Raw genomic sequence first — 57671 nt, 5'->3', positions numbered from 1 at the left:
CGACGCGAGCGGGCATTACACGGGCGCGACGCAGGTGCTGACCGCCGAGAACTTCGCGAAGGTGCGCCCGGGGATGACCGAGGACGAGGTGCGGCGCCTGCTCGGCAAGCCGGGCGACATCGCGCAGTACCCGCTGAAGCCCGAGATCGTGTGGAGCTGGCGGTGGCTCGAGGACGGCGTGAACACCGACGCATTCTTCAACGTTCATTTCGGCCCGGACGGGCTTGTCTATACGACTTCGCGCTCCGACATCCTGAAGGGGCGGTGAGACCACCCGCGGCGCTATATCGAAAAAGCGACCGGAAAATTGCAAAAAGTCCGCTTCCCTGCGTGTCATCCGACTGTCAGGAAGCGGCTTTTTTCCTTTTGAAACAGTGGCGTAGGTCTTGCCTGCAAATGGTGCGACGAATTGCTGCGACGCAGCAATCACGCGCACGGTGATTTGAGGCAATCAATTTCGCTTGCGACTATCCGCGTCAGCCCGGCGCGGGAAGGTATGCGTGCCGGTGTTCATATCAACACTGGAGACGCGCGTGTTCCTTTACGGCTTTGGTCCTGTCCTCTGGGCCGGCACCGTGCAGACCATCGAGCTGTCGGTGCTGTCGCTCGCCGCCGCGGTGGCGCTGGGGCTGATCGGCGCGGTGGCGAAGCTGTCGCATAACCGGGTGCTGCGAGCGATCGCGACCGGTTATACGACGCTGATCCGCTCGGTGCCCGATCTCGTCCTGATGCTGCTGCTGTTCTACAGCATCCAGATCTGGCTGAACCAGTTCACCGACCTCGTCGGCTGGGACCAGATCGACATCGATCCGTTCGTCGCCGGCGTGCTGACGCTCGGCTTCATCTACGGCGCGTACTTCACCGAGACGTTCCGCGGGGCGTTCCTGTCGGTGCCGCGCGGCCAGCTCGAGGCCGGCGCGGCGTACGGGATGAGCGGGATGCGCGTGTTCGTGCGGATCATGTTTCCGCAGATGATGCGTTTCGCGCTGCCCGGCATCGGCAACAATTGGCAGGTGCTCGTGAAGGCGACCGCGCTGGTGTCGATCATCGGTCTCGCGGACGTCGTGAAGGCCGCGCAGGACGCCGGCAAGAGCACGTTCAACATGTTCTTCTTCATCCTCGTCGCGGCGCTGATCTACCTCGCGATCACGACCGTTTCCAACCTCGTGCTGATCCAGCTCGAGAAGCGTTATTCCATGGGCGTGCGGCACGCAGAACTATGATCGAGATCCTCCAGGAATTCGGCCAGGCGTTCCTTTACTGGGACGGCCAGCGCCTCTCCGGCCTTGCGGTGACGCTGTGGCTGCTCGTCGCGTCGATTTCGCTCGGCTTCGTGTGCGCGGTGCCGCTCGCGGTCGCGCGCGTGTCGAAGAAGAAGTGGCTGTCGATGCCGGTGCGGTTTTACACGTACGTGTTTCGCGGCACGCCGCTCTACGTGCAGCTGCTGCTGATGTACACGGGCATGTACAGCCTCGAGTTCGTGCGGTCGCACTCGCTGCTCGACGCGTTTTTCCGCAGCGGCTTCAATTGCGCGATCCTCGCGTTCGCGCTGAACACCTGCGCGTACACGACCGAGATCTTCGCCGGCGCGATTCGCGCGATTCCGCACGGGGAGGTCGAGGCGGCGCGTGCTTACGGGATGTCGCCGTTCACGATGTATCGCCGAGTGATCCTGCCCTCGGCGCTGCGCCGCGCGCTGCCGCTGTACAGCAACGAGGTGATCCTGATGCTGCATGCGACCACTGTCGCGTTCACGGCGACCGTGCCCGACATACTGAAGGTCGCGCGCGACGCCAATTCCGCGACCTACATGGCGTTCCAGTCGTTCGGTGTCGCCGCGCTGATCTATCTTGCGGTATCGTTCGCACTCGTCGCGGCATTTCGCCGGGCGGAGCGCCACTGGCTCGCGTATCTCGCGGCCGGCCGTCATTGATTTCACTTCGAGGAGAGCCAGTTGGCCGAGATCACTCAAACGAGCGCGTCCGCTTCCGTGAAGCTTGCCGCAGTCGACATTCACAAGCGCTACGGCGATAACGAGGTGCTCAAGGGCGTGTCGCTGAACGCGAAGGCGGGCGACGTCATCAGCATCATCGGCGCGAGCGGTTCGGGCAAGAGCACGTTCCTGCGCTGCATCAATTTTCTCGAGCGGCCGAATGCGGGGCAGATCGTCGTCGACGGCGAGGCCGTGCGCACGAAGACCGACCGCGCCGGCGCGCTCGAGGTTGCCGATCACAAGCAGTTGCAGCGCATCCGCACGAAGCTCGCGATGGTGTTCCAGCACTTCAATCTGTGGGCGCACATGAACGTGCTCGAGAACGTGATGGAAGCGCCGGTGCACGTGCTCGGCATTTCGAAGAAGGAAGCCGAGGAGCGTGCGCGCGAGTACCTGGAGAAGGTCGGTTTGCCGCCGCGCGTCGAAAAGCAGTATCCGTCGCATCTGTCGGGCGGGCAGCAGCAGCGCGTCGCGATCGCGCGCGCGCTGGCGATGCATCCCGACGTGATGCTGTTCGACGAGCCGACTTCGGCGCTCGACCCGGAACTGGTCGGTGAAGTGCTGAAGGTGATGCAGAAGCTGGCCGAGGAAGGCCGCACGATGATCGTCGTCACGCACGAGATGGGTTTCGCGCGCAACGTGTCGAACCACGTGATGTTCCTGCATCAGGGGCGGACCGAGGAAGAGGGCGATCCGAAGGAGGTGCTGGTGCGTCCGCAGAGCGAGCGTCTGAAGCAGTTCCTGTCGGGCAGTCTCAAGTAACGCGAAGGGCGGGTTTCATACGTGGTACCGGTGTCTCGTCCCGCAGGCGCCACCCGCACGACGCAGGTGGCGATCGTTGCATTGCCGCCCGTGTCGATGTCGGGTGTGGGTCCGATCGTCGATGCGCTGCATCTCGCGAACGAGATCGACGGGCGCTTGCTGTATCGCTGGCAGGTGTGTTCGTGGGACGGGCGGCCGGTGCCGCTCGCCGGCGGCGCGCAGTGGCATGCCGATGCGGCGTTCAACGATGCGATCGCGTGCGACTGGCTGATCGTCGTGTCGGAGCGGTTTCAGCAGTTTGCCGACTATCGGTTGTTTCTCGCGAGTCTCGCGCGGGTCGGGCAGCGCACGCCGGTTGTGACCGGGATTCACCACGGCGTGTGGTGGCTCGCGATGGCCGGGCAGCTTTCCGGATATCGCGTGAGCGTGAACTGGGAGACGTATCAGCAGTTCGCCGAACAATTCGAGCGGTCGATCGTCACGCAGCAGATCTTCGAGATCGATCGCGATCGGGCGACCTGTGCGGGCGGGCAGGCGACCGTCGATTTCATGCTGGCCATGATCGGCCGGGAACACGGGGCGGATCTGGGTGAGCGCATTGCCGATGCGCTCGGGGCCGGCACGCTGCGCAGCGGCGAGGAGCGGCAGCGGATTCCTTTCGTGACCGCGCCGGGCGAGCGGCATCCTCGGCTGAACGATGCGTTGCTTTTGATGGAAGCCAATGTCGAGGATCCCTTGACGACCGATGAGATCGCCGGGCTCGTGGGCGTTTCTCGGCGGCAGCTCGAAAGGCTTTTTCGCCAGTATCTCGGGGCGATGCCCTCGAAGTATTACCTCAATCTCCGGTTGCTCAAGGCCAGGACCCAGTTGCAGCGGACCAGCAAGTCGGTGGTTCAGGTCAGTCTCGCTTGTGGGTTCTCTTCTGCTGCGCATTTTTCCAACGCTTATCGCGAGCGGTTTGGTGTGACGCCTCGGGAAGATCGGCGAGCGTGGCTCGAGAAGCAGACCGGTGGGGGTAGTGAGCCTCGTGGGGGGGCGCTTGTCGAGCGTGGTGGCAAGGATTGAGGTCTTTTGCGGTGCGCGGTTTGTTGTCGTGAAGCACCTGGGGTCGTGTCGGTCTATCAGCGTCGCCCCTGCGCGGGGCGGCGGTTACTTTTCTTTGTCTTGCCAAAGAAAAGTAACCAAAAGAAAGGCGCTCGGATAACGCATGACTTCCCGGTGCCGTGGTCATCATAGTGGCCCTCGCCTAAGTGTCCGCGCCAGGCGGGAACCCGGAGTGGTTCGAGCAATGGGTCTGACACCACTCGCCGCCCCACGGAGCGGTATAGCGCCCGCTGGCTCCGTCCTCGCTTCGCTCGGCCGACAGGTCCACCCATCCCTTTTTCAACGCGGTTGGACGAATGTTTCCAGAATCGTGGTGGAGCAGCACATCGATCCAATAAATCGAATTTGTCGTTGCTATGCAACGGATGCCTCACTGATTCGGCGAACTGATCAGTGGGCGTTCCAGATGACGCGCGGGCTCATGAATTGCGGCTGAAGAACCTTACAGCCGAGCGAAGCGAGGATGGAGCTAGCGGGCGGTATACCGCTCCGTGGGGTGGCGAGTGATGTCAGACCCATTGCTCGAACCACTCCGGGATCCTGACTGGCGCGGACACTTAGGCGAGGGCCACTTTGATGGCTATGGCACCGGGAGGTCATGCGTTATCCGAGCGCCTTTCTTTTGGTTACTTTTCTTTGGCAAGACAAAGAAAAGTAACCGCCGCCCCGCGCAGGGGCGACGCTGATAGACCGACACGACCCCAGGTGCTTCACGACAACAGGTGCTTCACGCCAACAAACCGCGCACCACCAAACGACCCCAAATAAAGCCCACAAAAAAACCACCCCCCGCCGAAAGGGCAAAATACGGCGAACCATCCGCTTCCGATAGAACCCGTCGCAAATCCGCAAGACGCTTGCGTCACCCTTACCTAAACTTGATCCTGTTGAACCCTCTTACGAAACCGAAAGGAACGACCATGACGACCTCGACCGTGACCCGCCAGACATTCGACGAAGTGATGGTGCCGGTATTCTCCCCCGCGCCGTTCGTGCCGGACCGTGCAGAGGGCTCGCGCGTGTGGGACACGGCCGGCCGCGAATACGTGGATTTCGCCTGCGGCATCGCGGTGACGTCGCTGGGCCACGGCCACCCGGAACTGCTGAAGGTTCTGGACGAACAAGGCCGCAAGCTCTGGCACATCGGCAACGGCTACACGAACGAGCCGGTGCTGCGCCTCGCGAAGCGCCTCGAATCGCTGACCTTCGCCGACCGCGCGTTCTTCGCGAACTCGGGCGCCGAAGCAAACGAAGCTGCCCTCAAGCTCGCACGCCGCGTCGCATTCGACCGCCACGGCGCTGACAAATACGAAATCGTGTCGTTCGTCCAGTCGTTCCACGGCCGCACGTTCTTCACGGTCAGCGTCGGCGGCCAGCCGAAATACTCGGAAGGCTTCGGCCCGGTGCCTGAAGGCATCAAGCACCTGCCGTTCAACGACATCGAAGCCGCCAAGGCCGCGATCGGCCCGCAAACCTGCGCGGTGATCGTCGAGCCGGTGCAGGGCGAAGGCGGTGTGATCCCGGCCGATCCGGCCTTCCTGAAGGCACTGCGCGAAGCCTGCGACGCCAACGACGCACTGCTGATCTTCGACGAAGTGCAAACGGGCGTCGGCCGCACGGGCCAGTTCTACGCGTACATGGACACGGGCGTCACGCCGGACATCCTCACCACCGCGAAGGCGCTCGGCAACGGCTTCCCGATCGGCGCGATGCTGACGACGAACGAACTGGCCGCGCACTTCAAGGTCGGCGTGCACGGCACGACGTACGGCGGCAACCCGCTCGCGTCGGCGATCGCGGACAAGGTCGTGGAACTGATCAGCGACCCGGCGCTGCTCGAGGGTGTGCGCGAACGCAGCGTGCGACTGAAGGGCGCGCTGGAACGCATCAACGCACGCTTCGGCATCTTCAAGGACATCCGCGGCAAGGGCCTGCTGGTCGGCGCGGAACTCACCGCCGCATTCGACGGCCGTGCGAAGGACTTCGTCACCGCCGCCGCCGAGAACGGCCTGATCATGCTGATCGCGGGCCCGAACGTGCTGCGCTTCGTCCCGTCGCTCGTGATCCCGTTCGACCTGCTCGACGAAGGCGTGAAGCGCTTCGAGAAGGCGGTCGAGCAGGTGCTCGCGGCCCAGGAAGCCACCGCGCGCTGATCGGCGCCCCCCATCGCAGACAGGAACGACGATGCTATTTGTTCGCCCCGGCAAACTCACGGATCTCGATGCGCTCGCGCACATGGCGCGCACCGCGCAGCCGGTCCTGCACTCGCTGCCGCACGACCGCGCGGCGCTCGAAGCGCGCGTGGCGCTCTCCGAGGATTCGTTTCGCGCGGACGTCGACTTCGCCGGCGAGGAGTTCTACCTCTTCGTGCTCGAGGATTCGTCGACGGGCAAGCTGCTCGGCACGGCGAGCATCGTGGCCGCGGCCGGCTACTCGGAACCGTTCTACGCGTTCCGCAACGATGCGCTGATCCACGCGTCGCGCGAGCTGCACGTGAACCGCAAGATCCACGCGCTCACGATGTCGCACGAGCTGACCGGCAAGAGCCGGCTGGCCGGCTTCTACGTCGACCCGTCGCTGCGCGGAGACGCGGCCGCGCACCTGATCTCGCGTGCGCGAATGATGTACATCGCCGCGAACCGTCGCCGCTTCACGCCGGAAGTGTTCACGCTGCTGCTGGGCGTGAGCGACGACACGGGCGCATCGCCGTTCTGGGAAGCGGTGGGCCGCAAGTTCTTCGGCCGCAACTTCACCGATGTCGACATCGCGTCGGGCGGCCGCAGCCGCACGTTCATCGCGGAAGTGATGCCGGCGTATCCGCTCTACGTGCCACTGCTGCCGGAAGCCGCGCAGCGCGTGCTCGGCGAGCCGAACGAATCGGCGCTGCTCGCGTACGACATCCATCTCGAGGAAGGCTTCGAGCCGGACCGCTTCGTCGACATCTTCGACGCAGGCCCGGTGTTGACCGCGCAAGTCGACCGCACCGCGTGCGTGAAGCACGGCGCGGAGCGCGTCGTGCGCGAGGCCGCGCACCAGCGGGGCGACGTCGCATACATGGTGTCGACCGGCAGCGGCGAATCGTTCCGCTGCGTGCTGGCCGACCTGCCGGGCGACACGGCCGATGCGCGGGGCGCCCATGCGCCGCTGGCCGGCGACGTGCGCGCGGCGCTCGATGTGAAGGAGGGGGACGTCGTGCGCTGCGTGCCGCTGCACCGCCGCGACGATGAAGACATGAAGGGAGACGCAGCATGATCGTCGTTCGGGTCGTACAAACGGGCGACGTCGACGCGCTCGTATCGCTCGCGAAGGAAACCGGGCCGGGCCTGACCACGTTCAAGCCCGATCGCGACGCGCTGGCCGCGCGCATCGAACGCACGCGCCGCACGCTCGACGGCGAGGCAGCGCCGGGCGAAGCCGGCTACTTCTTCGTGATGGAAGAATCGAAGACGGGCGACATCGCGGGCGTGTGCGGGATCGAGTCGCAGGTCGGCCTCGAGCAGCCGTTCTACAACTATCGCGTGAGCACGGTCGTGCATGCGAGCCAGGAGCTCGGCGTGTGGACGCGGATGCACGCGCTGAACATCTCGCACGACCTGACGGGCTATGCGGAAGTGTGTTCGCTGTTCCTGAGCCCGCGCTATCGCACGGGCGGCGTCGGCGGCCTGCTGTCGCGCTCGCGCTTCATGTTCATCGCGCAGTTCCGCGACCGCTTTCCGGAACGCATCTGCGCGGAGCTGCGCGGCCACTTCGACGAGGACGGCACGTCGCCGTTCTGGCGCGCGGTCGGTTCGCACTTCTACCAGATCGATTTCAACGCGGCCGACTACCTCAGTTCGCACGGCCGCAAGTCGTTCCTCGCGGAACTGATGCCGCGCTATCCGGTGTACGTCGACCTGCTGCCGCAGGACGCGCAGGACGCGGTCGGCCTCACGCACCGCGACACGCTGCCGGCCCGCAAGATGCTCGAGGCGGAAGGGCTGCGCTACCAGAATCACGTCGACATCTTCGACGCGGGCCCGGTGCTCGAATGCCACGTCAACGACCTGCGCACGGTGCGCGAGAGCGTCGTCGTGCCGGTCGCGATCGGCGAGCCGGACGTGCGAGACGATGCGGGGGGCGGCCATCCGTCGAAGTCGCTCGTGTCGAATACGTCGCTCGGCGATTTCCGCGTCGGCGTCGCGCCGGGCGTGGTCGCGAATGGCGCGTTCGTGCTGTCGGCCGACGATGCCGCCGCGCTCGACGTGAAGGCCGGCGATCCGGTCCGCGTGCTGCCGCTCAAAGTCAAACAGGGATAAACGAATCATGACGGAACTCTTCATCGACGGCGCCTGGGTCGCAGGCTCGGGCCCCGTCTTCGCTTCGCGCAACCCGGGCACCGACGCGATCGCATGGCAGGGCGGCAGCGCATCGGCGGCCGACGTCGACCGTGCGGTCGCGAGCGCGCGTCGCGCATTCGCCGGCTGGTCGGCACTCGACTTCGAATCGCGCTGCGCGATCGTCAAGCGCTTCGCGGCGCTGCTCACCGAGCGCAAGGAAGCGATCGCCACCGCGATCGGCCGCGAGACGGGCAAGCCGCTGTGGGAAGCGCGCACCGAAGTCGCGGCGATGGCCGCCAAGGTCGGCATCTCGATCCAGGCCTATCAGGAACGCACCGGCGAGAAGCGCCAGGACATGGCCGACGGCGTCGCGGTGCTGCGCCATCGTCCGCACGGCGTCGTCGCGGTGTTCGGCCCGTACAACTTCCCCGGCCACTTGCCGAACGGCCACATCGTGCCGGCGCTGATCGCGGGCAACACGGTCGTGTTCAAGCCGTCGGAGCTCGCACCGGGCGTCGCGCGCGCGACGGTCGAGGTGTGGCAGGAGGCCGGGCTGCCGGCCGGCGTGCTGAACCTCGTGCAGGGCGAGAAGGACACGGGCATCGCGCTCGCGAATCATCGGCAGATCGACGGGCTGTTCTTCACCGGCAGCTCGGACACCGGCACGCTGCTGCACAAGCAGTTCGGCGGGCGGCCGGAAATCGTGCTCGCGCTCGAGATGGGCGGCAACAACCCGCTCGTGATCGGCGAAGTCGAGGACATCGACGCGGCCGTGCATCACACGATCCAGTCGGCGTTCCTGTCGGCCGGCCAGCGCTGCACGTGCGCACGGCGCATCTTCGTGCCGCAGGGCGCGTTCGGCGACCGCTTCCTCGCACGTTTCGCCGACGTCACGTCGAAGATCACGGCCGACGTGTTCGACGCCGATCCGCAGCCGTTCATGGGCGCGGTGATCTCGGCACGCGCGGCCGCGAAGCTCGTCGACGCGCAGTCGCGGCTGGTCGAGCAGGGCGCGAAGCCGATCATCGCGATGACGCAGCGCGATCCGCGCCTGGGTTTCGTGAACGCGTCGATCATCGACGTGACCGGCGTGGCGCAGCTGCCCGATGAAGAGCATTTCGGCCCGCTCGCGCAGATCGTCCGCTACGCGACGTTCGACGAGGCGCTCGAGCGCGCGAACGACACGGCGTTCGGCCTGTCAGCCGGCCTGCTGGCCGACGACGCGCACGCATGGGACCACTTCCGCCGCACGATCCGTGCGGGGATCGTCAACTGGAACCGCCCGACCAACGGTGCATCGTCGGCCGCACCGTTCGGCGGCACGGGCCGCTCGGGCAACCATCGGCCGAGCGCGTACTACGCGGCCGACTATTGCGCGTATCCGATGGCGTCGGTGGAAAGCACCGAATTGACCTTGCCCGCGAGCCTGTCGCCGGGCCTGCATTTTTGATCGAGGGAACGACGATGAACGCACAAGAAGCCAATTTCGACGGACTCGTCGGCCCGACCCACAACTACGCCGGGCTGTCGTTCGGTAACGTGGCGTCGCTCAACAACGAGAAGTCGGCCGCGAACCCGAAGGCCGCCGCGAAGCAGGGGCTGCGCAAGATGAAGCAGCTCGCGGATCTCGGTTTCGCGCAAGGCGTGCTGCCGCCGCAGGAGCGCCCGTCGCTGCGCCTGTTGCGCGAGCTCGGCTTCTCCGGCAAGGACGCGGACGTGATCGCGAAGGCCGCGAAGCAGGCGCCCGAATTGCTCGCCGCGGCGAGCTCGGCGTCGGCGATGTGGACCGCGAATGCGGCCACCGTCAGCCCGTCGGCCGACACGAGCGACGGCCGCGTGCACTTCACGCCGGCCAACCTGTGCAGCAAGCTGCATCGCGCGATCGAGCACGAGGCGACGCGCCGCACGCTGTCGACGCTGTTCGCCGATCCCGCGCACTTCGCGGTGCACGAGGCGCTGACGGGCACGCCGGCACTCGGCGACGAGGGGGCCGCGAACCATACGCGCTTTTGCGCGGAATACGGCCGGCCGGGCGTCGAGTTCTTCGTGTACGGCCGCGCGGAATACCGCCGCGGCCCGGAGCCGAAGCGCTTCCCGGCGCGCCAGACCTTCGAGGCGAGCCGCGCGGTCGCGCATCGCCACGGTCTCGCCGAAACGGCGACGGTCTATGCGCAGCAGGATCCGGACGTGATCGATGCAGGCGTGTTCCACAACGACGTGATCTCGGTCGGCAACCGCGACACGCTGTTCACGCACGAGCGTGCGTTCGTCAACAAGCAGGCGGTCTACGACACACTGACGGCCACGCTCGACGCGCGCGGCGCGCGGCTGAACGTGATCGAGGTGCCCGATGCGGCCGTGAGCGTGAACGACGCGGTGACGTCGTATCTGTTCAACAGTCAGCTGCTGTCGCGGGCGGACGGCTCGCAGGTGCTCGTCGTGCCGCAGGAATGCCGCGAGAACGCGAACGTCGCCGCCTATCTGGATCAGCTCGCGGCCGGCAACGGCCCGATTCGCGACGTGCTGGTGTTCGACCTGCGCGAAAGCATGAAGAACGGCGGCGGCCCGGCGTGCCTGCGCCTGCGCGTCGTGCTGAACGAGGCCGAGCGTGCGGCCGTCACGTCGAACGTGTGGATCAACGACACGCTGTTCGCGTCGCTCGACGCGTGGATCGAAAAGCATTACCGCGATCGTCTCGCACCGGAAGACCTCGCCGATCCGACGCTGCTCGACGAATCGCGCACGGCGCTCGACGAGCTCACGCAGATCCTGCGCGTCGGGTCGCTGTATGACTTCCAGCGCTGAGTCCCGGATGTCGTCCACCGCGCTGCTCGACGACTTTCTCGCGTTCACGCTCGCGGGCGACGCGCCGGCCGTGAAGGACGGTACGTGCGCCGGCGATGCGGTGCGCTGGCAATGGCTCGGCGACGGGATGCTGCAACTCGAGCCGGCCTTGGCCGATGGGGCAGGCAGCGCTGCGAGCGTGCTCGTGTCGGCCGGCGTGCATGGCGACGAGACGGCGCCGATCGAGCTGCTGTCGATGCTCGTGCGCGATCTCGCGGCGGCCACGCTGCCGCTCGCGTGCCGATTGCTCGTCGTGCTCGGCAACGTGCCGGCGATGCGCGCGGGCGAACGCTATCTCGACGACGACCTGAACCGGCTGTTCAGCGGCCGTCACGCGAAAGCGCCCGCGAGCCGCGAAGCGCCGCGCGCGATGCAGCTCGAAGCGGCCGCCGCCGCGTTCTTCACGGCCGCGCCGGCGGGCAGCGCGCGTTGGCACGTCGACATGCACACGGCGATCCGCGCATCGGTGTTCGAGCAGTTCGCGCTGCTGCCGCACACGGGCACGCCGCCGACCCGCGCGATGATCGAATGGCTCGGCGGTGCGCGCATCGCGGCCGTGCTGCTGCATACGGCGAAGGGCAACACGTATTCGCATTACACGGCCGAGCATTGCAGGGCGCTCGCATGCACGCTCGAACTCGGCAAGGTGAGGCCGTTCGGCCAGAACGATCTGTCGCGTTTCGCGCCGGCAGACCGCGCGGTGCGCGAGCTCGTCTCGGGCGCGTGGGGCGGCCATCCGCCGCGCGACGTCGACCATCCTCCGTTGCCGCGCGTGTTCACGGTGATCGACCAGATCACGAAGCGGAGCGACGCGCTTGAACTGTTCGTCGCGGCCGACGTCGCGAACTTCACCGCGTTCCCGCGCGGCACCGTGCTCGCGCAGGACGGCGACTATCGCTACACGGTGCAGCACGACGAGGAGCGCATCGTGTTTCCGAATCCGACCGTGAAGCCGGGTTTGCGCGCGGGCCTGCTCGTCGTCGACACGACGCGCGAGACGCTCGCCGCACTCGTCTGACAAAAACGGCTGCGCGCGGCCAAGGTGATCCGTCGCCCGCGCATCGTCCTGCGACAACCCCGAATTGCGCCGACGCCCGCATGCCGCGCAGACGGCCCGAGCGTCGCGCCTTGCGTATTTGCGACATCGTCTTGCAAGTTCGACGGCGCATCCGGCCGTCATCGCGCATGCAGCGCAGCATCGTGCGCCGGCGGCCGCTTTGCCGTATCGGGCCGCGCGGATTGGTACAATCGCGGCCTTGCGGCTGTTGCGCCGCATCAAGGCGCGGCATCGGCATTGTCGTCGTCATCCGACCCTGCAATGATGCATGCGCCCGTAGTTCCGGAACATTCGAGTATCGAGGAGAACACCTGATGAAGTTGGATTGGCGTAAAGTGGCCGCGCACGCGGTAGTGGCGGCATCGGCCGTGGCGGCAGGCAGCGCGATGGCTGCGGATCTGAAGGAGATCCGGTTCGGCGTCGAGGCCTCGTACGCGCCGTTCGAATACAAGACGCCCGACGGCAAGCTGACCGGCTTCGACATCGACATCGGCAACGCGGTGTGCGCGAAGCTGAAGACGAAGTGCGTGTGGGTCGAGAACGACTTCGACGGCCTGATCCCCGCGCTGCAGGCGCGCAAGTTCGACGCGATCAACTCGGACATGACGATCACCGACCAGCGCAAGCACGCGATCGCGTTCACCGATCCGATCTATACGATCCCGAACCAGCTGATCGCGAAGCAGGGCAGCGGCCTGCTGCCGACCCCGCAAGCGCTGAAGGGCAAGCGCGTCGGCGTGCTGCAGGGCACGATCCAGGAAGCGTATGCGAAGAAGAAGTGGGCGCCGGCCGGCGTCGACGTCGTGCCGTACCAGACGCAGGACCTGGCCTACGCCGACCTGAAGTCGGGCCGTCTCGACGCGACGTTCCAGGATTCGGAAGCGGGCTCGAAGGGCTTCCTGTCGAAGCCGCAAGGCCAGGGCTTCGGCTTCGCCGGCGGCACGGTCAGCGATGCGGAGATCCTCGGCTCGGGCGTCGGTTTCGGCCTGCGAAAGAACGACGCGGCGCTGAAGACGGCGCTCGATCAGGCGCTGAAGGAACTGAAGGCCGACGGCACGATCGACAACCTCGCCAAGAAGTACTTCAGCGTGCCGGTCACGCTCAAGTAAGCGTTTCGATCCGTCGCACGATGCAGCCGGCCGCTTTCGCGGCCGGTTTGCTTTTGGGGCGCCGCTTGCGTCACGCGGGGAAGAAGCGCCCCAGTTCGCGCGCGAGCTCGTTGAGCACGCTCATCTCCTGCTGCGTGATCTTGCGCGCCGGCTGCGCCCCGGCCCAGTCGCCGTACAGCAGGCCGACCGTCTTCGTGCCGACGCGCACCGGCAGCAGCACGAACGCGCGCGTGTCGGGAAGCGCATCGAGATACCACGGGGGCAGGCGCTTCACCATCTTCGGGTCCTGCGCCTGCTCGATGAAGATGCCGACCGAGTTCGTGATCGCGAGATGGAACACGTCCGGCTCGAAGCGCTCGTCGAAGCACAGGCGCTCGAGCGCCCCGTCGACGTCCGGGCCGAAGCCGAGCCGGGCGGCGAACGCGCCGTCTTCACGGCGCACGAACATCACGGTGCGCGTGAACGCGAGGCCCGCCAGCAGGCTTTCCGACGCGAGCGCGAGCACCGGCGTCAGCACATGCTCGGACGGCAGCGCGCGCAGGTCCGCGAGGCCGGCTTCGAGGCATGCCTCGGGCTCGGGCTGCGCCCGCGCGATCGCGTCGGCGTTCGCGCGCAGCTCGACGATCTCGCGCATCACGGTGTCGCTCGCTTCCTCGCGTGCGAGCCGGTCGGCGATTTCCACCAGCGCGCCGGCGTCGATGTCCAGCTCCTGCTCGTAGTGCTGCGCGAGCACCGCGATACGCGCATCGCGCTGCGGGCCCGCAGGCATCGCGAGCGCACCGGCGACGTCGGTCGAGCAGCGGCTTACCGCGCGCAGCCAGCGCACGCGCTCGGGGCTGTCGTCGGCGCAAGCGTCGCGGGGCCGCTGGCGCTCTTCGTCGATATCGTCCTCGTCGGCGCTGGCCGCGTGTGCGCTGCCGCCGTCGCCGTCGGCCATGCCGGCGCGGATCACGTCGGGCAGCCGCCAGCTCGCGGCGGCCTCGAGACCGATCTCGTCGAAGCCGACGCCCAGCACGTCGACGCACGCGGCCGCTTCGTCGCCGTTCAGCTCGGCGGCGCGGCGGCGGATCCGATCCCATTCGCTGTCGAGATAGCACACCACCAGCAGCTTGCCGACCTGACGCATCAGCGTGCAGACGACGGCTTCCTCGCCGCCGCGCAACTCGGCATGCTCGGTCAGCTTGCGGGCGACGCAGCCGGACAGCAGCGCGCGATTCAGCTCGAGCTTCGCGTCGATGCGGCGCGGCGTGCTGTGGTGGAAATGGTCGACGAGCTTGAGCCCGACGACGAGATGGCCGACGGTGTCCATGCCGAGCACCATCAGCGCCCGCGTGACGGTCGTGATGTTGCCGCCGAACGCCATGTACATCGCGGAATTGGCGAGCCGCAGGACTTTCTGCGTGAGCGCGAAATCCGACAGCACGACGCGCACGAGCGCGGTGAAGTCGAGATCGTCGTTCTTCATCGCGGCCATCGTCGCGCGCAGCGACTCCGACAGCAGCGGGAAGTCGCCCCGTTCGTTCATCCGGGCCCACAGCTTGTCGAGCAGCGCCGTGCGGGGCAGGTGTGCGGTGATTGACATACGGATCTATCCGGTTCGCCGCGCGTGTCAGGCGGCGTGCAGGCGCAACTGCTGCGCCTCGAAGCGCCGCGCGAGCTCCTCGGACGGCAGCGCCTGACAGACGAGCCAGCCCTGGATGTGGTTGCAGCCCATCTCGGTCAGCAGCTCGCGCTGTGCCTCGGTCTCGACGCCTTCCGCGACGAGCTCGAGATCGAGCGTTTGCGCGAGGCCGACCACCGCCGACACGATCGCGCGATCGTTGCGCGACGTCAGCAGGTTCTCGACGAAGCTGCGGTCGATTTTCAGCTTCGCGAGCGGGAAGCGCTGCAGGTACGCAAGGCTCGAATAGCCGGTACCGAAATCGTCGATCGCGAAGCGGATGCCGAGCGCGGTCAGCTCCTCGAGCAGCCCCTTCGCCTGCACGGGATCGTGCATCAGCAGGCTTTCGGTGATTTCCAGCACGATGCGGCGCGGGTCGATGCCCGTCAGCGCGATCGCCTCGCGCACGCTTTGCGTGAAGCGCGGGTCGCGGAACTGCTGCGGCGACACGTTGACCGCCACATACTGCAGCGCGAGCCCCTGGCGATCCCAGGCGACGAGCTGCATGCATGCGGCCTTGAGCACCCAGTTGCCGAGATAGTTGATGAGGCCGATCGATTCGGCGAGCGGAATGAAGGTTGCCGGCGGCACGAGGCCGTGCACCGGATGGCGCCAGCGAATCAGCGCCTCGACGCCGTCCACCGCACCCGACTGGCTGCGCGTGATCGGCTGGAAGTGCAGCGAGAACTCGCCGTTGCGCACGCCGTCGTACAGGTCGGCCTCGAGCTTCAGCCGTTCCGCGTCGGCCGGATCGTCGACCGGCTCATGGAACGCGAGCGCATTGCCGCCGGATGCCTTTGCCTGCGCGAGCGCATGGTCGGCGCGGCGCAGCAGCGGGCTGTGATGCTGCGCGCGATGGGGCGCGGCGCGCTCGTCCGGGTACAGCGCGATGCCGATGCTCGCGGACAGGTGGACGGTCTGCCCCTGATACGCGTAAGGTTCGCGTACCGCGGCCTGCAGCCGGCGCGCGAGCGCGTCGGCGGCATTGCTCGCGCGCGTGCGGTCCGGCGCGGTGAACACGATCGCGAACTTGTCGCTCGCGACGCGCGCGAGCTGTTCGCCGGGTGCGACGAGCGCCTGCAGCCGCTGCGCGGTGTCGCGCAGCAGCGTGTCGCCGGCGTCGTAGCCGAGCGCGCGGTTGATGCGCTGGTAGTCGTCGAGGTCGAGCAGCAGCAGCGCCGCGCAGGTGCCGCTTTCGTCGGCGGCCTGCTGCGCGCGCATCAGCGCGGGCACGAGCGCGGACAGATTGTCGAGCCCCGTCATCGGATCGTGGTGCATCTCGTACGTAAGCCGGGCCTCGAGTGCACGCCAGGCCGACACGTCGAACGCCGCGATCGCGAAGCCGTCGACGCCGTGGTGGCGGCTCTTGAACGCGCGGATCTCGACGTCGAGCGGGTAGGTGAGCGACTTGACGATGCACATCGTCGCCTTCTCGACCTGGCCGGAGCGCGCGGCGCGCGCAAGCAGACCGTCGAGCGCCGCGGTATCCTGTTCCGCGATCAGGTCGCGCAGCGTCAGCGTGTGCAGGTAGTCGCGGTGATAACCGATGAAGCGCAGGCTCGCGTCGGACACGTACAGAAAGCGCAGCTCGCGGTCGACATGGGCGAGGAAATCCACCGTGCCGACCGTCTGTTCCAGCCAGTTGCGCACGGTGTCGTCGCGGCGCGGCGCGCCGGCGCGCGCAGGCATCAGCGCGCCGCCCGACCAGGCGAAGCGGCGCAGCGTATGCAAGGCATTGCGCCAGGAGCCCTTGCGTGGCGTCTGTTTCCTGTTGGCTTCCATGTATCTCGCTGACGTGAAGGGCTGGAACCGGCTGTCCGGAAGGAATAACGGCAGACTGCGCGGAATCTTTAACCGGTCGGCTCGCGGTTGGCGCTGCCGCCGGACCGGGCCGTGCATATCGGTGTTCGACAGGCGAACGCCGGTATGGCCTACATCGAGGCTGACTTTATAAGAAATGAGGACGCAGATGAAGCGAAAACTGTTGGTGGGCGCCGTTGCGGCGCTGCTGGTGGCCGGCCATGCGCTGATCGCACAGGCGCAACTGAAGGCGGGCGACGCGGCACCCGACTTCACGACGCGAGCGTCGCTGGGCGGCAAGACTTACACGTACTCGCTGGCCGATGCGCTGAAGCACGGGCCGGTCGTGCTGTACTTCTACCCGGCCGCGTTCACGAAGGGTTGCACCATCGAGGCGCATGCGTTCGCGGATGCGGTCGATCGTTACAAGGCTTACGGCGCGACGGTGATCGGCGTATCCGCGGACAACATCGACACGCTGACGAAGTTTTCGGTGAGCGAGTGCCGCAGCAAGTTCCCCGTCGCGGCCGATCCGGACGCGAAGATCATCCGCGAATACGACGCGAAGCTGCCCGCGCTCGATCGTGCGAACCGCGTGTCCTACGTGATTTCACCGGAGGGGAAGGTGCTGTACGAATACACGAGCCTGTCGCCCGACAAGCACGTCGAGAACACGCTCGGCGCGGTGAAGGCGTGGGCCGACGCGCATCCGAAGCAATAAGCCGGAGGCAGCAAGCGCGCAGTAAAGCGGCCCGCGTCGCGGGCCGCCGGCATGACGAAATGAGCCGCCCCGTGGCGGCTCGGGCGCGTGTTATGCGCGCAACGCCTGTTCGATCGGCACGCTGCCGCCGACGAAGCCGACGACCTTGCGCGAAATGCCGAGCTTGATCGCCTCGATCGCGGCCCATGCGACATCCTGGCGTGACACCGGCGGCGCCGGGTCGAGCGGCTCCTCGGTCAGCGCGATCTTGCCGACGCCCGGGCCATCCGCGAGCGGGCCCGGGCGCAGGATCACGTAGTCGATGCCCGACGCGATCACACGCTCGTCGCCTTCGCGCTTCATCTGCGAATAGTGGCGCAGCGCGTCGCCGCTGCGCTCCGGCCAGTACGCGCTCAGCGAACTGATCACGACCAGCTTCTGCACGTTGTAGGCGAGCGCATGTTCGGCCGTGCGCGCGACCGCGTCGCGGTCGATCTGCTCCTCTTCGGCGGCGCCTTCCGATTCCGCCGAGCCGGCCGCGTAGATCACGTGCGTGATGCCCTGGAACGCGTGCGAGAAATCACCCGTCAGATCGGCCTCGACGACCTTCGCGCCCGGCAGCGCATAGCCGTGCCGGCGCACCAGCGCAGTCACCTCGAATTCCGGCTGCTCGAGCAGCAGATCCGCGCAGGCCCGACCCGTGCGGCCGGTCGCGCCAATCAGCAATACCTTCGTCGTCATGAAACCGCTCCTTGCGCGATGCGTCATCCTCCCAGATAGGGACGGACGACCGATACTCAAGTGTATGTCGATTTGGGGAGGCGGCGCGCGGGTAATTGGGGCTGTACCGCTCCGTAACGGCCGGCGCGGCACCCCGTTATCCGCGCGGTCGCGCGCATGGATGGCGGAATCGACCCGCCAACCGGCTATCATGTGCGCGATGCATTTTTCGCCGCTACGCAATACAACGCGGCGACCAACCGGTTGGAGTACACATGGCATTACCCCTGGACAACGTCAGCATGGCCGTGTTCTGCGACTTCGAGAACGTCGCGCTCGGCGTGCGCGACGCGAAGTACGAGAAATTCGACATCAAGCCCGTGCTGGAACGGCTGCTGCTGAAAGGCAGCATCGTCGTGAAGAAGGCGTATTGCGACTGGGAGCGCTACAAGGGCTTCAAGGCGTCGATGCACGAGGCGAGCTTCGAGCTGATCGAGATTCCGCACGTGCGCCAGTCGGGCAAGAATTCGGCCGACATCCGGCTCGTCGTGGACGCGCTCGACCTCTGCTACACGAAGTCGCACGTCGATACGTTCGTGATCATCAGCGGCGACTCGGATTTCTCGCCGCTCGTGTCGAAGCTTCGCGAGAACGCGAAGAAGGTGATCGGGGTCGGCGTGAAGAAGTCGACCTCGGACCTGCTGGTCGCGAACTGCGACGAATTCATTTTCTACGACGACCTGGTGCGCGAGCAGCAGCGCGCGCTGGCGAAGCGCGAACAGCAGCGCACGGGCAACGGCGGCGCGAAGCGCGCCGACGAGCCGTCGCGCAAGCCGGAGCTGGAAGTGCGCCGGAGCGAGGCGATCGCGCTCGCGGTCGAGACGTTCGACGCGCTGGCATCGGAGCGCGACGACGTCGGCAAGATCTGGGCGTCGGTGCTCAAGAGCGCGATCAAGCGCCGCAAGCCGGACTTCAACGAGTCGTATTACGGCTTCCGTGCGTTCGGCAACCTGCTCGACGAAGCGCAGGCGCGCGGCCTGCTCGAGGTGGGGCGCGACGACAAGTCGGGCGCGTTCGTGTCGCGGCCGCGCCAGTCCGCGGCGGCCGAGCCGGTGGTGCGCGATACGGGCGGTGCGCAGCATGGTCACGGCGGGCGCCACGGGGAGGCGACGACGGCCGAGCGCGAATCGCGGCATCGCGGGCAGCGTTCGGAAGCGGCCGTTCACGAAAGCGTGCAGGTCGATGCCGAAGAGGCGGACCTCGTCGACGTCGTGAACGACGCGGCGCTCGTGCCGGCCGCGACGGCCGAGGCGAATGAGGCAGCCGAGACGCACGGCGACGTGAAGGACGGCCGCAAGCGCGCGCGCAAGAGCGCGGCGAAGAAGACCGGCGCGAAGAAGGGCGGCGAAGCGAAGGGCGCCGGCCGTCACGCGGCGGCGAAGCCGGACGAGGCTGCGCACGGCGGCGCCAAGCACGGCGGCGAGAAGCATGCCGAAGTGTCCCATCGCGACGCGGAGCACGGCGAGGACCGCCATGTCGCGGCGCAACACGCGGCGCAGACGGCCGGCGAGCACGGTGTCTCGACGGCGGCCGCGCAGCCGCCGCACGAAGCAGCACCGAGTGCCGAATCGACCGGCGAAGCGGCTGTCGAAGCGGCAACCGGCGCCAAGCCGAAGAAGCCGGCCCGCAAGACGGCGACCCGCGCGCGTCGCCCGCGCAAGACGGCGGCCGCCGCCGAGTAAGGGCGTCACGGCGTCACGTCGGCCGGTGCAATGCCGGCCGATGCGTTCCGCTATCCGTTCAGCACGTATGGCTGCGTCATCACTTCGAGGAAGTGGCCGTCCGGATCGTCGAGATACACACCGCGCCCGCCGTTGTGGCGGTAGATGTCGCCGGGCTGTCGTTTTGCAGGATCGGCCCAGTGCGGTAACCCGCGCTCGCGAATGCGCGCGAACACGCGATCGAAGCCAGCCTCGTCGGTCAGGAAGGCGTAGTGCTGGGCCGTGATCTCTCCCTCTTTTTCATAAAAATCGAGCGACACGCCGTTGTCGAGCTGGACGACCAGCATCGCGCCGAACGGCGTCGGCGCCGGCAGTTCCAGAAGCTCGGTGAGGAAGCGGCTCGACGCGTGCTTGTCGCGGCACCAGACGATCGTATGGTTCAGCTGGACGTTCATGGCGGGTCCCCGGGGAGGGGCGCGAGGGTGGGCTTGGACACACGATAGCCGATCGCGGCCGGCGTGCAAGCCCGTCAAGCGGCCGCCTGATGCGGCCGCGTGCCGTTTCCGCTTACTCGCCCGCCACCGCCGGTCCGCCCGGGTTGCCGCGGCGGCTGCGCCGCTTCTCGCCCCACACGCGGAACCGGTCCATGTACAGATAGACGACCGGCGTCGTATAGAGCGTCAGCACCTGCGACATGATCAGGCCGCCGGCGATCGCGATGCCGAGCGGCGCGCGCAGCTCGGCGCCGTCGCCGTGGCCGAACGCGAGCGGCAGCGCGCCGAGGAGCGCCGCCATCGTCGTCATCATGATCGGCCGGAAGCGCAGCAGGCACGCCTCGTGGATCGCGTCGAACGACGACTTGTTGCCGTTGCGCGTCTGGTCGATCGCGAAGTCGACCATCATGATCGCGTTCTTCTTCACGATACCGATCAGCAGGATCACGCCGATCAGCGCGATGATGCTGAACTCCGTCTTGAACAGCAGCAGCGCGAGCAGTGCGCCGACGCCGGCCGACGGCAGCGTCGACAGGATCGTGATCGGATGGATGTAGCTCTCGTACAGGATTCCGAGCACGATGTAGACGGCCAGGAGCGCCGCGAGGATCAGGATCGGCTGGTTGTTCAGCGACTGCTGGAACGCCTGTGCGGTGCCCTGGAAGCTGCCGACGATCGTCGGCGGCACGCCGATCTGCGCCATCGTCTGGTAGATCACCTGGGTCGCCTGCGACAGCGACACGCCCGGCGGCAGGTTGAACGAGATCGTCGTCGCGACGAACAGCCCCTGGTGGTTGACCGACAGCGGCGTCGTGCTCGGGCCGAAGGTCGCGATCGCGGACAGCGGGATCATCGTCGACTTCGACGTCGACACCGCCGCGCCCGACGACGCGCTCGACTTGCCGCTCGACGCGATCGAGTTCAGCGCCTGGTTGCGCGCCGAATCGGACGCGATCGCCGCGGCGCTGGTGGCGGCCGTCCCGGCGCTCGACGTGCCGGCCGAGGTCGCGACGAAGGTGCCCGCCGCGGCGTTGGTCGTCTGCGAGCCGTTCGCACTGCCGCCCGACGTGCTGATCCACACCTGGTTCAGCATCTCCGGGCTCTGCCAGTATTTCGGCGCGACTTCCATCACGACGTGGTACTGGTTCAGCGGGTTGTAGATCGTCGAGACCTGGCGCTGGCCGAACGCGTCGTACAGCGTGTTGTCGATCTGTGCGGGCTTGATGCCGAGCCGCGCGGCGGTCGCGCGGTCGATCGTCACCATCGCCTCGAGGCCGCCTTGCTGCTGGTCGGAGTTCACGTCGGTCAGCTCGGCGCGCTTCTGCAGCGCCTCGGTCAGCAGCGGCCCCCACTTGTACAGCTCGGCGCTCGAATCGCCGAGCAGCGTGAACTGATACTGCGCGTTGCTCTGCCGGCCGCCGACGCGGATGTCCTGCGCGGCCTGCAGGAACGTGCGCGCACCCGCGACGTCCGCGAGCGGCTTGCGCAGCTGCTGGATCACCTGATCGGCCGACAGCTTGCGCTCGGTGCGGTCCTTCAGCGTGACGAACATGAAGCCGGAGTTGGTCTGCGTGCCGCCGGTGAAGCCCGCGACGCTCTTCACGTTCGGGTTGGCCTGCACGATCCGCATCATCTCGGAGAACTTCAGCTTCATCGCCTGGAACGACGTCGACTGGTCGGCCTGGATGCCGCCGATCATCAACCCGGTGTCCTGCTGCGGGAAGAAGCCCTTCGGCACGATGATGTACAGATAGACGTTCAGGCCGATCGTCGCGAACAGGATCAGCAGGACCAGCAGCGGACGGCGCAGCGCCCACGACAGCGTGCGCTCGTAGCCGCGCTGCATCCGCGTGAAGAAGCGCTCGAGAAACCGGCCGAGGCGGCCTTCCTCCTGCACCTCGTGCGACTCGCGCAGAAGCCGCGCGCACATCATCGGCGTGACGGTCAGCGAGACGGCGAGCGACACGCCAATCGCGAGCGACAGTGTCAGTGCGAATTCGCGGAACAGGCGCCCGACGATGCCGCCCATCAGCAGGATCGGCAGGAACACCGCGACGAGCGAAATGCTCATCGACAGCACGGTGAAGCCGACCTCGCGCGCGCCGTCGAACGCAGCCTGCAGCCTCGGCTTGCCGTTCTCGATGTGGCGCGTGATGTTCTCGAGCACGACGATCGCATCGTCGACGACGAAGCCGGTCGCGACGATCAGCGCCATCAGCGACAGGTTGTCGATCGAGAAGCCGAGCAGGTACATCGCGCCGAACGTGCCGATGATCGAGATCGGCACCGCGACGCTCGGAATCAGCGTCGCGCGCCAGTTGCGCAGGAACAGGAACACGACCATCACGACCAGGCTCACCGCGATCAGCAGCGTGTGCTCGGTGTCCTTCAGCGACGCGCGGATCGTCGTCGAACGGTCGAGCACCGGCGTCACCGTGATGTCGGCCGGCAGCGACGCGGTGAGCTGCGGCAGCGCCGCGCGCACGCGGTCGATCGTCTCGATGATGTTCGCGCCGGGCGAGCGGTAGAGGATCACGAGCACCGCGCGCTTGCCGTTCGACAGGCCCAGGTTGCGGAGGTCCTCGACGCCGTCGACGACCTCGGACAGGTCGGACAGCCGCACGGCCGCGCCGTTGCGGTAGGCGACGACCAGGTCGCTGTACTGCGACGCCTGCGAGGCCTGGTCGTTCGTATAGAGCTGGTAGTGCTTCGGGCCGAATTCGATCGCGCCCTTCGGGCTGTTCGCGTTCGCGGACGCGAGCGCGGCGCGCACGTCCTCGAGGCCGATTCCGTAGTGGAACAGGGCGTGAGGCTCGAGCTCGACGCGCACGGCCGGGTTCGCGGAGCCGCTCACCGACACCTGGCCGACCCCGTCGATCTGCGACAGCGACTGCTGCAGCACCGTCGATGCGGCGTCATACAGCTTCGCGGGCGACGACGTTTCCGATGTGAGCGACACGACCATGATCGGCGAATCGGCCGGGTTGACCTTGCGGTACGTCGGGTTGCTCTTCAGCGACGCGGGCAGGTCGGCGCGCGCCGCGTTGATCGCGGCCTGCACGTCGCGCGCGGCGCCGTCGATGTCGCGGTTCAGGCCGAACTGCAGGATGATCCGCGCGTTGCCGACGGTGCTGGTCGACGTCATTTCGCTGACGTCGGCGATCGAGCCGAGGTGCCGCTCGAGCGGGCTCGTCACGCTGGTCGCGACCGTCTCGGGGCTCGCGCCGGGCAGCGACGCCTGCACCGAGATGGTCGGGAAGTCGACCTGCGGCAGCGGCGACACCGGCAGCTTGATGAACGCGAACAGGCCCGCGAGCGCGACGCCGAGCGCGAGCAGCGTCGTCGCGACGGGGCGGGTGATGAAGGGGCGCGACAGGTTCATCGCTTACGCGCCCGTATGCTTGCCGGCGTCGCGGCCGGGGCCATGCCGTTCGAACCAGCCGCGCACGCGGCGCGCGAGGCTGTCGAAGCCGAGGTAGATCACCGGCGTCGTGAACAGCGTCAGCACCTGCGACACGATCAGGCCGCCCGCGATCGCGATCCCGAGCGGCTGGCGCAGCTCGGAGCCCGCGCCGGCGCCGAAGATCAGCGGCACCGCACCGAGCAGCGCGGCGAGCGTCGTCATCAGGATCGGCCGGAAGCGCAGCAGGCACGCCTGGTAGATCGCCTCGCGCGGCGGCTTGCCTTCGACGCGCTCGGCCTCGAGCGCGAAGTCGATCATCATGATCGCGTTCTTCTTCACGATGCCGATCAGCAGCACGATCCCGATGATCCCGATGATGTCGAGGTCGTGCCCGGTGATCATCAGCGCGAGCAGCGCGCCGACGCCGGCCGACGGCAGCGTCGACAGGATCGTGATCGGATGGATGTAGCTCTCGTACAGCACGCCGAGCACGATGTACATCGTGACGACCGCCGCGAGGATCAGGAACAGCTGGTTCGACAGCGACGCCTGGAACGCGAGCGCCGCGCCCTGGAAGCGCGTCTGGAACGAGCCGGGCAGGCCGATGTCCTTCTCGGCGGCGTCGATCGCCTTCACGGCCTCGCCGAGCGACGCGCCCGGTGCGAGGTTGAACGAGACCGTCGTCGACGGGAACTGCGACAGGTGCGCGACGAGCAGCGGCGACGGCCGTTCGTGGAACGACGCGATCGACGACAGCGGCACCTGGCCGCCGCCCGCGGACGGCAGGTAGATGTCGTTCAGCGATTCGGCGTAATGCTGCTCCTTCGGCTCCGACTCGAGAATCACGCGATACTGGTTCGACTGCGTGAAGATGGTCGACACGATGCGCTGGCCGAACGCGTCGTACAGCGCATTGTCGACGGTCGCCGGCGTGATGCCGAAACGCGCGGCGCTCGCGCGGTCGATCTCGATGTAGACCGACTGGCCGTTGCTCTGCAGGTCGGTCGCGACGTCGGCGAGCGACGGCTCCTTCTGCAGCCGCGTGACGAGCTTCGGCACCCAGGTCGCGAACTCGTCCGGGTTCGGGCTCGTCAGCATGAACTGGTACTGCGTCGGGCTCACGGTCGAGTCGATCGTCAGGTCCTGCACCGACTGCATGAACAGCGTGATGCCGGTCACGTTCGCGACGCGCTGCTGCAGGTCGCGGATGATCTGCGCGGCCGACTCGGAGCGGTCGTCGCGCGCCTTCAGGTTGATCAGCATCCGGCCGCTGTTCAGCGTGATGTTGCTGCCGTCGACGCCGATGAACGACGTGAGGCTTTCGACGTTCGGATCCTTCAGGATCTCGGCCGCGAGCGCCTGCTGGCGTTCGGCCATCGCGCCGTACGAGATCGATTGCGGCGCCTGCGTGATCGCCTGGATCACGCCGGTATCCTGCGCGGGGAAGAAGCCCTTCGGCACGTACACGTAGAGCAGGGCGGTGAGCCCGAGCGTCAGCAGCGCGACGACGAGCGTTGAGCGCTGGCGGTTCAGCACCCATTCGAGCGCGACCGCGTAGCGCGCGATCACCCAGTCGATCGCGCGGTGCACGCGCGCCTCGAAGCGGTGGCTTTCGGGCGGCGGCGAGTGGCGCAGCAGCTTCGCGCACATCATCGGCACGAGCGTGAGCGACACGATCGCCGAGATCACGATCGTCACCGCGAGCGTGATCGCGAACTCGTGGAACAGCCGGCCGACCACGTCGCCCATGAACAGCAGCGGGATCAGCACCGCGATCAGCGACACCGTCAGCGAGATGATCGTGAAGCCGATCTGCCGCGAGCCCTTCAGCGCGGCCTCGAGCCCCGAATCGCCTTCCTCGACGTAGCGCGCGATGTTCTCGATCATCACGATCGCGTCGTCGACGACGAAGCCGGTCGCGATGGTGAGCGCCATCAGCGACAGGTTGTTCAGCGAGAAGCCGGCCATGTACATCACCGCGAGCGTGCCGATCAGCGACAGCGGCACCGACAGGCTCGGGATGATGGTCGCGTAGACGTTCGCGAGGAACAGGTACATCACGAGCACGACGAGCGCGACCGCGAGCAGCAGCTCGAACTGCACGTCGCGCACGGCGGCGCGGATCATCGTCGTGCGGTCGGTGACGATCTGCACGTCGAGCGCGGCGGGCAGCGTCTCCTGCAGCTTGGGCAGCTGCGCCTTGATCGCGTCGACGGTCGCGATCACGTTCGCGCCCGGCTGGCGCTGCACGTTCAGGATGATCGCGGGCTCGGAGTTCACCCACGCACCGAGCTTGGTGTTCTCCGAGCCAGCGACGACCTTCGCGACGTCGGTCAGCATCACCGGGCGGCCGCTCTTGTAGGCGACGACCGCGTCGTTGTATTGATCGGCGCTGGTGAGCTGGTCGTTCGCGTTGATCGTGTACGCGCGCGTCGGGCCGTCGAAGTTGCCCTTCGGCGTGTTCACGTTCAGGTTCGAGATCGTCGTGCGCAGATCGTCGAGGTTCATCCCGTACTTCGCGAGCGCGGTTGGGTTCGCCTGGATCCGCACGGCCGGCCGGTTGCCGCCCGACAGGCTGACGAGGCCGACGCCCGCGATCTGCGAGATCTTCATCGCGAGGCGCGTGTCGGTCAGGTCCTGTACCTGCGTGAGCGGCAAGGTCTTCGACGTGATGGCCAGCGTCAGCACCGGCGCGTCGGCCGGGTTGACCTTCGCGTAGATCGGCGGGGCGGGCAGGTCGGACGGCAGCAGGTTGCCGGCCGCGTTGATCGCGGCCTGCACTTCCTGTTCGGCGATGTCGAGCGGCAGGTCGAGCGAGAACTGCAGCGTGATCACCGACGCGCCGGCCGAGCTTTGCGACGACATCTGGTTCAGCGACGGCATCTGCCCGAACTGCCGCTCCAGCGGCGCGGTGACCGACGACGTCATCACCTCGGGGCTCGCGCCCGGATAGAAGGTCTGGACCTGGATCGTCGGGTAGTCGACTTCGGGTAGCGCGGCGAGCGGCAGGAAGCGCAGCGCGACGAGACCGGCCAGCATGATCGCCGCCATCAGGAGGGCGGTGCCGACCGGCCGGAGAATGAAGAGGCGGGATGGATTCATCGAGCGGCCCGCGCGTTACTGGGCCGCGGGGGCCGCTGCCTGCGACGCGCCGTGCTTCTGTCCGCCGCGGTGGGCGGCCGCGCCCGATGCACCCGACGCCGCGCCGGCGCCATGCGCGCCCGACGCGCCTTTCGGCTTGTCGGCCGGAATGGTGATCTTCGCGCCTTCGCGCAGCCGGTCGGAGCCGTCGGTGACCACGCGCTCGCCGATCGCGACGCCGCTGACGATGCTCGTGCGCTCGCCGTCGACCGGGCCGACCTTGACCTTGCGCACCGTCACCGTGTTGTCGGGTTTCACGATGTACACGAACTGGCCGATCGAGCCCGTCAGCACGGCGGCCGTCGGCACGATCGTCGCATCGCGCATCACGTCGACCAGCAGCCGCGTGTTCACGAACTGATTCGGAAACAGCAGGCCTTCCTTGTTGTCGAAGGTCGCGCGCAGCTTGACCGTGCCGGTGCTCGTGTCGATCTGGTTGTCGAGCGTCTGGAGCGAACCCGTCTCGAGCGGCACCGTGTTGTTGCGGTTGTATGCGGTGACCGACAGTTTATGGCCCGCGTTCACCTGCTTGACGATCTGCGGCAGGTTGTCCTCCGAGGTCGTGAAGATCACGCTCATCGGCTGCAGCTGCGTGATCACGACGATCCCGTTCGTGTCGCCCGGCGTCACGTAGTTGCCGGGGTCGACCTGGCGCAGGCCGACGCGGCCCGACACCGGCGCCGTGATGCGCGCGTACGTGAGGTTGAGCTTCGCGGAGTCGATCGCTGCCTGGTCGGTCTTCACCGTTCCTTCGTATTGCTTGACGAGCGACGCCTGGGTGTCGACCGTCTGCGACGCGATCGAGTCCTGCGACAGTAGCGTCTGGTAGCGCTTCAGGTCGATGCGGGCCGTCGCGAGCAGCGCCGAGTCGCGCGCGTGCGTGCCTTCGGCGTTCTCGAGCGCGACCTGATACGGGCGCGGGTCGACCTGCGCGAGCAGGTCGCCTTTCTTGACGATCTGGCCTTCCTGGAACGCGACGGACTGCAGATAACCCGACAACTGCGTCTTGACCGTCACGTTCGCGAGCGGCGTCACGGTGCCGAGCGCGGACAGCACGATCGGCATCTCGCCCTGCGTCGCGGTCGCGACCGATACGGGTTGCGGAACGTTCGCCATGGCGGCGGGGCCGCCGCGGCCGCGGTGCCCGCCACCGCCGCCGGCGCTCGCGCCGGAGGCCGCGTTGCCTGCTGCCGGCGCGTCCGCCTGCGTACGGTTCCACGGGTGCCACCACAGCAGGCCGCCGATGACGACGACCGCGAGCGTCCCGATCGCCAGCGTGCGGCGCGGGCGGCGCGCGGCGGGGGAGGCGGGGTCCTTCGAAGGGGGCGTGGGCTTTTGTTGGTTGTCCATCGTGTTCTGTCAGGAAGACGGCGCGGCGGGCCGGGAGACGGGCTTCGGGCGGCGCGTGGGCTTGCGGTGCCGGAGGGTCGGCTCGGCTCGGGCCCTTCCGGTCCGCGCGGGAAAAGAAAAGAGCGGTGCGCGCCGCGAATGCGGCGCGACGATGGGCATGATCCTACGTCCCGTCCCCGTTACAGTCCAGTCGTCTATCTTTCAACGGGTTACGGTCGTTACAGAAGGCGACAGGACGATGACGGACCGATTACGCGGCGCTGCGCCGGGCGGGCGCGCCGCCGATTTCGCGGGTGATTTTCGCGATGCATTCGTGCAGCGCGGGCACCACGTGTTCCTGTAGCCATTCGGGCGGGCACTGGCTGGATGCGCCGCCGCAATTCACCGAATAGCGCTGGCCCGACGGGCCGACGAAACCGGCCGCGACCGCGTTCAGGCCTTCGCGCCATTCGCCGATCGCGATCGCATGGCCCGTGCGCATCGCGTCCTCGACACCGGGGTTCAGGCGCGCCGATACGTGCGGCCAGTCGTCGCCGGCCGTCGCGCGCAGCGCGTCGAGCAGCACGCGGCGCTCGTCGTCCTCCAGTGCCGCGAGATACGCGCGGCCGACGGCGGTGCGCGCGATGTCCATCCGCGAGCCGATCTCGAGACGCGTGACGAGCACGGCCGAGCGCGGCCGGATCACGTCGATCGCGACCATGTCGAGGCGGTCGCGCACCGCGAGGTGCACCGACAGCGACGTGCGCTCGGCGAGTTCGATCATGAACGGCCGCGAGCGCGCGCGGATGTCGAAGTTGCGCAGGAAGCCGTGGCTCAGCTCCAGCACCGACGCGGTCAGCACGAAGCGCTCGCTGTCGGGCAACTGGAACAGGAAGCCGGCGCTGACGAGCGTCGCAGTGATGCGCGAGACGGTCGGCTTCGGGATGCCCGTCAATTCGGTGAGTTCGCGGTTGCTGACCGGGGCGTCGGCGGCCGCGATGCGCCGCAGCACGGCGAGGCCGCGCGCGAGCGCGGTGATCTCGTCCGGCGACGATTCGCGGTCTCGGGGCGCGGGAGGCGTTACAGGTGTCGACACGAGGGATTCTCTCTATTTCCGAAACTCGATTTCAATTTTGTTGGTATTGTAGGATGATTGTCAAAAGATGCATGTTCCATGGGTGAATCGTTCATCGGATGAGATTTTACGGGTTCACCCTTGGTTTATTAGGAATGTGCTCAAATCAGCATTGCCGGGAAGCGAACAAACCGGTGCAAATACCGCTTGACTTGTCGGGCGGAAACGGAAAGAATGTCTCACGTTTTCGAAACATCGTTTCAGGAGTTTAACCGGCAACGGTGTTTCGCGCAGTCTCTCAGGTTCTAGCACGGCCCTCGGAATGGCTAGAACTTTTTTAGCGCCACGGTCTCCGTGGCGCTTTTTTTTGCCCGCCCGCCGGACGCATCAGGTCCGTATTATCCCCCGATCGCTGAAATCGCCCGTTCGACCGGGCTCGTGCGTGCCTGCGTGCGTGCGGCGCGCGCAAAAAAAAGCGCGATGCCCGGATTGGGCATCGCGCGTAAACCGGCGTGGAGCGCCGACGAATGAAACGTGAAGAAGAAGGGGGCGCCCGGTCAGAGGCGCCTGGCCGGAGCGCTCAGGCCTTCGCGAGCTTGATGCTGGTCGGCTCGGCCGTCAGGTAGCCGACACTCGCGCCGAAGCGGTCCTTGAAGTTCGCGCGCACGAGCGGATCGAGCGTCGGCTTGACCTTGTCGTGCAGCGGAGACTCCCAGTCGCCCGCGTGCTGGAAGTTGCTCATGATGTAGGTCCAGCCGTTGATCTCGTCGACCGCGTGCAGGCCCGTCGATTCTGCGCCGGCCGGGCACGACAGCACGCGTACGAGCGACTTCGTGTCGACGTTGTACGCCCACAGGAAGTTGTTCACGTGCATGCCCGAGTCTTCGCCGATGAAGAGCGTGCGCAGCTTCTCGGAGAACTTCAGGTTGTCGGGGTTCGCGATCTTGTCCGGGTTCGCGAGGTTGCCGAGCGCATCGGCCGCTGCGAGGTCCTCGCCGACGAGCGCGGCCGGCGCGCCCATGTCGACCGGTACCCACTCGCTGTCGATCGCGCCGCCCGACGTGTCGCGCTGGCCGGCCTTCAGGTTCAGCGCGTAGACGGCGCCCGCGGCGATCTTCTTGTCCACCGCGACGTCGCGCGACACCGCATTGCCCCGGACCATCGACGTCTCGATCCGCGACATCGCCGTGTAGACGATCTTGTCCTTCGCGTTGACCGTCGTGCCTTCGAGCTTCGTGAACGCCATGCTGCCGCCGATCAGCGCCGCGTAGCGGTGCGTTTCGAGGAACGCGGCCGCCTTTTCCATCCCGGGCTTCACGCGCATCCAGTTGAACTTCCCGCCGAAATGGATCTTCGCGTAGCTCGCGTCGTTCGGATCGGTCGTCGTCAGGTCCATGATGTCCGACGCCTTCAGCGTGTTCGCGAGCGTCTCGATCTCGCTGCTCGTCGCGTGGCCGATCCTGATCCACGTGAGCGTCGCGCTGCCCGCGCCGGCGGACGACGTCTGCGCCCACTTCGCGACGTACAGCGTCCCGGCGGACAGATCGGCGGCCTTGTCGGCGACGAACATGAACAGGCCGCCGTTGGTGGCGTCGTCGCCCATCATCACCGTGCGCTGGTCCGGCATCACCTGGATCAGCTCGTGCGAGATGCGGCCGAGGCAGTAGTGCTTCTTCACCGAGCCGGTGCCGTCGGGGTTCACCGTGATCTCGGGCAGGTGGCCGTAGTGATAGGGGTTCGCCTTCGTCTCGTCGCCGAACGTGTTCCGGCTGAATGCCTTGAACTGCGCGTCGGTCGCGGCCTTGGTCGCGTCCGGCTCGTACTCCTCGCTCGACAGGTGCGTGCCCCACGGCGACAGGCTCGCGCCGCACGTGATCCACAGGCCGTGCGCCTTCGACGTATCGACGTTGTGATACTTGACGACCTTCAGCGCGCCGCTGGACGGGTCCTGGTCGAGCGTGATCACCGCGATCGGCGACGGCAGCTGGCCGTACTGCGATGCGCTCGCCTGGTCGCGCGTCGTGTATTCGAACTGCACGACCGCGAACACCGTGTTGCCCTTCACGCCGGCCACGTTCGCATTCTTCAGCGTCAGCAGCGAACTGCCGTCCGGGCAGTCCGAATAGAACTGGCGCTCCTTGCCCGCCACCGAGCGGTCGATGATCGGCTGGTTGTTGATGTCGTAGTAGCCGCCCGCGAGCGTCGTGCCGCCCTTGCCGTCCGGCATCATGTCACCCGTCACGAAGAACGGCCGGTACGCGAGCTTGAAGTTGCGCGACGAGCCGTCCGAGAACGACACCGACAGCGTCGAGCCGACCGTCGTCGTGGCCATCGCGGCCGCGTTGTCGAGCGTGGGCGCGGCCATTGCCGAGAACGCCGCCGACGTGTACGCGGCGGCCGGCGTCGCCGCCGGATTGTCGTCGCCGCCGCAGCCCGTCAGCAAGGCCGGCAGCGCGAGGCCGGAGAGGGGCAGCATGGGCGCGCCGGCGAGGATCTTCAGGGCCTGACGACGGGAAGCATTGGGCAACGCGGGCATGTGGAGTCCAGTTTCGAATGTTGGAAGAATGGCCTTTCGCGAAGCAGGCGATCAGCAAGCAATGCGAAGGCGAGTTGAAAACTGGACCGAAGTGTAGGGACGCTCGATGAAAGTTTTTTGAATTGAAAACGTAATGATGCGTCGGGCGTCCGTCAGGCGGGCTGCCGGACGCCGGTCGGACGCGTATTCGCGCTCAGTCGCGCTCGGGCGTCGCCGAGATGCGGTGGATCGACAGATCGGCGCCGTCGAATTCGGCTTCGCGCTCGAGGCGCAGGCCGACGGTCGCCTTCAGCGCGCCGTACACGAGCGTGCCGCCGGTGGTGGCGATTACGATGCCGCCGAGCGTGCCGATGAGTTGCGACACGAACGACACGCCGCCGAGGCCGCCGAATGCGGGTTGCCCGAACACGCCGGCCGCGATGCCGCCGAGCGCGCCGCACATCCCGTGCAGCGGCCACACGCCGAGCACGTCGTCGATGCGCCACTTGTTCTGCACGCAGGTGAACATCGCGACGAACAACGCGCCGGCTGCCGCGCCGGTGACGAGCGCACCGATCGGGTGCATTACGTCGGAACCCGCGCAGACCGCGACGAGGCCCGCGAGCGGGCCGTTGTACGTGAAGCCCGGATCGTTGCGGCCGGCCATCCACGCGGCGAGCGTGCCGCCGACCATCGCCATCAGCGAGTTCACGGCGACCAGGCCGCTGACCTTGTCGAGCGTCTGCGCGCTCATCACGTTGAAGCCGAACCAGCCGACCGCGAGCACCCACGCGCCGAGTGCGAGGAACGGGATGTTCGACGGCGGGTGCGCGGCGATCCGGCCGTCCTTCGCATAGCGGCCGTGGCGTGCGCCGAGCAGCAGCACGGCCGGCAGCGCGACCCAGCCGCCGAACGCGTGCACGACGACCGAGCCCGCGAAATCGTGGAACGGCGCGCCGAACGCATGCGTGAGCCAGCCCTGCACGCCGAAGCGTTCATTCCATGCGATTCCTTCGAAGAACGGATAGATGAAGCCGACGATGATCAGCGTCGCGACGAGCTGAGGATTGAATTTCGCGCGTTCGGCGATGCCGCCGGACACGATCGCGGGAATGGCCGCCGCGAACGTCAGCAGGAAGAAGAAGCGCACGAGTGCATAGCCGCTGTGCTGCGACAGCGTGCCGATGTCGTCGAAGAACTCGACGCCGTACGCGATCGTGTAGCCGATGAAGAAGTACGCGAGCGTCGACACCGAGAAGTCGACCAGAATCTTCACGAGCGCGTTGACCTGGTTCTTCTTGCGAACCGTGCCGAGCTCGAGAAATGCGAAGCCCGCGTGCATCGCGAGCACCATGACGGCGCCGATCAACAGGAACAGTGTGTCGACGCCGGATTTCAGACCATCCATGCCGTGGCTTCCTTGCGCAAAAAACGGGCAAGGAACGCAAATATCGAGCCAACTTGGTGAACGAGTGCGTGCAAGTGGTGCGGAGCGCCGTGCGACGCGGCTTCCCGGCGATGCGTGCACGGTAGCGGGGCAGGCCGCATGTGGGCCTGGGGCGGAGTCGGTGCACGCACGTGGTGCGATGCGAGCGCAGCTGGTGCGTGCAATGCGCAGCGTGGTGCGCCGTGATGCACCGGCCTGGCGCGTCAGCGGTGAGCGAACAGCACGCGCGAGCGCCGCAGCCGCAGTGCGCAGGCGCACCAGTAGGCGGCGACGGTGGTGAGCCCGAGAGCGGCGAATGCGAGCGCCGCGAAGCTCACGTGCGACTGGCCGTCGCCGTCGGGGCCCAAGATGCCTTGCGCGACGATCAGCGCCGCCGTCCAGAAGCCGATCACCGCCTGAGCGAGCAGGCGGGCGCACGCCACGCGGCGCGGGCGCCCGGCGGCACGCAGGCGCGACGCGGACGGTGAGCGAAGGCACAGGAACAGGATGGCGGCCAGCGCGGCAGCCAGCGCGATGAACCAGTCGACGAGGAAAGCCATGAAGAAACGGAAAGCAGACGGAGCGGATTGAAGCCTGGCTACTTTAGTCTCGGCACGCCGGCGATTGAATCAGACAAATCTGAAATTGAAAGGCATTTTTAATCACGCGTCGTCATTGGCCCTGTTCCACAGGCGGTATCATCGACGCTGGTCCAACCATTCAGGCCGTGCGGAGCACGGCCGGAGATCGCTGATGAAGATGAAGACTTGGCTGGCGCGTCGCGTGCCCGGGTCCGTGCTGGCGGCCGCGGCCGTCGGTGCGGCGCTGTTGCTCGCAGGCTGCGAGAAGTCCGGCTCGCCGGCCACGCAACCCGATACGGCCGCCAGCGCGGCCGCCGATGCCGCGAACAACGCGGCCAAGGCGCTCGACCAGGTGGCGAGCACCGTCAACCAGCAGATCAATGCCGCGAAGGCCGGCATCGCGAGCGCGGCCTCGGCCGTGCCGCCGCTGTCCGCGAGCGGCCTTGCATCCGCCGCGCAGGCGCAGATCGATGCGGCCGCTTCCGCCGTCGTCGCACACGCGGCATCGGAAGCGGGCGCGAAAATGGCGGAGGCCGGCAAGAAGCTCCAGCAGTGGAGTCAGCAGAACGCGTCGGGTGCGAAGCCGGCCAGCGGCGAGTAAGGGGCCCTTGCGGAATCCGTGAAATGTAACTATAGTGCGTACACATTGTCGCCGGCTGCCGCTCGGGCCGGCGTCACCGAGCGAGTAAGAAATGAATACCAGCAGCCGGTTCGCGTTTGCCGTTCATGTGCTTGCCTTGCTGTCGATGCAGGAAGGTGCTCCGCTGTCGTCCGACATCATCGCGGGTAGCGTGAACACGAATCCGGCGCTGATTCGCCGTCTGCTGTCGATGCTGGCGGCCGCGGGGCTGACCACGTCGCAGCTCGGCGCGGGCGGCGGCGCGCTGCTGGCACGCGAGCCGGGAGAGATCACGTTGCTCGACGTGTATCGCGCGGTCGATGATGCGCAACTGTTCGCGCTGCATCGCGAGGCGCCGAATCCCGCGTGTCTCGTCGGGCGGCACATTCAGGGCGTGCTGATCGACTATATCGGCGACGCGCAGCGCGCGATGGAAGCATCGCTTGCCACCCGCACGCTTGCGGACGTCACGGCCGACGTGCTCGAATCGGAGCAGCGCAGCAGGCCTGCGGGAAGCACCTGCCGGTGATCGCGGGCAACGGCTGATGCAGGGCAGGAGGCCGGGTGACGCGCACGCGCGGCGACCGGCACGACGGAGTGTTGCTCCGTTTTTTTTCGGCTTTATATGTAATTGCTGCAGTTACTTTTATTTCTGGAGAATCGACATGACGCAACGTACCTTGAACATCGCACTGTTCGGCGCCACCGGAATGATCGGCTCGCGCATCGCCGCGGAGGCCGTGCGTCGCGGCCATCGCGTGACCGCGCTGTCGCGCCATCCGGGCGCGGCGGGCGACGGCATCACCGCGAAGGCGGCCGACCTGTTCGATGCGGCCAGCATCGCGGCCGCGCTGCCGGGCCACGACGTCGTCGCGAGCGCATACAGCCAGAAGCAGGACGAACCCGCGAAGATCGCCGCCGCGGCGAAGGCGCTGGTGGAAAGCACGCGCAAGGCCGGCCTGAAGCGGCTCGTGGTGGTGGGGGGCGCCGGTTCGCTCGAAGTCGCGCCGGGCAAGCAACTGGTCGACACCGAAGGTTTCCCGGACGCGTACAAGGCAGTCGCGCTTGCGCATCGCGATGCGCTCGATTTTCTGAAAACGGTCGGCGATCTCGACTGGACGTTCTTCGCGCCGGCAGCCCTGATCGCGCCGGGCGAGCGCACGGGCACGTTCCGCACGGGCACGGGCAAGCTGATCGTGGACGCAGAGGGCAACAGCAGGATCTCGGCGGAAGACTACGCGGTCGCGTTCGTCGATGCGCTCGAGCAACACAGCTTCGTGCGCGAGATCGCAACGGTCGCGTATTGAGCGATCTCACGGCAAGGCGGCGCGCATTTGCCATGAGCGCCTAGCAGGCTGCGCAGCCGCAATGACTTCAGGCGATTCCACCTCGACGGGTGGAATCGCCTGTTTCGTCTGGTGTGCCGATGATCGATGGGCCGCTGCACACGGGATCGCGCGTGACGCGGATGCTTCCCGGCCTGATTGGTATTTATCCCGGTCGACGCCGCGCAGCGGTTTCCATATTGTTCCCCGTCATGCAGGATGCATAGAAAAAATTTCTATCTACGAGGGACTGTGTAAATGGATGCCATCGATCGCAAACTGCTTGAGTTGTTGCAGGCAGATGCCACATTGCCGATCGCGGAACTCGCGCAGCGCGTGAACCTGTCGCAGACGCCCTGCTGGAAGCGCGTGCAGCGGCTCAAGGAAACCGGCGCGATCCGTGCGCAGGTCGCGTTGTGCGACCCGCGCAAGCTCGGTGTCGGCACGACGGTGTTCGTCGCGATTCGCACGAACCAGCACACCGAGGAATGGGCTCAGCGCTTCACGCAGGTCGTGCGCGACATGCCGGAAGTCGTCGAGGTCTACCGGATGAGCGGCGAGACCGACTATCTGCTGCGGGTCGTGGTGGCCGGCATTGACGATTACGATCGCGTGTACAAGCAACTGATCCGCGCGGTGCCGCTGTTCGACGTGAGCTCGTCGTTCGCGATGGAGCAGATCAAGTATTCGACCGCGCTGCCGGTGCGCGATCTGTCCGAGCCGGCATAGCGCGCGGGGCGGCAACGGATCGCGTCGGTGCGCACGGGCGTTACGTGTGCGCGCCGCCGAAACGCGCCGCTGTCGCCCGCTCAGCGGCCGCGTGACAGCGCGCGTGCGCGTTCGTCCGCAAGCGCGTCGCGGCGCACGAACTCCGCGACGAACGGGCTGGCCGGATGGTGGTGCAGCGCGTACGGCGTGTCCCATTGCGCGAGCCGGCCATCCTTCATCACGCCGATCCGGTCGGCGATCGCGAACGCTTCCGCCTGGTTGTGCGTGACGAGGATCGCGGTGTGACCCGTGCGCTTCAGGATGTCGCGCAGCTCGAACGCGAGCCGCTCGCGCGTATCGACGTCGAGATTCGAGAACGGCTCGTCGAGCAGCAGCAGCTCGGGCGACGGGGCGAGCGCGCGCGCGAGGGCGACGCGCTGCTGCTGGCCACCCGACAGTTCGTGCGGATACGCGCTGCCGGAAGCGGCGAGCCCGACGAGCTCGAGCATGTCCGCGACGCGCGCGCGCCGCTCGGCCTTCGGCATGCGCCGCAGGCCGAACGCCACGTTCTCGGCCGCACTCAGGTGCGGGAACAGCGCATAGTCCTGGAACATCATCCCGATGCGTCGCCGCTCGGGCGGGACGTCGAGCGACGGCGCCGCGACGGGCGTGCCGTCCAGCACGATGCGTCCCATGCGCACGGGCTCGAAGCCCGCGATCGCGCGCAGCACGGTGGTCTTGCCGCAGCCCGATGCGCCGAGCAGACAGCCGATGTCGCCGCGCGGCAGCGCGAGGCTCAGCCCGTCGACCACCGTGCGGCGGCCGTGCGGCGTGTCGTAGGCGACGCAGAGGTCGTCGAGTTCGAGCAGGTTCACGATGTCAGGCTCCGATCTTGTGACGGGTGCGCGCGAGCAGGATCACGGGCACGAGCCCGGCCAGCACGATCGCGAGCGCGGCGACCGCGCCTTCCTCATAGGTGCCACGCGCGGCCTCCGCATACAGCCAGGTCGCGAGCGTGTCGAAATTCAGCGGGCGCAGCAGCAGCGTCGCCGGCAGCTCCTTCATCGCGTCGACGAAGACGAGCAGTGCGCTCGTCGTGAGTGCGGGCCGCAGCAGCGGCAGGTGCACGCGCCGCAACGTGCCGCCGGCCGTCTCGCCGAGCGAGCGCGCGGCATGTTCGAGCGACGGCGGAATGCGCGCGAGGCCGGCTTCGATGCTGCCGGCCGAGATCGCGAGAAAGCGTACGGTGTACGCGATGACGAGCGCAGCCGCCGATCCCATCAGCAGCAGCCCGTCACGGCCGAGCGCCGCGCCGAGCAGCCGATCGGCCGTCGCGAACGGGATCAGCAGGCCGATCGCGAGCACGGTGCCCGGCACCGCGTAGCCGAGGCTCGCGATTCGCGCGCACACGCGGGCCGGGCCCGCGCGCGCGCTGTCGCGCTGCGCGCGCGCCGCCCACGCGACGACGAGCCCGCATGCGAGCGTCGCGACGGTTGCGGCGGCGGCAATCGTCAGCGTGTTCGCGAGCCCGGTCATCAATTGCGCGGATACGCCGCCAACGAGATGCAGCCGCTTGCCGGTCTCGACCGCGAGGTATGCGGCCGGGGCGCCGAAGCCGAGCAGCACCGGCAGCCAGCCGAGCGCGGCGGCGCTCCACGCGGCCGCACCCGTCAGCTTGCGCGGTGCGACCGGACGCATGCGCCTGCCGTGCGCGTAGCGCTGGCGGCGGCGTCCGTAGCGTTCGAGCATGATCGTGCCGACCACGATCGCGAGCATCGCGAGCGCGATCTGCGCGGCGCCGGCAAGATCGGAGCGCGTGATCCACGTCGTGTAGACCGACACGGTCAGCGTCTGCACGCCGAGGAATTCCGATGCGCCGATGTCGTTCAGCGTTTCGAGCAGCGCAAGGCTCACGCCGACCGCGATCGCGGGCCGCGCGAGCGGCACGACGACGCGCCAGAACGTCGCGATGCGTCCCGCGCCGAGCGTGCGCGCGGCTTCTAGCAGACTCGCGGACTGCGTGACGAACATCGCGCGCGTGCTCAGGTACACGTACGGATACAGCACGAAGCCGAGCACGAAGATCGCACCGGGCAGCGAACGCAGGTCCGGCAGACGGAACTGGCGCGGGCTGTCGAAGCCGAGCAGCCAGCGGATCGCGCCCTGCACGGGGCCGATCGGGTGGAGCAGATCGAGATAGGCGAACGCGACGATATAGGTGGGCACCGCGAGCGGCAGCAGCAGCGCCCAGGTCAGCATCCGGCGGCCGGGAAAGTCGTACGCGGTGACGAGCCACGCGCAGCCGGTGCCGACCACCGTGACGATCGCGCCGACACCCGCGAGCAACAGCAACGTGTTGACGAGCGCCTGCGGCAGCACGAATTCGGCGAGATGCTTCCAGTGCGCGAGATCGGCGCCGAACGCGGCGGCGACCAGCACCGCGAGCGGCGCCGCGACCGCCGCGGCGATCGCGACGGCCGCGCCCAGCCAGAGGCCGCCCGCGCGCGAACGGAGCGGCCGGCGGCGCGCGCGGACGAACGTTGCGTCAGTTGTCAAAGCCGACCTTGTCGACGAGCTGGCTGGCCGCCTTGCGGTGCTTCGCGATGTCGGTCAGCGGCAGCGGGTCGACCTTCAGCGTGCCGAAGCTCGCGATCACCGGATCGAGCTTCACGTTCGCGCGCACCGGATATTCGTAGTTCGCCTGCGCATACAGCGCCTGCGCTTCCGGCGACACGAGGTACTCGAGCAGCTTCACCGCGTTGGCCTTGTGCGGCGCGTGCTTCGCGACCGTCGCGCCGCTGATGTTCACGTGCGTGCCGCCGCTCTTCGCGTTTGCGAACGTCGGCCGCACGACCTTGATCGCGTCGCCCCACTTGCGCGCATCGGTGCCCGGCTCCGCGTTCTTCATGTGACCGACGTAGTACGCGTTGGCAAGACCGACGTCGCAGATGCCGCCGAGGATGTCGCGCGCGACGTCGCGGTCGCCGCCCGTCGCCTTGCGGGCGAGGTTCGCCTTCACGCCCCGCAGCCACTTTTCGGTCGCGGCTTCGCCGTCGTGCGCGATCATCGCCGCGACGAGTGCCGTGTTGTACGGATGCTGCCCCGAGCGGATGCAGACCTTGCCCTTCCATTTCGGATCGGCGAGATCCTCGTAGCGGAACGCGTCGACCTTCAGGTCCTTCTCCACGTACAGCACGCGATCGCGTAGCGACAGCGCGTACCAGTCGCCCTGCGCGCCGCGCAGGTTCGCGGGAATCGCATCGTCGAGCACCTTCGAGCGCACCGGCTGCGCGAGCCCGCCGTCGACCAGGTCGAGCAGGTTGCCGATGTCGACCGTCATCAGCACGTCGGCCGGCGACTGCGCGCCTTCCGCCTTCACGCGCTCGAGCAGGCCGTCCTTCACGAACACGGTGTTGACCTTGACGCCGCTCTGTTTCGTGAACGCGTCGATCAGCGGCTGGATCAGCTTCGGTTCGCGGGTGGTGTACAGGCTCACTTCCTCGGCCGCGTGGGCCAGAGGCGCAAATGCGGCGGCGGCAAGGGCGAGGGCGCCGGCGAGCGGCAGCAGGCGGGTGCGCGGATTCGACATGGAGACTCCGATGAGGCAGGCGGACGAAGAAGCGTTCCGGGGTGTGCCTGCCGCCCGAGCAACCCGAAACATTACAAAACGAAAGATTTCGGATTCTAGTTCGAAATGGGAATGATTATCAAATGAAAGGTTCTGGAAGGCGGGAAGGAAGGTGTGAGGCGGGTGCGCTACCGGGGCGTCGCAGCGCGGCCGCAAGCGCGTAGAATGCCCGCTTCAACGAAATCGACGGAGCCGTCCCGACCATGAACGATCAGCGCAAGAAGAACCCTGTCCGCAACGTGAGCATCCTGATCGTCGTGGCCGTGCTGCTCGTGATCGGGACGATCCTGTATAACGCGATCTCGCAGAAGCACGAGTACGACGAGGCTCATCCGGCCGAGGCCGCGAGCGCCGCTTCGCACTGACGCCGGCGCGGATGCGCTTGATCGCTGCGCGGCCCGGTCGGGCCGCCAGCGATGCGCAGGAACGGCAGGAAGAGTGGAAGCGGTGGGCGGCGCGAGGCGTCGCGCCGGGACAGATGCGGGCGCCGAAGCCGGCGTGCCGCGCGGAAGGTCAACCGTGCGTCAACGTGACGCAGGCGCGAATTTCGGGCGGATTCGTGCGTAGAACACGAGCGCGAGCAGAACGAGCCATGCCGCACCGACGTAGAGCGCGACGCGCGTATCTTCGAACCAGCCGAGCATCACGATCACGAAAGCCATGAACGCGATCGTCAGCGCGGGTGCGACGGGCCACAGCGGCACCTTGAACTTCAGCGCCGCGATTTCCGCGCTCGACAGGCGACGGCGCATCGCGACCTGCGACAGCAGGATCATCAGCCACACCCACACGGTCGCGAACGTCGCGATCGCCGCGACCACCAGGAACACGTCCTTCGGCATCAGGTAGTTGAGCAGCACGCCGATCAGCAGCGCGCCGGCCATTACGAGCACCGTGACCCACGGCACGCCGTGCCGTGACGTTGCCATCAGCACGCGCGGCGCCTGGCCCTGCCGGGCCATCCCGAACATCATCCGGCCCGCGCCGAAGATGTCGCTGTTGATCGCGGAGATCGCCGCGCTGATCACCACGAGGTTGAGAATGGTCGCGGCCGACTTCACGCCGAGCGCCGAGAAGATCTGCACGAACGGACTGCCGTCGCTGCCGACGCCGGTCCACGGGCTGATCGACATCAGCACGATCATCGTCAGCACGTAGAACAACAGGATGCGCGCGGGCACTGCGTTGATCGCGCGCGGAATCACGCGTTCCGGATCCTTCGCCTCGCCGGCGCTCATCCCGATCACCTCGATGCCGCCGTACGCGAAGATCACGACCGACAGCGACGCGATCAGCCCGCCGATCCCGTTCGGGAAGAAGCCGCCATGGTTCCACAGGTTCGCGAACGTCGGCACGTCGGCCGAATGGCCGAGATGCATGCCGGTCAGCAGGATCGCGACGCCGCCGCCGATCATCGCGACGATCGCGCCGACCTTGATGATCGACAGCCAGAACTCGAGCTCGCCGAACACCTTCACATGGCACAGGTTCAGCCCGCAGATGACCGCGACGACGCCGAGCACCCAGATCCATTGAGGGACATCCGGAAACCAGAAGCCCATGTAGATGCCGAATGCCGTGATGTCGGCGATCGCGACGATCACCATTTCGAGCGTGTAGGTCCAGCCGGTGACGAAGCCCGCGAACGGGCCGAGGTTTTCGGTTGCATAGTGGCCGAACGAGCCGGCGACGGGCTCGCGCACGGCCATCTCGCCGAGCGCGCGCATCACCATGTAGACAGCCGCGCCGCCCAGGATATAGGCCAGGATTACCGCCGGGCCCGCGAGCTGGATCGCGGACGCCGAGCCGTAGAACAGGCCGGTGCCGATCGCCGAGCCCAGCGCGAGAAAGCGGATGTGCCGCGCGCTCAGATGGCGCTGCAAGTTCTTCATCGAGTCTCCGATATCGTTATGCGACGGACCGGGCGAACGGGGCCGGCCCGGTTGGCTCAAGTTGTATATACAACTTGAGGATGTCGGAATGATAACAAGCCGGAGCATGCGACAGGAATCGGGTATTCCCTGACTGGCGCAACCGGCGCAATCGGAAGTGGGGCCGTCGCGCGGCGGACGCGTGGGCCGTATGGGGCGTGTGGGTCATGCTTCGGGAGGGTATTGCGGGAGTGGGGAGCGCTGCCGGCCGGCCCGCTTGCGTGCGCGGGCGGCCGGTAGCGGAACGGCGTTACGGCGTCATGCGGGGAGGCGGATGACGCTCGCGTCCTTGCGGATCAGCAGCGACGACGCGAGCATCTGCTTGCACTGGTGCGCGAGCACCTTCAGGTCGTGCGTGAGCTCGGCGCCCACCGCGTCGGATTTTTCCGCGGACACGACCATCGCGTCGAGGTCGCGGGTGATCTGCTTCGTCGCGTCGAGCTGGTCGGCCGGGGGCGGCTCGCCGGCTTCCGCCTTCTCGAGGTTCTCGAGCACGGCGGACAGGCCGCGGCGCAGCGCATCGTCGTGGACGATGTTCCCGTCGGCCGCGCACGCGCTGCGGATCAGCGGCGCGGCGGCGGTGATCTGGGCACCGAGCACGTGCGTCTGCACGAGCAGGTCGTTCAGCTCCGGCACGAAGCGCTGGTGCGCCTTCGGCTCGATCATCATTCGCTGGAACGCCTGGCCGAGGTTCGCGAACGCGATGTGCACGTCCTTGCGCGCGAGGCGGTAGCGGTAGTCGTCGTCGAGGGTTGTGGCCGGCGTCTCGATTGCCGCGGCGACGACCGGCACGACCGCCGCGCCGTCGGCGGCAGGCACGGGCGGCGGCGACGCGCCGCGCCCGGCGCGCCACACGGCCTCGAAATACTTGCGGGTCGAGGTCAGCATGTCGGTGACGAGCTTGCCCATCAGCCGGTATTCCCAGTACGGGAACAGGCGGCTCGCTGCGATCGCGATCATGCAGCCGACCACCGTGTCGATCGCTCGCTCGCCGATGATCCGCATGCTGCCCGGCGCGAGCAGATGGAACATCAGCAGCACGTAAGACGACGTGAACACGACGCTCGCCGCGTAATTGAACAGCAGCAGGCTGTAGCTCATCACCATCGATCCGAACATGATCGCGATCAGCAGGTGCGGCTCCTTGACCGTATAGATCAGCGCAATGCTCGCCGCGCAGCCGATCAACGTGCCGACGATACGCTGCGCGTTGCGCTGCTTGGTGAGCGAGTAGCCGGGCTTCAGGATGATGATGGTCGTCATCACGATCCAGTAGGCGTTCGTGAGCGGCAGCAGCCGGCCGAGCCAGAAGCCGACCGCGACCGCGATCGTCACGCGCAGCGCGTGGCGAAAGCTCGGCGAGCGCATGTTCAGGTTCGAGAAGATCAGCATCGGCGACATCCGGCGGCGCTGCAGGAAGCGCGTGAGCGCCTTGTCGATCTTCAGTTCGGTCTGCTGCGGGTTGGCATGGCCCGACAGGTTGCGGCGCATCCGGTCGATCAGGCGCGTCGCGCTCCAGATGCGCCGGAACGTCGCGAGCACGGCTGCGTAGGCTTCCGCGTTGGTGGCCGGGAAGTTCTTCTTGCGCATCAGCTCGATCTCGTACTCGATCGCGCGCAGTTCGGCCTTCACGCTGATCCGCGAATGCGGCGCGCGGTTCTCGAGCACCGCGAGACCGATTTCCTCGAGGTCGCGGGCCGCCTTGCGGATCAGGTCGCGATAGAAAATGATCAGGTCGGAGCCGCCGAACGTGTTGCGCACGAGCGGGTAGTCGGTGTGCGCGCCGACGAACAGCTCGTGCAGGTCGACGCTGTTGATGAAGAGGTTGTACATCGTCGTGCGGCCGGGGTCGAGCTTGCCGCGGCGCAGCTTCGGCAGGTTGCGCAGCACGATGTCGCGTGCGGTTTCCTGCGTTTCGACCGCGGTGATCTGCTTGGCGACGAGATTGCGATAGCACTCGTCGAGATCGGCATCGAGATCGTAGAACTGCGCACGCGCGAGCAGGTAGTCGGCGCATGCGAACAGGCTTTCGGCGAGCGCCTGCTGTTCGATCCGGCGCGCCTGCCATTGCGACACGAGCGTCGCCCAGTACGTGTACCAGAGGCCGCCCGCGAGAATCCAGCCGGCATTGACGAACGCTTGCAGCGGCGTGAACTTTTCCTCGAGCGTCATCACCATCATGAACAGCGTCGCGAAGCTGATCTGCGGCCAGCGATTGCCGTAGACGACGATCAGCGACAGCACGAACGTGAGCGGCACGATCGTCAGCCACAGCGCGAAGATGTTCGGCGTGGCGAGGCCGGTCGCGAGCGCGGCCAGGAAGCCGATCACGCTGCACGCGAGCATTTCGTTGTGCTTGTACTTCAGCGGGCCCGGCATGTCGACGACGCATGCGCCGAGCGCGCCGGTCGAGATCGTGAAGCCGAGCTCCCGGTTGTGAAACACGATCAGGAACAGCACGGCCGGCAGCGATACGCCGACCGCGATCCGCAGGCCGCCGAAAAAGTACTGGCTGTAGAAGAACTTTCTGATTTCGACCGAATAGCGCATCAATGCGGTAAGGCGGAGGCGAGCGACGCCGGTTGTCGGGACGCGACGAGTCTATCGCATTTCGCCAGGCATTCGATGCGAGCGATGCCTGTCGGTGCGCGCGGCGTGCCGTCTGCCGAAAAAGGGGCGTCGGCGTGATGTTGTCGGCTCGTCGAGGCGCGCTCCGCTCGCGACTCGACATCGTGGGTGCGCGTCCGCATTCGGACGGCGGCCGCGCCAATGCGTGGGATCAGCCATGGAATAGAACGACACGCATTCAAGGCGTCGTACCCATCGGACAAGCCCTGCTTTTAGGCCCATTCCCATTGGCCTCGGGTTATCCCGGTTGAGATACTGCAGCGGCCTTTGTAGGGCAAATGAATGGTTTGCGGAAACGCGAAGCCTTGCATGTCAACCGAGGTCCCGGTTCTTGTCCGGGGCTTTACACAACTTGGGTCAATCGATGAAAGCAAAACTGATTCTCGCCGGCGCCGCGATGGCGGCACTATCTTCCGCCGCGATGGCCGATACCGTCGACGGCGTGATCAACTTCCAGGGCAAGATCGTCAATGACACCTGCAAGCTCAGCTCGGCGACGGGTGATGCCGGCACGATCAACGTGAACATGGGCACGATCGCGACCGACGATGTCGGCACCGTGGCGGCTCCCAAGTTCCTGGCAAGCGGCGTGGGTTTGGCCAATTTCGACATCTCGTGCAAGCAGGGCGCGAAGGTCAGCATGAAATTTGCGGGCCAGCCCGCCGAGCTGAGCGCAGACAAGAAGTCGATTCGCGTGAACAACGGTACCTCGGCCGCGGGCTTTGCCCAGAACGTGGGCATCGCCGTGTATGAAGGCACGGGCGCGGGCGCGCAGGCGTTCGATCTGAGTAACGGCGATCTGCTGGCGCAGACCGAACTGTCGGAGCCCGGCGCGATCAACGTGCGCTTTGCAGCAGCCTATGTGTCGGACGATCCGTCGAAGGTCACCGCGGGTGTCGCGAACGCGAGCCTGCCGTTTACGTTGAGCTACGAGTAAGTCCGCTAGCGGCCCCCGGGCCGTGTTCAATGAGCAGTGGGGGTTCCCCGCTGCTCCTCCCCGCTGATCTTCCCGCTATGAAAACACGAAACCTCGCCGCCGGCGTGGCGCTCGCGTGTGCGCTGACCGTGCCCGCGAGTTACGCCGCAATTTCGTTGAATACCACGCGCGTCATTTTCGACGGCAAGAACAAGGAAGCCTCCGTCGTCGTCAACAACGACAGCGCGGACATACTCATCCAGTCGTGGCTCGATCCGCTCGACAACGCCGAGGGCCACGCGCTGCCGTTCGCCGTGACGCCGCCGCTCGTCAAGGTGGCCGCGAAACGGCAGCAACTGCTGCGCGTGCTGTACGAAGGCGTCGGCGTGCCGGCCGACCGCGAATCCGCGTTCTGGCTGAACGTGCAGGAAATCCCGCAGACCGCCACCGGCGACAACGTCCTGCAACTGGCGGTGCGCCAGCGGATCAAGGTGTTCTTCCGCCCGGATGGCCTGAAGGGCGATCCGCAGGCTGCGCCTGCCGGCCTGCAGTGGCGGCTGGATCGCGAATCAGGCAAGGCTGTGCTCCAGGTGCTCAATCCCGGCCGGTACCACGTGACTGTCGTGGACGCGAAGTGGCGCGCGGGCGGCACGGATGCGCAAGTCGTCGACGCGAAGATGGTCGCGCTGGGCGGGATGGCGAGCTTCCCGGTCAAGTTGCCGCATGGCGGCGCGACGCCCGAACTCGGTTACGAGATCGTCAACGACTTCGGCGGGCGCGAACGTTACCGCGTCACGTTGCCTGCCGGGCAGTCCGCCGCACCAGTTGCCGTCGAGCGATAACCGGTCACGCGTCGGCGATGCGTGCCGATATCGCGTTTCGCGCGATGGCCGTACGTGCGCGTACCCATCCGTGGTTGTCCCGTCCCCCTGAACCGAGAGCCGCCGGAGTGTAGCCCCAATGTCCGATCGATCGACTCAATCATTGTCGTGCAGCGAGGCCGGATCGCATCCGTCCACCGCGCTTCCGCGCGCGACGCCGCTGTATCTCGCGATGTGCCTCGCCATTGTCAACAAGGCGCATGCAGAGGAGGCGGAGTCGGTCGTCGCGCAGGCCACCCCGATGACGCTGGCGTTCAATACCAGCTTCCTGCACGATCGCGGCCGTGCGGCCGATCTTTCTTCGGTGCTCGCGAGCGACAACGGTGTGCCGCCCGGCACGTATCGCGTCGAGGTTCAGGTCAACGGCAATCTCGTCACGCGTCGCGACATCCCGTTCCGCCTGGATGAGACGACGGGCAGGGTCGAGCCGTGCCTGACCGCGGAAATGCTTCAGGAATTCGGTGTCAATCTGCACGCGCTGGCGTCCATGCCGGACGCGGCCGGCCCCGCGTGCATCGACGTGCCGGCGGTGATGGAGCAGGGCGCGGTGGATTTCGACGCCGGCCGGCTGCGGCTCGATCTCAGCATTCCGCAGGCCTACCTGTCGCGCACGGCGCGTGGCTACGTCGATCCCGCGCTGTGGGAAGCGGGCGTCTCGGCTGGCTACGTGAACTATCAGCTCAGCGCGAGCTACGGCCACAGCCGCTTCGCGGGCGACAGCCGAAATTATTTTCTCGGTCTGCAGAACGGGATCAACATCGGCCCGTGGCGTTTGCGTAACGAGTCGACTTTCAGCGGGGCGTCGGGCGGCAAGCCGCAGTTCCGCAGCAACCGCACGCTGGTCGAGCGCGACATCACGTCGCTGAAGTCGCAACTCGCGATCGGCGAGCAGTATTCGGATTCGACGCTGTTCGACAGCGTGCGCATGCGCGGCGTGCAGATCGGCTCCGACGACGCGATGCTGCCGGACAGCGAACGCGGCTATGCGCCGGTGATCCGCGGGCAGGCATTCAGCAACGCGGTGGTGGAGGTGAAGCAAAGCGGTTATGTGCTGTATCGCGCGAACGTGCCGCCCGGGCCGTTCGAGCTGACCGACATCTTCCCGTCGGGCTCCAATGGCGACCTCGAGATCACGGTGATCGAGGCGGACGGCAGCCGGCACGTCACGCATCAGGCATTTTCGAGCCTGCCGCTGATGCTGCGAAAGGGGCGGATGAAGTACAACTTCGCAGCCGGACAGTATCAGGGCAACCAGAATTCGGCGCCGCTGCTGGCGACCGGTTCGCTGGTCTACGGCCTCACCGACAATAGCACGCTGGCGGGCGGCTTCCAGGTTGCGAAGGACTTTCAGGCGTTCAACGTCGGCGTCGGCACCAATACGCCGATCGGCGCGCTGTCGCTCGATGTCACGCAGTCGATCAGCCGGGCGCAGGGCGCGCGTCGCACTGGCCAGAGTGTGCGCGTGCTGTACGCGAAAACGTTCACGCGCACGAACACCAACTTCACGCTGGCAGCATATCGGTACTCGACGTCGGGCTACCGGACCTTCAACGACCATGTCAACGACGTCAACGAAGGAAGCGGCGTCCAGTCCGCGCGCAGCCGCTCGCGGATCGACCTGACCACGAGCCAGGATCTCGGCCCGCAGCGGAAATACGGCAGCGTCTATCTGAACCTCAGCCAGCAGACGTACTGGAACCAGCCGGGATCGAGCCGCAGCGTCAGCGTCGGCTACGGGAACAGCTGGAAGCAGCTCGGCTACAACCTGAACTTCACGCAATCGAGCGACACGCGATACGGCGGCTCGGGATCGAGAACGCAGGTGATGGCAACGCTGTCGATTCCGCTCGGCAACAAGGTGCGTTCGCCCCGCCTCTACACGAACGTTTCTCGCGACAACGCCGGTGCGGCCAATGTGCAGGCGGGCGTGAGCGGCAACTTCAACGAGCGCACGTCATATTCGGCGCAATCCGGTTATGCGAACCAGGGGCGGGGCGTCACAGCGGGCGCGAGCCTCACGCATAACGCCGACATCGGGCAGTGGTCGGGCAGCTACAACTACTCGCGCGATTACCAGTCGGCCACTGTCGGCGCGACGGGTTCCGTCGTCGTGCATCGGGGTGGTGTCAACCTGAGTCGCACGCTCGGCGATACCTTCGCGTTGATGAAGGTGGAAGGCGTGGAAGGAGCTGACGTGCGGACCGACGAAGGCGTGGGAGTCGGTCGCAACGGTTACATGGTGGTGCCTTACGCGCAGCCTTATCGCGTGAATACGTTGCGCCCGGACACGCGCAATCTCGGCGCGGACGTCGAATTGATCGACACGTCCAGGCAGGTGGTGCCGCGTCGCGGCGCGGTGGTCGAGGCGGTGTTCAAGGCGAACGGCGGGCGGCGTGTGCAGTTCAACGTGACGCAGGCGGATGGTCAGCCGGTGCGATTCGGCGCGAGCCTGGAAGACATGGACGGCAAGCAGCTCGGCCTCGTCGATCCGAGCGGCAATGCGTTGGTGCTGTTGAACGCGGATCGCGGCGAGCTGGCCGTGAAATGGACGGAGGGGCAGTGCCACGCGCCGTATGCGCTGCCCAAGGCCGAGCCGGGACGGAATTACCAGCGGCAGACTTTGCGGTGTCGGTGAGCCGGCTCCAATCAATGCGCTCGCCTCGAGGCACTTCCGCCATCAAACGCAAGCGCAAGCAGCGCTGCGCCAGACGGATCTTCAAGCGCGGAAGGTCGCGGGCAACCGGGAACGAACGGTTGCCGCGATTGCGCACGCATAAAGGGGAATTTTTTTGGATACGAAACGTTTCGAATCCGTGAGTGGGCGACGGTCGAGGTCGAAATTCGCTCGAGTTTTTGTCCTGCTCGTTGGGGCAATTGCCCTACAGGTGGGCGCAACAAGCGCCAGAGCGGGGGAATGTCGTGGGCTTGACGGCCTGCCAATACTTGATGAGGCTTCATCCGACAAGACAATCGTCGATCCGGACGACAATCCGACGGGGGCAGTCTATCCAAAGCTTGCGACGTGGAACAGGTTCAATACATATACTCGCACGCTGTGCAAGTGCACACCGGGTACTCGACTCGATGCTCGCCTCTTTTATCTCACGGTAAAACCCGATGCAAGCCTGGCCATTGGTCGGAGGGCTTCCGTGAATGGGCGGGCGATGCAGTTCTTCAAGCTCAACGACAATATTCAGATCGCCATTGAGGTCATTGGCGAGCCGATCCCTTTCGAAAACAGAAAGCTGGGCGACCCTATCGGGCTTTACTGGGACATATGCGACACAAGCGGAGTGCAGGATAAAATCGATGCCAATCGGCTCGGCGCTGTGGGAACGATTCACTTGCTGGTAGATCGTCCGTTCGTGGGAAGCCTGGAAATTCCGAGGAGAAAGATTGCCGAAGTTGGGGTGAGTTGGGCGGAGCCGGCCCTTGGGCCACTGCCGGTCACGAGGGAGGTCTTTTTTGGTGCCAAGATCGACATTCCGCAAAGCTGCAAGCTGACCCCAGGGCAGAACATGGTCATCGACTTCGGCACGCGCAACAGGGAGATGTTCGCGCGACCGGGGCAGCCGCCCATCTTGCCGGTCGAGCGCAACTACACCCTCCAATGCAAGACCACCGGGCCGAGCGTGAAAGTCGATCTGGTTCTGGAGGCCGAACCTCACGTCCGAGAGAAGCGCTATATCAAGACCTCGAATTCGGGCGTTGGTATTGCCGTTGAGAGTTCAGGCAAGCTGATCGCGCCCAAACCGTCAGGGGTTGCGTCGGCGGCACCCGATCAGCGGCTGCCGATCGACGTCGATTACGCATCGAAACGGGCTGCCTTTGGAATCACCGCGTTCCCGGTACGTACCGTGAATCTCCCGGCCACGGGCGCATACAAGGGTGAAGCCACCATCAAATTCGAGTTTCAGTAACGGCCGAACTCAAAACGTGGCTTCAACCCGCGACCCGCGTTCGCATCCGCACAGTCTCGTACAGGTTGCGCATTTCTCCTTGCGCGGCGCGAACGCATATGGAGGTTGCGTAAACCGGCGAGCAATCGGGCATTGTGGTCCCGAACAGCAACGCGTTTGTGCTGCGTGATCGGGAGCGAAGCATGTTGGCGGTGGAACGAGGGTATTTCGGGACGAGCCGCTTGCGCCGACGCGCCCGGGCACGCTGCAGGACGCGAGCCGCAAGGTGCGCATAGATACGGATCTCGAACCGCATCGCGGTCCCGTCGGCTCGGCGGCCGCGGCGCGATCTTCCGCGGCATGAGGATGTCGTTGCCCGTCGATCGTCTGGATGACGGCGGCATGGCGGATCGCCGTGGCGCGCCTTCGCCCGGTTCTCCCGCCATTCCCGCTTTGCTATGCTTGGTGCTTCGATTCGCCCGGGGCATCCGGCGCGAGGCTTCTTCCCAGGCTTCATGCTCCATCTCTTCTATTCGAACCGTCACGAAACGCTGGCCGACGCGCTGCTCGACGACCTGGCCGCGTTCCCGGTCCGCAACGGCCCGTGGGCGCCGCAACAGGTCATCGTACCGAGCGCGGCGCTGCGCCGCCGTCTGGAACTCGACATCGCCGTGCGCCACGGCGTGTGCGCGAACGTCGAATTCACATATCTCGCGCAATGGCTGTGGGCGCAGATCGGCCGCGTGCTGACGGTGCCCGCGCGCTCGCCGTTCGCACCCGATCGCCTCGTGTGGCGCTGCTACCGGCTGTTCGCGCAGGGCGCGGGTGGCGCGCCGTGGCTCGCGTCGCCGCGGCTGGCCGCGTATCTGTCCGCGTCCGACGACGCGATGCGCTACGAGCTCGCACAGCGCGTCGCGGCCGTGCTCGATCATTACCTGACCTATCGGCCCGAATGGCTGGCCGCATGGCAGGCCGGCGAGTCGGTGCTCGCGGGCGACGTCGCGCCGCGCGGAATCAGCGATGCCGCACGCGACGACGAGCACTGGCAGGCGGCGCTGTGGCGCGCGCTGCTTGCGGAGCTGAGCGACAGCGGCACGCCGCCCGCGCATCGCTTCCTCGTGGAGGCGCGCAACCTCGATCCCGAAACCGTCGCGCGTGCCGACTGGCCGGAATCGGTCAGCGTGTTCGCGCTGCCGACGATGCCGCCGCTGCACGTCGCGCTGCTGCGCGAGCTGTCGCGCTGGATCGACGTGCGTGTCTACGCGCTCAATCCGTGCCGCGAATTCTGGTTCGACATCGTCACCGCCGCGCATGCCGAGGCGCTCGACGCGGCCGGCCGGCTGGACTATCAGGAAGTCGGCCATCCGCTGCTCGCGGAATGGGGCCGGCAGACGCAGGCGCAGCTGCACATGCTGCACGAACTGACTGAAAGCGCCGCGTCGGGCGATGCGTCGCGTTTCGTCGGGAATCCCGCGCCGACCTGGCTCGCGCGCGTGCAGAACGCGATCCTCGACCTGCAACCGGAGGCGGAGCTCGGCGAAGCGCCGGCCGAGCATGGGATCGAGGTGCACGTATGCCACAGCCTCGCGCGCCAGCTCGAGGTGCTGCATGACCGCCTGCTCGCGTGGTTCGATGCGGACGCGACGCTGCAGCCGTCCGATGTGCTCGTGGCGGTCGCCGATCTCGCGGCGGCCGGGCCACTGATCGATGCCGTGTTCGGCACCGCGGGCGCCGGTGGTGCGCGCGTGCCTTACCGGATCACCGGCTTGCCGCCGTCGCAGGCGAACCCGGTCGCGCGCGTGCTGCTCGAATGGCTTGCGTTGCCGGAACGGCAGGTCGGCGCGCCCGAGTTGGTCGAATGGCTGCGCGTCGACGCGGTGGCGGCCCGTTACGGCATCGACGCAACCGCGCTCGAGACGGTTCAGATCTGGCTCGCGGCCGCCGGCGCGCGGCGCGGGCTGTCGCCGACGGTGAGCGATGATGCGGCGGTGCCTGCGCCGCGCCATACGTTTTCCGATGCGCTCGCGCGGCTCTTCCTCGGCTATGCGATGCCCGAAGGCGCGGCACCGGTCGGCGCGTGGCTGCCGATCGAGGCGGCGACCGGCAGCGAGGCCGAACTGCTCGGCCGGCTCGCGCGCTTCACGGACGATCTCGACGGTTTCTCGCGACGGCTCGCCGACGCGCACACGCCCCGCGCCTGGAGCGAACTGTTCGCCGACACGCTCGCGCGGTTCTTCGACTCCGGTGCCGCGTATGCCGATGCGCTCTCGGGCGTGCGCGACGCGCTCGACGCGATGCTGGCTGCGATGACGGAAGGCGCGCCCGACGAAGCGTTGCCCGCAGCCGTCGTACGCGCGGGGCTGGCAGCCGCGCTCGACGATCCGGCGCGCGGCGGGGTGCCGTGGGGCGGCGTCACGTTCTCGTCGCTGACGAGCCTGCGCGGGCTGCCATACCGAGTCGTGTGCCTGCTCGGCATGGACGACGGCGTGCTGCCGAGCCTCGCCCGCGCGGACGAGTTCGACCTGATGGCCGTGTTGCCGAAGCTCGGCGACCGGCAGCGCCGCGACGACGAGCGCAACCTGTTCCTCGACCTGCTGCTCGCCGCACGCGACCGGCTGCTGATTGCCTATACGGGGCGCAGCATTCGCGACAACGCGCCGTTGCCGCCCGCGGCGCTCGTCGACGAACTGCTCGATCATCTCGCGCTCGTCACTGCCGGCGAGGACGCCCCACCGGACGCGGTCGATGCCGCGCGGCGTGCGTTCATCGTCGAACATCCGCTGCAACCGTTCGCGGCCGAGTATTTCCGGCCCGGCAGCGAACTGGCTTCGTACGACGCCGAACGCGCGACGCTCGCGTCGCTGCTGGCAGCCGAAGCCGCGCGCGACGCGACGCGCGAGCAGCCGTTCTTCGCGCAGCCGCTGCCGGCCGAGCCGGTCGAACCCGTCGCGTTCAGCGAATTCGAACGGTTCTGGCGGCATCCGGCCCGCGCGCTGCTGCGCGCGCGGCTCGGTATCGTGCTGTCGGACGCGCAAGCCGAACTGCTCGACACGGAGCCGTTCGCGCTCGACTTCGCGGGCAGCGACGCGCTCGCCGAGCGCGTGCTGCCGCTCTTGATCGAATCGGATGAAGGCGGTGTGCACGATCATGCGCTGCGCATCGCGGACGCCAGCCCGGAACTGCCGGGCGGCGCGACGGGCGCCGTCTGGCGCGACCAGGCGCTCGGCTCGATGACGCAGCTTGCGTCGAACGTGCGGCGTGCGCTGGCCGACGGCATGGAACGGCGGCCGTTCACGCTCGCGATCGCGCCTGCCTGGCCCGGCACCGAACAGGCGCTGTTCGGTGCCGATGACGCGATGCTGTCCGGTGATGCGGTGAGTGCGCCGCTCGAGCTGCACGGCACGCTGAACCGGCTGACGCCGGCAGGCCAGATCATCTATCGCTATGCACGGCCGAGCGCGCGCGACTACCTGTCCGCGTGGCTCGCGCACCTCGTCTACTGCGCGGTGGAGCCCGACGGTCCGCGCCGCACGCTGTGGTTCGGCAGCGGCGGCGCCTTCGAATTCACGCCGGTCGCGGCACCGCTTGCGCGCCTCGCGCCGCTCGCCGCGCTGTTTCGCGCGGGGCGGCGCATGCCGCTGCGGTTCTTCCCGCGCAGCGCGTGGGCGCGCATTTCCGATGGCGAGGCGAAGGCCGCGAGCGTCTGGATCAACGAGCGCGTGGTGAGCGAAGCCGACGATCCGGCGATCGCGATCGCATGGCGTGGTGCGCATCCTTCGCTCGACGAGCCGTTCGGCACACTTGCGCGGCTCGTGTTCGAGCCGATGCTGGAACATCTGAAGGAGGTCGCATGAGCGCCGCATCCCAGCCGCAGGCGGCGCTCGAACTCGACGTGTTCGCGTGTCCGCTCGACGGTGTCAACCAGATCGAGGCGTCGGCCGGTACCGGCAAGACGTGGAACATCTGCGCGCTTTACGTGCGCCTGCTGCTGGAGAAGGATCTCGGCGCGGACGAAATCCTCGTCGTGACCTTCACGAAGGCGGCGACGGCCGAGCTGCACGAGCGGATCCGCGGGCGGCTGGCGCAGCTCGCGCATGCGCTCGATACCGGCGACGACGGCGGCGATCCGTTCATCGCGCGCCTGCTCGAGACGACGCTCGGCGAAGCCGGCGCGCTCGACCCCGAGACCGCCGCGAAGCGGATCCGGCGTGCGCTGCGCGCATTCGACCAGGCGGCGATCCACACGATCCACGCGTTCTGCCAGCGTGCGCTGCAGGAAGCGCCGTTCGCAGCCGCGATGCCGTTTGCGTTCGAGATGCAGGCCGACGATGCGGCGCTGCGCTTCGAGCTCGCGGCGGACTTCTGGCGTACGCGCGTCGAGCCGATGGCCGCGCGCTGGCCCGGCTTCGCGACGTGGCTCGTCGATTCGGGCGCGGGCCCGGCCGCGCTCGACGCCCACCTCGCGCGGCGGCTGAAGAAGCCGCTCGCCGCGCTACGCTGGGACGGCGTCGTCGAACCGGACGCATCGGCGGAGGCCGCTGCCGTCGAATGCTTCGCGGAGGCCGCGCGGATGTGGGCCGACGAGCGGGATGCGATCGATGCGCTGCTGCGCACCGCGCAACCCGTGCTCAATCAGCGTTCGCACAAGCCCGACGCAGTCGCCGATGCGCTCGGCGCGTGGTCCGCGCATTTCGCGCAAGGCAACGCCGCCGCCGCGCTGCCGAAGGCCGCGCTCAAGCTCACGCACACGGCGCTCGTGAAGGCGACGAAAAAGGGCGGCGCGACCCCCGAGCACCCGTTCTTCGACGTGGCCGACGCGCTCGAAGCGGCGGTGGCCGCCGCCGAGGCCGCGCAACGCGCGCGCTGGCTCGCGCTGGTCGCCGACTGGCTCGACACCGCGCCGGGCGAGCTGGCCGAACGCAAGCGTACGCGCCGCGTCGTGTCGTTCGACGATCTGCTCGCGAACCTCTATCACGCGCTGCATACGCATCCGTGGCTCGCCGAGACGCTGCGCGCGCGCTATCCGGCCGCGCTGATCGACGAATTCCAGGATACGGACCCGCTGCAGTTCGCGATCTTCGACCGGATCTTCGCACCGGGCGGGCCGCTCTTTCTCGTCGGCGATCCGAAGCAGGCGATTTACAGCTTCCGCGCGGCGGATCTGCATACGTATCTCGCCGCGCGGGCAAGCGCGAGCGCGTGCTACACGCTCGCGGTCAACCAGCGATCGACGCCGGCGATCGTCGATGCGTGCAACCGCTTCTTCATGTCGAACCCGCGCGCGTTCGTGCTCGAGGGGCTCGACTATTACGCGGTGCGCGCCGGCACGCGCGTGCGTGCACCGTTCGTCGACGGGACCGATCCAGGCCCGGCCGGCGATTTCCGGATCTGGGCGCTGCCGGGCGGCGACGGCACGCTGCTCAAGCGCGACGCGCAGGCACAGGCCGCCCAGGCGTGCGCGGCCGAGATTGCCCGGCTGATGCGCGGCGCGCGCGAAGGACATGTGCGGCTCGGCGATACGCCGCTGTCGCCGGGCGACGTCGCGGTGCTGGTGCAGACGCACCGGCAGGGCAGTCTCGTGAAGCGCGTGCTCGCCACGTGGGGTATCGGCAGCGTCGAGCTCGCGCAGGCGTCCGTGTTTTCGACCGGCGATGCGGAGCAGCTCGAGCGCGTGCTCGCGGCGATCGATGCGCCGGGCGACCTGCGGCGCTTGCGCGCGGCGCTGGCCGCCGACTGGTTCGGCCTCGATGCCGGGGCGTTATGGCGGATGGAGCAGGGCGACGGCGATGTGTCGCGCGCAGCGGCCGACAGCGCGGACGCGATGAGCTGGGTCGAGCGCTTCTCGCGCTATCGGCTGTTGTGGCGCGAACGCGGCTTCGCGGTGATGTGGCGCACGTTCACGCGCGAGCTGCGGATCGCCGAGCGGCTGATGGCCGGCGCGGACGGCGAACGCCGCGTGACCGACATCAACCATCTGGCCGAACTGACGCAGGCGCGCGCGTCCGCGCAGCCGGGCATCGCGCCGACGCTGCGCTGGCTCGCCGCGCAACGGCTCGACGGCGGCGGCGAGGAAGCGCAGCTGCGTCTCGAGTCCGATCGCAACCTCGTGCAGATCGTGACGGTGCACAAGTCGAAGGGCCTCGAATACGCGGTCGTGTTCTGTCCGTTCCTGAACGACGGCGGGCTGCGCGAGCCGCCCGCGTCGGCGCTGCCCGACGCGCGCGAGTATCACGACGATGCGGGCGACGCCGTGCTGCATTACGGGTGCGACGACGAAGCCGCCGAGCATGCCGCGCGCCAGGCGTTGCGCGAGCAGGCGGCGGAACGCGCGCGGCTTGTCTACGTGGCGCTCACGCGCGCGGTCTATCGGTGCTATCTCGTCGCGGGGCCTTATCTGTCGTCGCGCTCGACCCGCGAGGCGCGGCGCAGCGTGCTGAACTGGCTCGTGGCCGGAGCCGGCCAGTCGTTCGACGCGTGGCTCGACGAGCCGCCCGACGAAGCGGTGCTCGACGCTGCGTGGCAAGCGCTCGCGGGCGGGCCCGTGAGCGTTGCACCGTTGCCGGTGCCGGCGCGCCGTGAGCGGCTGGCTGCCGGCCACGATGCATCGCAGACGCTCGCCGCCCGCCATGCGACGCGCGTGCTGCGCGACGCGTGGCGGATGGCGAGCTTCAGTTCGCTGACCGCGTCGATGGCGCGCGAGGAGGCGGGCGTCGCGGTCGTGCCGGACGACGAGCTGCGGCCCGATCACGATGCGCTTGCCGCCGTCGCGCCGGACGGCGCGCTTGCCGTGGACGACACCGTCGCTGTGGAGCCGCCGGATGACGACATCCTCGTGTTTCCGCGCGGCGCGGCAGCGGGCGAGTGTCTGCATCGCCTGTTCGAGCTCAGCCGGTTCACCGAGCCCGATTCATGGCACCAGGCGGCGCTCGGCGCGCTGCATGACCGGCCGGTCGAGGCCGAGCCCGAACTCGCGACGCGCCTGCCCGCGATGATGGCGCGGCTCGTCGACGATGTCGTGCGCACGGAGCTCGTGCCGGGCATGCGGCTCGCGGATCTCGATCCCGCGAAGCGTCTCGACGAAATGGGTTTCCTGTTCCCGGCACCGTCGCTCGAGCTGGGCGCGCTGCGCCGGCTGCTGATCGCACACGGCTATCCGGACGTTGCGCTGGACGCGGGCGTGCTCGCCGGTTTCATCAAGGGTTTCATCGACATGATCGTCGAACACGACGGCCGCTTCTGGATCGTCGACTGGAAGTCGAACCATCTCGGCAATACGCCGGACGCTTACGGCCCGCGCGCGCTCGACGTCGCGATGGCCGATCACGCCTATCACCTGCAGGCGCTGCTCTATACGGTTGCGCTGCATCGCTATTTGCGCGGGCGGCT

The 57671-nt window shown here is 67.3% G+C and carries 41 protein-coding genes (2 of these 41 only partly in view); 25 read left to right on the top strand and 16 right to left on the bottom strand.

Translation table 11 applies throughout. From position 1 onward, the window contains the following. The 12 genes from ACV22W_RS22845 to ACV22W_RS22790 form a co-directional block, all read left to right on the top strand. A protein-coding gene (locus ACV22W_RS22845) for a hypothetical protein (protein ID WP_059815955.1) crosses the window boundary here: on the top strand, window positions 1-268 show its 3' portion. 290 nt of this gene lie to the left of the window's left edge; 268 of the gene's 558 nt are visible here — the last part of the coding sequence; its start codon lies beyond the left edge, outside the window; the stop codon is at window positions 266-268. Between the two features lie 265 nt (window positions 269-533). After that, window positions 534-1223 carry an ABC transporter permease gene (locus ACV22W_RS22840; protein ID WP_059523652.1) on the top strand — a complete coding sequence of 230 codons (690 nt, stop codon included), beginning with the start codon at window positions 534-536 and terminating at the stop codon, window positions 1221-1223. Further along, window positions 1220-1933, top strand: coding sequence for an ABC transporter permease (locus tag ACV22W_RS22835; RefSeq protein ID WP_448021925.1), 714 nt, complete (start codon window positions 1220-1222; stop codon window positions 1931-1933). The genes ACV22W_RS22840 and ACV22W_RS22835 overlap by 4 nt, the downstream gene beginning before the upstream one ends. Window positions 1934-1954: 21 nt before the next feature. Further along, window positions 1955-2755, top strand: a complete 801-nt coding sequence (locus tag ACV22W_RS22830; RefSeq protein WP_006488736.1) for an ABC transporter ATP-binding protein — start codon at window positions 1955-1957, stop codon at window positions 2753-2755. A gap of 21 nt (window positions 2756-2776) precedes the next feature. Then, on the top strand, window positions 2777-3820 hold the full coding sequence (locus tag ACV22W_RS22825) for a GlxA family transcriptional regulator (RefSeq protein ID WP_059691111.1): 1044 nt from the start codon (window positions 2777-2779) through the stop codon (window positions 3818-3820). Between the two features lie 959 nt (window positions 3821-4779). Beyond that, on the top strand, window positions 4780-6012 hold the full coding sequence (locus ACV22W_RS22820) for an aspartate aminotransferase family protein (protein WP_448021924.1): 1233 nt from the start codon (window positions 4780-4782) through the stop codon (window positions 6010-6012). A 31-nt stretch (window positions 6013-6043) separates the two neighbouring features. Then, window positions 6044-7111: an arginine/ornithine succinyltransferase subunit alpha gene (gene aruF, locus ACV22W_RS22815; RefSeq protein ID WP_448021922.1), complete on the top strand. Its 1068-nt coding sequence runs from the start codon at window positions 6044-6046 to the stop codon at window positions 7109-7111. Beyond that, window positions 7108-8154, top strand: a complete 1047-nt coding sequence (astA, locus tag ACV22W_RS22810; RefSeq protein WP_448021921.1) for an arginine N-succinyltransferase — start codon at window positions 7108-7110, stop codon at window positions 8152-8154. The genes aruF and astA overlap by 4 nt, the downstream gene beginning before the upstream one ends. A 7-nt stretch (window positions 8155-8161) precedes the next feature. Continuing rightward, window positions 8162-9625: a succinylglutamate-semialdehyde dehydrogenase gene (gene astD, locus ACV22W_RS22805; RefSeq protein ID WP_448021919.1), complete on the top strand. Its 1464-nt coding sequence runs from the start codon at window positions 8162-8164 to the stop codon at window positions 9623-9625. A gap of 14 nt (window positions 9626-9639) precedes the next feature. Continuing rightward, a complete protein-coding gene (gene astB / locus ACV22W_RS22800) occupies window positions 9640-10980 on the top strand; it encodes an N-succinylarginine dihydrolase (protein ID WP_448021918.1) in 1341 nt (446 codons plus the stop codon). A gap of 7 nt (window positions 10981-10987) precedes the next feature. Next, the gene (gene astE, locus ACV22W_RS22795; RefSeq protein ID WP_448021917.1) at window positions 10988-12037 is read left to right on the top strand and encodes a succinylglutamate desuccinylase; all 1050 of its coding nucleotides are present in this window, start codon (window positions 10988-10990) and stop codon (window positions 12035-12037) included. 353 nt (window positions 12038-12390) lie between these two features. Beyond that, entirely contained in the window at window positions 12391-13185 is a 795-nt protein-coding gene (locus ACV22W_RS22790) for an ABC transporter substrate-binding protein (RefSeq protein ID WP_059467138.1), read from the top strand. Window positions 13186-13255: 70 nt separating this feature from the next. On the opposite strand, the gene ACV22W_RS22785 is transcribed toward ACV22W_RS22790, so the two are convergent. After that, on the bottom strand, window positions 13256-14767 hold the full coding sequence (locus ACV22W_RS22785) for an HDOD domain-containing protein (protein ID WP_448021915.1): 1512 nt from the start codon (window positions 14765-14767) through the stop codon (window positions 13256-13258). Window positions 14768-14794: 27 nt separating this feature from the next. Continuing rightward, complete coding sequence (gene cdpA / locus ACV22W_RS22780; protein WP_448021950.1) at window positions 14795-16534, bottom strand: cyclic di-GMP phosphodiesterase CdpA; 1740 nt, start codon at window positions 16532-16534, stop codon at window positions 14795-14797. A 280-nt stretch (window positions 16535-16814) separates the two neighbouring features. Between cdpA and ACV22W_RS22775 the strand changes: the two genes are divergently transcribed. Continuing rightward, window positions 16815-17366: a peroxiredoxin gene (locus tag ACV22W_RS22775; RefSeq protein WP_448021913.1), complete on the top strand. Its 552-nt coding sequence runs from the start codon at window positions 16815-16817 to the stop codon at window positions 17364-17366. A 90-nt stretch (window positions 17367-17456) separates the two neighbouring features. Here ACV22W_RS22775 and ACV22W_RS22770 read toward each other — a convergent pair whose 3' ends face one another. After that, the gene (locus ACV22W_RS22770; protein WP_448021912.1) at window positions 17457-18086 is read right to left on the bottom strand and encodes an SDR family oxidoreductase; all 630 of its coding nucleotides are present in this window, start codon (window positions 18084-18086) and stop codon (window positions 17457-17459) included. A 254-nt stretch (window positions 18087-18340) separates the two neighbouring features. Here ACV22W_RS22770 and ACV22W_RS22765 point away from each other — a divergent pair, with 254 nt between their 5' ends. Beyond that, window positions 18341-19807, top strand: a complete 1467-nt coding sequence (locus ACV22W_RS22765; RefSeq protein WP_448021911.1) for an NYN domain-containing protein — start codon at window positions 18341-18343, stop codon at window positions 19805-19807. 50 nt (window positions 19808-19857) lie between these two features. On the opposite strand, the gene ACV22W_RS22760 is transcribed toward ACV22W_RS22765, so the two are convergent. From ACV22W_RS22760 to ACV22W_RS22725, 8 genes are all read right to left on the bottom strand, one after another. Further along, window positions 19858-20241 (bottom strand): VOC family protein, encoded by a 384-nt coding sequence (locus ACV22W_RS22760; RefSeq protein WP_448021910.1) that lies wholly within the window; start codon window positions 20239-20241, stop codon window positions 19858-19860. 112 nt (window positions 20242-20353) lie between these two features. Next, the gene (locus tag ACV22W_RS22755; protein ID WP_448021908.1) at window positions 20354-23662 is read right to left on the bottom strand and encodes an efflux RND transporter permease subunit; all 3309 of its coding nucleotides are present in this window, start codon (window positions 23660-23662) and stop codon (window positions 20354-20356) included. Window positions 23663-23665: 3 nt separating this feature from the next. Beyond that, the gene (locus ACV22W_RS22750; protein WP_448021906.1) at window positions 23666-26785 is read right to left on the bottom strand and encodes an MdtB/MuxB family multidrug efflux RND transporter permease subunit; all 3120 of its coding nucleotides are present in this window, start codon (window positions 26783-26785) and stop codon (window positions 23666-23668) included. 15 nt (window positions 26786-26800) lie between these two features. Then, entirely contained in the window at window positions 26801-28174 is a 1374-nt protein-coding gene (locus ACV22W_RS22745) for an MdtA/MuxA family multidrug efflux RND transporter periplasmic adaptor subunit (RefSeq protein ID WP_448021905.1), read from the bottom strand. 250 nt (window positions 28175-28424) lie between these two features. Continuing rightward, window positions 28425-29249 (bottom strand): IclR family transcriptional regulator, encoded by an 825-nt coding sequence (locus ACV22W_RS22740; RefSeq protein WP_448021904.1) that lies wholly within the window; start codon window positions 29247-29249, stop codon window positions 28425-28427. A gap of 559 nt (window positions 29250-29808) precedes the next feature. Beyond that, entirely contained in the window at window positions 29809-31764 is a 1956-nt protein-coding gene (locus ACV22W_RS22735; protein WP_448021903.1) for a PhoX family protein, read from the bottom strand. Window positions 31765-31957: 193 nt separating this feature from the next. Beyond that, window positions 31958-33151 (bottom strand): ammonium transporter, encoded by a 1194-nt coding sequence (locus ACV22W_RS22730; RefSeq protein WP_448021902.1) that lies wholly within the window; start codon window positions 33149-33151, stop codon window positions 31958-31960. A gap of 242 nt (window positions 33152-33393) precedes the next feature. Further along, window positions 33394-33729: a hypothetical protein gene (locus ACV22W_RS22725; RefSeq protein WP_448021900.1), complete on the bottom strand. Its 336-nt coding sequence runs from the start codon at window positions 33727-33729 to the stop codon at window positions 33394-33396. A 193-nt stretch (window positions 33730-33922) separates the two neighbouring features. On the opposite strand from ACV22W_RS22725, the gene ACV22W_RS22720 reads away from it, so the two are divergent. From ACV22W_RS22720 to ACV22W_RS22705, 4 genes are all read left to right on the top strand, one after another. Beyond that, window positions 33923-34351 carry a hypothetical protein gene (locus ACV22W_RS22720; protein ID WP_448021898.1) on the top strand — a complete coding sequence of 143 codons (429 nt, stop codon included), beginning with the start codon at window positions 33923-33925 and terminating at the stop codon, window positions 34349-34351. A gap of 91 nt (window positions 34352-34442) precedes the next feature. Continuing rightward, the gene (locus tag ACV22W_RS22715) at window positions 34443-34898 is read left to right on the top strand and encodes an Rrf2 family transcriptional regulator (protein ID WP_448021896.1); all 456 of its coding nucleotides are present in this window, start codon (window positions 34443-34445) and stop codon (window positions 34896-34898) included. A 136-nt stretch (window positions 34899-35034) separates the two neighbouring features. Continuing rightward, window positions 35035-35676 (top strand): NAD(P)-dependent oxidoreductase, encoded by a 642-nt coding sequence (locus tag ACV22W_RS22710; RefSeq protein ID WP_448021894.1) that lies wholly within the window; start codon window positions 35035-35037, stop codon window positions 35674-35676. A gap of 276 nt (window positions 35677-35952) precedes the next feature. Beyond that, window positions 35953-36423, top strand: coding sequence for an Lrp/AsnC family transcriptional regulator (locus ACV22W_RS22705; protein ID WP_448021892.1), 471 nt, complete (start codon window positions 35953-35955; stop codon window positions 36421-36423). 80 nt (window positions 36424-36503) lie between these two features. Here the strand turns inward: ACV22W_RS22705 and ACV22W_RS22700 are convergent, their stop codons facing one another. Genes ACV22W_RS22700 through ACV22W_RS22690 form a run of 3 tightly spaced genes read right to left on the bottom strand, consistent with a single transcriptional unit; the run spans window position 36504 to window position 39991 of the window. Continuing rightward, the gene (locus ACV22W_RS22700) at window positions 36504-37277 is read right to left on the bottom strand and encodes an ABC transporter ATP-binding protein (protein ID WP_448021890.1); all 774 of its coding nucleotides are present in this window, start codon (window positions 37275-37277) and stop codon (window positions 36504-36506) included. A gap of 4 nt (window positions 37278-37281) precedes the next feature. Further along, window positions 37282-38958, bottom strand: coding sequence for an ABC transporter permease (locus tag ACV22W_RS22695; RefSeq protein ID WP_448021888.1), 1677 nt, complete (start codon window positions 38956-38958; stop codon window positions 37282-37284). Next, window positions 38948-39991, bottom strand: coding sequence for a Fe(3+) ABC transporter substrate-binding protein (locus tag ACV22W_RS22690; RefSeq protein WP_059683054.1), 1044 nt, complete (start codon window positions 39989-39991; stop codon window positions 38948-38950). The genes ACV22W_RS22695 and ACV22W_RS22690 overlap by 11 nt, the downstream gene beginning before the upstream one ends. 242 nt (window positions 39992-40233) lie before the next feature. On the opposite strand from ACV22W_RS22690, the gene ACV22W_RS22685 reads away from it, so the two are divergent. Continuing rightward, the gene (locus ACV22W_RS22685) at window positions 40234-40395 is read left to right on the top strand and encodes a hypothetical protein (protein ID WP_448021886.1); all 162 of its coding nucleotides are present in this window, start codon (window positions 40234-40236) and stop codon (window positions 40393-40395) included. Window positions 40396-40554: 159 nt separating this feature from the next. Here the strand turns inward: ACV22W_RS22685 and ACV22W_RS22680 are convergent, their stop codons facing one another. Together ACV22W_RS22680 and ACV22W_RS22675 are read right to left on the bottom strand one after the other, a co-directional pair. Continuing rightward, a complete protein-coding gene (locus ACV22W_RS22680; RefSeq protein ID WP_448021884.1) occupies window positions 40555-41922 on the bottom strand; it encodes an amino acid permease in 1368 nt (455 codons plus the stop codon). Window positions 41923-42219: 297 nt separating this feature from the next. Continuing rightward, window positions 42220-44511 carry an FUSC family protein gene (locus ACV22W_RS22675; RefSeq protein ID WP_448021882.1) on the bottom strand — a complete coding sequence of 764 codons (2292 nt, stop codon included), beginning with the start codon at window positions 44509-44511 and terminating at the stop codon, window positions 42220-42222. 442 nt (window positions 44512-44953) lie between these two features. Here ACV22W_RS22675 and ACV22W_RS22670 point away from each other — a divergent pair, with 442 nt between their 5' ends. The 6 genes from ACV22W_RS22670 to recB form a co-directional block, all read left to right on the top strand. After that, the gene (locus ACV22W_RS22670; RefSeq protein WP_448021880.1) at window positions 44954-45526 is read left to right on the top strand and encodes a fimbrial protein; all 573 of its coding nucleotides are present in this window, start codon (window positions 44954-44956) and stop codon (window positions 45524-45526) included. Between the two features lie 77 nt (window positions 45527-45603). Then, entirely contained in the window at window positions 45604-46347 is a 744-nt protein-coding gene (locus ACV22W_RS22665; RefSeq protein WP_448021879.1) for a fimbrial biogenesis chaperone, read from the top strand. A 118-nt stretch (window positions 46348-46465) separates the two neighbouring features. Next, on the top strand, window positions 46466-49021 hold the full coding sequence (locus tag ACV22W_RS22660) for a fimbria/pilus outer membrane usher protein (RefSeq protein ID WP_448021877.1): 2556 nt from the start codon (window positions 46466-46468) through the stop codon (window positions 49019-49021). A gap of 529 nt (window positions 49022-49550) precedes the next feature. Then, complete coding sequence (locus ACV22W_RS22655; protein ID WP_448021875.1) at window positions 49551-50306, top strand: fimbrial protein; 756 nt, start codon at window positions 49551-49553, stop codon at window positions 50304-50306. A gap of 494 nt (window positions 50307-50800) precedes the next feature. Next, a complete protein-coding gene (gene recC / locus ACV22W_RS22650) occupies window positions 50801-54139 on the top strand; it encodes an exodeoxyribonuclease V subunit gamma (RefSeq protein ID WP_448021873.1) in 3339 nt (1112 codons plus the stop codon). Beyond that, on the top strand, window positions 54136-57671 hold the 5' portion of the coding sequence (gene recB / locus ACV22W_RS22645) for an exodeoxyribonuclease V subunit beta (protein WP_448021871.1). It continues 169 nt past the right edge of the window; only the first 3536 of its 3705 coding nucleotides appear in the window; it begins with the start codon at window positions 54136-54138; its stop codon lies beyond the right edge, outside the window. Before recC ends, recB begins: the two co-directional genes overlap by 4 nt.

The organism is Burkholderia sp. AW49-1 (assembly GCF_053427845.1).
Note: the sequence above shows the minus strand (reverse complement) of the source record. Positions and strands in the feature narration are given on the sequence as shown.

Coding starts and splice junctions, on each gene's coding strand:
- ACV22W_RS22835 (WP_448021925.1), top strand. CDS start 1,220: ATGATCGAGATCCTCCAGGAATTCGGCCAGGCGTTCCTTTACTGGGAC.
- ACV22W_RS22820 (WP_448021924.1), top strand. CDS start 4,780: ATGACGACCTCGACCGTGACCCGCCAGACATTCGACGAAGTGATGGTG.
- aruF (WP_448021922.1), top strand. CDS start 6,044: ATGCTATTTGTTCGCCCCGGCAAACTCACGGATCTCGATGCGCTCGCG.
- astA (WP_448021921.1), top strand. CDS start 7,108: ATGATCGTCGTTCGGGTCGTACAAACGGGCGACGTCGACGCGCTCGTA.
- astD (WP_448021919.1), top strand. CDS start 8,162: ATGACGGAACTCTTCATCGACGGCGCCTGGGTCGCAGGCTCGGGCCCC.
- astB (WP_448021918.1), top strand. CDS start 9,640: ATGAACGCACAAGAAGCCAATTTCGACGGACTCGTCGGCCCGACCCAC.
- astE (WP_448021917.1), top strand. CDS start 10,988: ATGTCGTCCACCGCGCTGCTCGACGACTTTCTCGCGTTCACGCTCGCG.
- ACV22W_RS22790 (WP_059467138.1), top strand. CDS start 12,391: ATGAAGTTGGATTGGCGTAAAGTGGCCGCGCACGCGGTAGTGGCGGCA.
- ACV22W_RS22785 (WP_448021915.1), bottom strand. CDS start 14,767: ATGTCAATCACCGCACACCTGCCCCGCACGGCGCTGCTCGACAAGCTG.
- cdpA (WP_448021950.1), bottom strand. CDS start 16,534: ATGCCTGCGCGCGCCGGCGCGCCGCGCCGCGACGACACCGTGCGCAAC.
- ACV22W_RS22775 (WP_448021913.1), top strand. CDS start 16,815: ATGAAGCGAAAACTGTTGGTGGGCGCCGTTGCGGCGCTGCTGGTGGCC.
- ACV22W_RS22770 (WP_448021912.1), bottom strand. CDS start 18,086: ATGACGACGAAGGTATTGCTGATTGGCGCGACCGGCCGCACGGGTCGG.
- ACV22W_RS22765 (WP_448021911.1), top strand. CDS start 18,341: ATGGCATTACCCCTGGACAACGTCAGCATGGCCGTGTTCTGCGACTTC.
- ACV22W_RS22760 (WP_448021910.1), bottom strand. CDS start 20,241: ATGAACGTCCAGCTGAACCATACGATCGTCTGGTGCCGCGACAAGCAC.
- ACV22W_RS22755 (WP_448021908.1), bottom strand. CDS start 23,662: ATGAACCTGTCGCGCCCCTTCATCACCCGCCCCGTCGCGACGACGCTG.
- ACV22W_RS22750 (WP_448021906.1), bottom strand. CDS start 26,785: ATGAATCCATCCCGCCTCTTCATTCTCCGGCCGGTCGGCACCGCCCTC.
- ACV22W_RS22745 (WP_448021905.1), bottom strand. CDS start 28,174: ATGGACAACCAACAAAAGCCCACGCCCCCTTCGAAGGACCCCGCCTCC.
- ACV22W_RS22735 (WP_448021903.1), bottom strand. CDS start 31,764: ATGCCCGCGTTGCCCAATGCTTCCCGTCGTCAGGCCCTGAAGATCCTC.
- ACV22W_RS22730 (WP_448021902.1), bottom strand. CDS start 33,151: ATGGATGGTCTGAAATCCGGCGTCGACACACTGTTCCTGTTGATCGGC.
- ACV22W_RS22725 (WP_448021900.1), bottom strand. CDS start 33,729: ATGGCTTTCCTCGTCGACTGGTTCATCGCGCTGGCTGCCGCGCTGGCC.
- ACV22W_RS22720 (WP_448021898.1), top strand. CDS start 33,923: ATGAAGATGAAGACTTGGCTGGCGCGTCGCGTGCCCGGGTCCGTGCTG.
- ACV22W_RS22715 (WP_448021896.1), top strand. CDS start 34,443: ATGAATACCAGCAGCCGGTTCGCGTTTGCCGTTCATGTGCTTGCCTTG.
- ACV22W_RS22710 (WP_448021894.1), top strand. CDS start 35,035: ATGACGCAACGTACCTTGAACATCGCACTGTTCGGCGCCACCGGAATG.
- ACV22W_RS22705 (WP_448021892.1), top strand. CDS start 35,953: ATGGATGCCATCGATCGCAAACTGCTTGAGTTGTTGCAGGCAGATGCC.
- ACV22W_RS22690 (WP_059683054.1), bottom strand. CDS start 39,991: ATGTCGAATCCGCGCACCCGCCTGCTGCCGCTCGCCGGCGCCCTCGCC.
- ACV22W_RS22685 (WP_448021886.1), top strand. CDS start 40,234: ATGAACGATCAGCGCAAGAAGAACCCTGTCCGCAACGTGAGCATCCTG.
- ACV22W_RS22680 (WP_448021884.1), bottom strand. CDS start 41,922: ATGAAGAACTTGCAGCGCCATCTGAGCGCGCGGCACATCCGCTTTCTC.
- ACV22W_RS22675 (WP_448021882.1), bottom strand. CDS start 44,511: ATGCGCTATTCGGTCGAAATCAGAAAGTTCTTCTACAGCCAGTACTTT.
- ACV22W_RS22670 (WP_448021880.1), top strand. CDS start 44,954: ATGAAAGCAAAACTGATTCTCGCCGGCGCCGCGATGGCGGCACTATCT.
- ACV22W_RS22665 (WP_448021879.1), top strand. CDS start 45,604: ATGAAAACACGAAACCTCGCCGCCGGCGTGGCGCTCGCGTGTGCGCTG.
- ACV22W_RS22660 (WP_448021877.1), top strand. CDS start 46,466: ATGTCCGATCGATCGACTCAATCATTGTCGTGCAGCGAGGCCGGATCG.
- ACV22W_RS22655 (WP_448021875.1), top strand. CDS start 49,551: ATGCAGTTCTTCAAGCTCAACGACAATATTCAGATCGCCATTGAGGTC.
- recC (WP_448021873.1), top strand. CDS start 50,801: ATGCTCCATCTCTTCTATTCGAACCGTCACGAAACGCTGGCCGACGCG.